This window comes from Patescibacteria group bacterium, from assembly GCA_004297735.1.
GTDB lineage: Bacteria > Patescibacteriota > Saccharimonadia > UBA4664 > SCTI01 > SCTI01.
In genome coordinates, this window is the sequence record SCTI01000001.1 from 223,010 (window position 1) to 273,427 (window position 50,418).

Consider the following 50,418-nt stretch of genomic DNA (forward strand, 5'->3'; position numbering starts at 1 on the left):
AATTAGTTATTTAACCTCGGATAAACCGGCCACCGTTTCTACTAACACCACTCCGCAGGTCGGACCCGACCCGGTGATCAGCATACCCAAGATAAACGTCACCGCACCGATAGTGTTTGCAAAGAGCAATGTGGAGTCGGAAATTCAAAAGGACTTGCAGTCTGGTGTGGTGCACTATGCCAATACCGCCAACCCCGGAGAGCCGGGCAATAGTGTAATATTTGGTCACTCCTCGAACGACTGGTGGGAGCCAGGTAACTATAAGTTTGTTTTTGTACTGCTAGAGCGCATGGCGGTTGGCGATAGCTTTACGGTTAACTACAACTCCCAGCAGTACGTTTACCAGGTAACCGAAACCAAGGTAGTGGAGCCTAACGACTTGAGCGTGCTCAATAGCGACGGGTCACACCAATTAACCTTAATCACCTGTACACCACCAGGTACGAGCTGGCGACGCTTTATTGTAAAAGCTAAGCAAATCAGCCCCGAACCAACCACGACTGCGCCAGCGGCCAAATCAACCAGCGATTTTGACGGCAAGCAGCTTACCGGGACCTCAACCAACCTAACCGATCAGTTAGCAAACTGGTGGCGAAAGGTTACTGGCGGATCTGAATAGATCGAATCTGCATTGAGCCGCTAGAGGTCTGAGCAACCACAAATAGCGATTTGTCGTCAGGCGAATTAAAGGGCGGTAAACCATTTACTCGGGTAATGCCGGTGGCATAGTTACCGTCGTATTCGGATAACACCGCCTTGCCATCCTGAACGTACTGCAAATGATAGTTATCAAACCAGCTAATGCCGCCGATTGGGCTGGAGCCGGTGGATAGATTGTACAGCTTGGATAGCTCTTGATCGTAGTTTGCTACGCCAGCGGCGGAGGTTATGAGCAAGAAGCGGCCATCTCCATTAAAGCTAAGGTTGCCCGATGGCGTTTGAACCGCAATCGGTGTTAGTGAATCGGCATCAACATTAGGGTAAAGCAGAGTTTTTTGTTGATCCGGAACTGCCACAGCTACCTGCGGCACATTAATATAGGATGAGTAAGCCACATCGTAACTGGCGCTTGGCGGCAAACTTTCAACCAGTTGTCGCTTTTGGCCACCGCGGTTTACCTGCCATAAGGACGGCTTGGGGGTAGCGTTGCTAACGTAAAATATACGGTCCCCGGCATCAGCATATGCCAAAACGCCTCTAGCCAGTGGCTCTGATACCGAGCGATCATTGATATCGATCCGTCGCAAACCTTCGGGTGAGGACCATAGCAACTGACTGCTATCGGCCTTACTAAAGCGCGAAGCCAAAACGTTGGTTTTAAACATGTCATTTAAATCAATTGGACTGCCCGAACCATTGGCGGCCAATACTAGACCGGTCTCGCCAGCGGCACTCGTCTTTTTAACGAGTACTTTAGAGGCATCATCGGCCCACGACAGAACCTCTAGCTTCTCTAGCGGCTGGCCGGCTGGGTCAAGAGGAATGGTGTAAATCCGCTCGGTTTTTTGGTTACGCGCATTAAGCATCCAAAGCCCGGCCTCCTGGCCACCAGGGACAATATAGGCTATGCGACTGCGATCGCCGCTAGACACAAACTGCTGGATCGCTGGGTAGGTTGAAATATCGCTAACCTCAAAGCGCTGGGGCATAAGCAATACATACTGTGTTGCCGTTACTCTCGAAGGAATTATCTCAACCTCTTTGGTCCAAGTTCGGTAGCCATCTTTGGCTAAAGAGTAGGTGTAGGTGCCACCCTCAAGGCTTTTACGATAAGGCGTGGTGTCGTTAAGATCGCGTCCGTTTAAGCTAACGGCGGAATTTGACGGCTTAGATTCAAGCAGCAATAAACCACGATGAACCAACCGCCCAGCCTTCAAGTCATAGCTGTAGCCGTTCCCGTAAGCTACCAAAACTACGGTGCCGCCAATAACAATGACAGCGCCTAGTATGTAGCCGCCAATAATAATGATTCGACGTAACATAATCGACTTACACTATACGCCAGACAGCCTAAAAATTAAAGCTCAGGTGGCATGGTTGAGTAGGTGCCGGTATAATACATGGCAGTATGTTCGGAAAGCGTCTGGCAATTGATTTAGGTACCACTCGCGTATTGGTTTATGAACCAAAGCGCGGCTTGGTGATTAACGAGCCAAGTGTGGTGGCGGTCAGTACTGCCGACAAAAGTATTGTGGCGATTGGCGAGGACGCCAAAGAGATGCTTGGTCGCACCCCCGACACAATTGTCGCCTCACACCCACTTAAAGATGGTGTGATTGCCGATTACCACATCACTCAAGCCATGATTAAGCACTACATCAACAAGGTGCTAGGCGGATTTCGTTTAACCCGCCCCGATATCATGATTACGGTACCGGCGGGGGCGACCTCAACTGAACGGCGGGCGGTGGTTGATGCAACCTTAGCCGGTGGCGCTCGTGCCGCTTATATTATTCGTGAGCCAATTGCGGCCGCGCTTGGTGCCGGTATTCCAATTGCGGCGGCGGCCGGCAACATGGTAGTAGACATTGGTGGAGGCACCACCGAAATTGCGATCCTGAGCCTGGGTGGCGTAGTGGCCCAAAACTCGGTTCGAGTTGGAGGTAACAAACTTGATGCCGCTATTGCTGAGGGGATTCGCCGCAACCACAGCCTCGCTATTGGCGCTCAAACCGCCGAACAAATTAAACACACCATTGGTAGCGCTTTGACACCAAAAACCAAAAAAACCATGGAGGTGCGTGGGCGTGATGTAGTGGCCGGCCTGCCAAAAACCGTTACCATAACCGCCAGCGAGATTACCACCTACATGGCTGACGAGTTAGAAAAAATTGTCTTGGCAATTAAAAGCGTGCTCGAACAGACTCCACCGGAGCTTTCGAGCGACATTATCGATCGAGGCATGATTTTAACCGGAGGCGGTGCCCTACTAACCGACCTAGACAAGTTACTAACCAGCATCACCGGGGTACCCTGCGTGGTGGCCGAAGATGCTCAGCTGTGTGTAGCCAGAGGGGCTGGAATCGCCCTTGATAACCTTGGTGAGTACAAGCGAAGTCTGGCTGGGCTGTCTTAAGATGAGCTCCTTTAAGGTAAGTTCAGACTCCTTACGCAGCACCATTCAGTGGGGCGCTGTACTAATAGTTGCAATAATGCCGTTTCATGCCTTTTTAAGCGTATGGCTGGGCTCGTTGTTTGGCCATCAAGCCGCCTGGCAATCGTGGAAGGAGCTCTTAACCTTAATATTGGTGAGTTTGACGGTATGGTACGTTTATAAAAATCCGGGCGTGTTACAACGCTGGCGGCAGCCGCTATGGTATGCCGTAGCTGGTTTTGTAGCGATTGCCACGCTGGTGACCTTAGCGGCTTGGCCGGGCGCGACCGCGGCTGTGTTTGGCGCTAAAACCGATTTAGAGCCTTTAGTAGTGGCTGCAATTGCCGCCGTTGTAGCCGATCCCAAGCTGGTGCAGCGCCTGGTAAAAGTTCTGCTCGCTACCAGCGCAATTGTAGTAACTTTAGCGCTATTACAGGTTTATATTCTGCCCAAAGAGTTTTTGAGCGGTTTTGGCTATAGCAGCTCAACCATTACACCTTACATGCTGGTCGATCCGGCTCTGCCTGCTATCCGCGCTTTTGCCACGCTCGGCGGCGCCTTGCAGCTCGGCAGTTTTTTGTTGCTACCTCTGGCACTGGTGGCAGCACTAATGATTAGACAATTTCGCTGGTGGCAGCCAATTATGTTGCTGGCCACCGGCATGGCGCTGTGGCACACCCACTCTCGCGCCGCCTGGATTGGCGCAATTGTAGCGATTGGCGTAATAGTAATCTTGCGACTACCAAGTAGGTGGAGGCTGCCATCGGCTTTAATCGGTATTGTGACGGCAGCAATTGGTTTGAACATCTTAATTAGCCTGTCATCCAGCTCATCAACCCTGCAGTACTACCTGTTCCACGGAAGCATAAAAGCCACCGGCTACCAAACCTCAACCGAGCTACATGGGCTAGCGATTCAAACCGGCCAACAGGAGCTGCTGCGCCAGCCTTTGGGCCAGGGCCTTGGGACCGCTGGCCCAGCCTCTTACCACACCGATAGGCCACTAATACCGGAAAGTCAGTATCTTCAAATTGGTATTGAAACCGGCTTTGTCGGGTTGGCGCTGTTTCTTATTATTCAAATCATTTTAGCGCTTCAACTGCTCAAGCGGCATGAACATTCTCCGCTGGCCACCGCCTTAGTGTCTAGTCTGGCTGGCATAGCGGTCTTAAACCTGGCTCTACATGGCTGGGCCGATAGCTCGACCGCCCTGGTGTACTGGGCGATGGCGGGTGCCTACATTGGAGCTGAATCATGAAGGTAGCCTTGGTCCATGACTGGCTCAACACCAAATATGGTGGTGCCGAACGGGTGCTTGAGCAGTTGGCTAAAATTTATCCGGAAGCTCCAATTCACACCTTAATCTACAACCAAGAGGCCGGAGGCAGTATCGACCCCTCACGGATTCGTACTAGCTGGCTACAGCGCTTGCCTCGCTGGCTGCAGCGACGATCCCGATACCTATTACCGTTAATTCCAACCGCTATTGAGCAGTTTGATTTAAGCCAATACGATGTGGTGATATCATCTTCGGCAGCATTTTCTAAGGGCGTCATCACCAAACCCGAAACGCTCCACGTCTGCTACTGCCATACCCCAACTCGTTTTGTGTGGGACTACTGGCCACGCTACCTAAATGAGCAAAAGGTCGGGCCTTTGCGCCGAGCCGTAATTCACCGCTTAACCTCCAAGTTGCGTCTATGGGACTACTATAGTGCCGAACGCGTCGATAGCTGGGTAGCCAACTCACAAACCACCGCTGCTCGCATCAATAAGTACTACCGCCAAAAGGTGGATGCCGTCATCTATCCGGGGGTTGAGGTTGAGCAGTTCAAGCCGGTCAAACCCGACCAAAAACAAGACTACTTTGTGACCCTGGGTATGTTAACACCGTACAAAAAGATCGACCTTGCCATAGCGGCTTGCAACCAATTAAAACGACGATTGATTGTAATTGGTGACGGTCCCGATCGGGCGAGGTTAGAAAAACTGGCTGGGCCTACAATCGAGTTTGCTGGATACGTTGATAGCGCCACCAGATCTAAGTTGGTTGCTGAAGCTCAAGCCTTAATTTTTGCCAACGAAGAGGACTTTGGCATTGCGCCGGTTGAGGCGATGGCCGGAGGAACCGCGGTCATTGCCTACAACAAGGGCGGCCTAACTGAAACGGTGGTTGATGGTGTTACTGGATGTTTCTTTAACCAGCCTACAGCTGATTCTTTGGTAGAGTCACTTAAAACATTCAAGGCTTCGGATTTTAAAACCAAAGCCCTGACCGATCAGGCTCAGAAATTTAGCCAGCAACGCTTTGCCGATAAAATACAGAGCTATGTCAGCCAAAGGTACCAAGACTATGTCGGCTAAGCAGTACGACATTTTGGGCGTTACAACCGATAGTCTCACCATGCGACAAGCGGTTGAGTTAATATCCGCTCGCGCCAAACAGAATGGTGCTTGTTATGTAACCAAACCATATGTTGAGTTTTACGACGCCGCTTCCGGTGACCCAAAAATACGCGCTGTACTCAACCAGAGCTACCTTTGCCTACCGGATGGCGTGTCGACCCAATGGGCCGCCCAGTATCTATACGGGGGTAAGCGCTGGTGGGGCAGGGCGCTGTGGCTGGCCGCGAGCATCATGTTGCGCCCTGCTGCTATCCGCAAATTGATCCCAGAAAGGTTTAGCGGCGCAACCTTTACCTGGAAGCTGCTGCAAAACTGCGATCAGCAAAAGTTAAGCGTGTACCTGATAGGCAGTCCCAAGAACGGCTCAATTGCCACTACCACGGCAGCTATTTTGCAGCAGCTACCAGGCTTAAAAATTGTTGGTACTCGCCCAGGGGAGTTAGGCGGCTTACGCGGTCATGCGCTCTTGCAGGCGCTTGAAAGCGATCAGGCGGTTCTTAATGAGCTAACCACCGAGCTTAAGCAAAAGCAGCCTGACGTTATTCTGGTTGGACTAGGGTTTCCCCTACAAGAGCTGGTCATATCTAGGCTAGCTAATGAGCTACAGCGCGGTGTCTTGATCGGCGAGGGTGGCACCTTTGATTACGACAGTTTTGGTGGCATCCGCAAGCGAGCCCCTAAATGGTGGCGAAAGATTGGCCTAGAGTGGCTTTGGAGACTGCTGCTGGAACCCAGTCGGCTGGAGCGGCAGCGAGCGATTCCACGGTTTATGTGGCGAGTCTACCAACAGGGACGTCGCCTTAACCAAGCCAAGCGTAACGCTTAAGCCTAGTCAGGCAACCATTAATGTTGTACCATAAGCATAATAAAGGTGACCTTGCACTCGATGGAATGTTCAAACTGTCATAAGAATGGGTTTGTGATTATTGGCAACAAGCGATACTGCAGCAACTGCGGTACGAGACTTGACGCTCAGTCGGCTGCCCCTCGGGCTATGTCCGACATCAAACCGTCCGGCCCCCGACCAGCCCCGGTAGCCGCCACTCAGCTTCACGGCCAGCAAGTTGGGGCGGCCAAGCCTGGGGTGCTTGACCTACGCTCAGGCTCACCAGCGGCTCCAAGCAACAGTGAGGCAAAAGCGGCCACACCGATCGTCGCCTCAAAAACCCCCGTGGCGCCCAAGCCAGTTCAACCACCCAAGCCGCCGCAGGGCCCAGCGGTACCGCCACCACCAGCAGTGGTAGCCCCTACCGGTGTAAACGCCGTTACCGCCGCAACCGCTTTGGCTCCGACAGCCATTACCGCCCCAGCTCCAGAAGCACCGGCCCAACCAGCCTTAGCAGCAGTGCCAATGACACCTCAACCAAGTGCGGCCAGCCAAACCCACCCATTGGTTAAGCGCTTCCCATCGCACCCAGCGGTACAAGCCAAATCAGCCAGTGCCAGCGAGCCTCTAGTACCAAACTCGGTGGTAGCCCCGGCAGCGGCTAATCCAGCCGCCGAAGCAGCCCCTGTGCCAACCTCGCCGGCCCTTGAGCAAGCACTACACAATGCCGCCGACACAACCCTTGCTAGTCCAAGCCCCTCTAACAAGCCGCTACCCGGGCTTGCCAGCGCTGCCGCCGCGGTTGCTGCTATCGCCATTATCGGCGGTTTAATCTGGATGCAAAACTCGCCTAAGCTAGCTTTTCGCTCAGCGGCGACTCAAGCCGGCGTACAAGCCAGTCTGCCAACCTATGTGCCATCAAGCTACCGCCAGGTTGGACCGGCTGCCGTAGCGCCCGGCCAGCTCACGCTCACATTCCAGTCCACCAACAAGGATAGTGAGATGCAAATCATCCAGCGGCGCACCGCCTGGGATTCTAACTCGCTACGCGAAAACTTTGTTGGGCGCCAAAGCGACCAGTATTTAGCGGTTCAAGGCCAAGGTCTAACCATCTACTTGTTTGGCGATCGAGCCAGCTGGGTTAACCATGGCGTATGGTATACCGTAGAGGGCACCTCGCGATTGAGCCAAGAACAAGTCCTTAAAATTGCCTACGGACTATGACCGACTCGGCTTGGGAACGCCTTACCGAAGCCATCGATATCAAACTGGGGTTTGACCGCCACGGCCGCGAAGCTCGACCGCTAGAGGACCGGCCAGATCTAACCGCACAGGTCGAGTTCTTTGAGTTTGTTAAAGATGGCCAAACTCTCCGCCTTGAACGTCACACCGGCCCAGCCATTATCGATCGTAAGTCGCACTACAGCCATCGCGGCGGCACCGCCAACCGCATTGAGACCATTTACAATGAGCGCGAAATCGCCCACACCGTGCATCTTTTACGCAAAGAGGGTAATGACTGGGTCGCCGTAGATCTGAATGAGCTTGGACTGTAGTTGCCGACACCGGCAAATATCAGGTAAGCTAAGGGTATGAAGCAACCCATCCGCGTCCGTTTTGCCCCTAGCCCAACCGGATACCTACACATTGGCAACCTGCGCAGCGCTCTATTTAGTTATTTGTATGCCCGCCATACTAATGGCAAATTTATTTTGCGGATTGAAGATACCGACCGCGAGCGTTTGGTCCCCGAGGCGCTTGACTACATATATGAAACGTTTGAGTGGATGGGCCTTGAAACCGATGAAAGTCCCAAAAATCCCAACTCAAAATATGCGCCCTATATTCAGTCGGAGCGCCTGCAGCAGTTCCAGGATTTTGCCAATCAGCTGGTTGAGGAGGGTAAGGCTTACCGTGACTACACCTCGGCCGAACAACTAGAAAAGCTACGCCAAGAGGCTCAGGCCGCCAAGCAGCCGTTCCGCTTTACTAAGGCGATGGCCAAGCTCAACCCCGATAATCCCGATGACCCGTACGTGATTCGCTTTTTGGTCCAAGATGGCCCCAAAGTGACTTGGTCCGATGCGGTCTGGGGCGATCAGAGTTGGGACCGTTCGGTTCTGGATGATTTTGTGGCCATTAAGTCCGATGGCTTCCCAACCTACAACTTTGCCGTGGTGGTTGATGATAACGCCATGGATATTACCCACGTTTTTAGAGGTTCGGAGTTTATTTCGACCACACCTAAAAACCTACTGATATATGATGCCTTTGGGTGGAAGCCGCCGGTCTACGCTCATCTGCCCCAAGTTTTAGGCCAGGACAAGGCAAAACTAAGTAAGCGTCATGGCGCTAAGTCGGCCCTGGAATATCGTGATGCCGGCTATCTGCCCGAAGCCATATTTAACTACTTAGCCAGCCTCGGCTTTAACGACGGCACAACCAAGGAGTTTTACACCAAAGCAGAACTAATCAAGGTGTTTGCCACCAATCGAATCCAGTCCAGCCCGGCCGTTTTTGACCCAGAACGACTCGACTGGATGAATGGTCACTATGCCCGCCAGCTGTCGCTAGAAGAGCTTTACCGGCGCAGCGAGAACTTTTGGCCCGAATCAGCCCAAGCAGCAGATGCAGCCTATAAAAAACAGGTGCTGGGGCTGGTCCAAGAGCGACTTAAGTTTTTGGCTGAATTGCCCGGACTCACCGAATTCTTTTTTACGGAACCGGCCGTCGATAAGCGTTTAATTACCAAACAATTAGCGGACGATCAGGTTAAGGACTTGTTGCCAAAGATTATTAACTTACTTGAAGCCAGCGATTTTAGCGAAGCAGATCTCGAAAAGAAGTTGCGCGGTTTGGTTGGAGGAGAGGGTCTTAAAACCGGTCATTTGTTTGGCTTGATTCGAGCCGCGGTAACCGGCCAATCGGCTTCACCCGGGCTGTTTGAAACTTTGCATGTTATCGGAAAAGAGCGCTCTCTTAAGCGATTAAACTATTTTCTTTCGCATTGTTAATAATTATTTAATCTTGGTTTGCTAGGCTAAAATCAACCATAAAACATAAAGAGGGGAGAGGCGTGGCACAGACCGAAATTAGCACACAACATAAAATTTTAGAGGTAGTTGAAGCCATACAGCTCAGGCTCGGCTCGGTGGAAGGTAGACTTGATTCTATCGAAGGGCGCATGGGCTCAATCGAAGGTCGCATGGAGACCTTCGCCACCAAAGATGATCTGAGGGATGAAATTAAGCAGGTTGAGGCTTACGTCGACCATGTGGCTGACAAAATTTTTCAACGACTGGATATTACCGAGCTCAACATCCGTACAGATATGAGCGCCATGATAACGAAAGCTGTCGGCGAGGTACGCATCAATACCAATTATGAACTTGGGCGCCTCGAGTCGTTGATCATGAGTGTGCGAGACGAGCTCAAGGCCGACATTGCTGCGACCCGGCCGCTTACCCAAGCGTAAGCTTTTTGCTACAATGAGGGTATGAGTAAAGCTCCTCAACCAGCTAAAAAAACTCCTCCTGAATCCGATATCGACTCAGTTATTGATGAGTCATCGATTCAAGTTGACGATGGCACCCCGGTGGTTGATGACCTAAAGATGCCGGAAGAGGCCCACCCAAGCCGCTGGACCCGTTTTAAGCGCTTTATATCGACCCACCGAACCCGAACAATCTTAATTGTGGGCCTACTTTTAATACTGCCAACCGCGGCTTGGGCTTACTACGTAGTAACTCACCCCACGCCAATAAAAGAGGCCCAGCTACTGCCACGGCCAGAGAAACCAAAAACTAAGGCCTCGCCGCTTACCGGTGTACAGATTGCCCCCGAGCTGGCCGACCGACCGATTCTGGGTGTAGTGATAGAGAATCACCCAGATGCCAGACCGCAGTCAGGCTTGAGCCAGGCTGGCGTGGTTTACGAAGCCTTAGCCGAAGGTGGCATCACTCGATTCTTAGCTTTCTTTTTAGACGAGCGCCCTGCCAATATTGGCCCAGTGCGGTCGCTTCGAACCTACTTTGTTGACTGGGGGCTGGAGTTTAACTCACCGGTAGCCCATGTTGGCGGCAATGCCGCAGCGCTTGACCTAGTTGGCCCAACCGGCCTTAAAGACATAAACCAGTTTTACAACGGTAACAGCTTCTTCCGTACTAGCGACCGTATCGCGCCACACAACGCTTACACCAACAGCAACTTGATGGATGCACTGCTAAAAAAGAATGGCTGGGACAAGCCGGCCGAGTTTAAGGTATCGCCACGCCAAAACGATGCTCCTGCCAAGAGCCCTTTACACCCAATCATCGGCATCAATTACTCCTATGCCGACTTCCAGGTTGAATATCGCTACGATGCCGCCTGTAACTGCTACAATCGCTTTTTAGCGGGTAAGCCTCACGTTGACCGTAATACCGGCCAGCAGATAAAGGTTAAAAATGTGGTGGTTGAATATATGCCTACCAGCTACGGCAAGTCAAGGATTGGCGAGCAGATGACGATCATGGCCACCCCAGGTAGTGGACGGGCAGTTGTGTTCCGTGATGGAGAGGCGATAGAAGGTAACTGGAGCAAGTCTCAGCACCAGGATCGAACCAAACTTACCGATGCGGCTGGCAAGGAGATCCCTCTCAACCGCGGGAATACCTGGTATCCAATCGTACCGACCGACAAGACGGTAAGTTACTAAGATAATGCCGAGGTCACCGGTACCTGGTGACCTCACGTTGCTAAAAACCTAAAGCGTTAGCTAAAACTAGCGACAGGTGTTTGGCCACGGGCTACAACCACGACGGGCGTACAGCATCTGTGCGCGCATGTCCTGTTCGGCCGGCGAGGCGTTTGAAGGCAGGCCGCTGCCGCCAACGCTCTGCCAGGTGCCCTGGCTAAACTGATAGGCGCCATAGTAACCGTTGCCGGTGTTGGTGGCGTAGTTACCACCTGACTCTCTTGCCCGTATCCGAGCAAACAGATCACCGCTGGCGGCTGAACTGACGGCTGGAGCGGCTGGAGCAACCTTGCGGGTCTGAACCGGCTTAGCCGCCGCTACCGGCTGCTGTGCTACCTGAGGAGCCGGAGCCGCTACTGGGGCGCCATAGCCCGCGGGCAGCGCTCGCTCAGGAACCGGAGTGGTTGGCACGGTTATTTCTTGCCCAACATTGAGTTGGTCGGGGTTTTGGAGCTGCAAGTTTGCATCCCAGAGTACCTTCCACGAAGGCAATGTGTTTGCGGTCGCGATGGACGAAAGTGATTCGCCCGCCACGACTACGTGTTTCTTAGGTTGGTCTTCGGCTTTACCCTCGGCGGCATGTGCACTCCCGCTGGCAATAACCGTTCCCGCCGCTATTGCTAGCAGCATGATCGCTATTTTACGCATGTTTCTCCTTTGCTTTGCTTAACAACGCATCGCTATGCCGGCCGTTTGGTACCAGTAAACCCACCTCACAGTGACGCGAGACTGTAAATTACCAAAGCTGTAAAAATCGGTCAATAGTTCAAAGTTACAAAAATATGACACAATTGACAGCCTTAGCTACCCACCAACAGGAGCCGAATCAAACTTGCTATAATGGATTCTATATGTGGAAAACTTTTCGGCGTAAGCGCATTAACTTGGTGCTTGAGAGTGGCGGGGTGAAGGTCATTGGGGAGCTTGGTGCTATTCAGGTTTTACAAGACAGCGGTTACCGTTTTAAAAGGATTTCCGGTACCTCGGGTGGCGCCATTATCGGCGCCCTACTAGCAGCCGGCATGACACCGGAGCGAGCGATACAAAGACTTAAAGAGCTCGACATTACCGAGTTTGCGCAAACCATTGCGGCTGAAAATGCTCGTTCTTGGATTAATGCTGGCTTAGTCGTGATTCGTCAGCGCTGGGTTGACGACGGCAGTCGGCTGGAGGCATGGCTACAAGAGGAACTTGGCCAGCTTGGCGTACACAGCTTTGCCGATCTTAAGATTCCACGATGGAGAAGCCGACACATTGCGCCGCACAAGCGCTACCAGCTAGTGGTTAACACCACCGATCTAAAAAGCGGCGAGACCATTCGCTTACCGTGGGATTACCACAAGCTGGGCCTCAACCCCGACACCCAATCGGTTGCCCGGGCCGTCCGAGCCTCGGCTTCTATTCCGTTTTTATATCAGCCGGTTCAACTTGGCGATCGACAACTTATTGACGGGGCGATTACCTCCCCATACCCGATTGAGCTGTTTGATGACGACACCAGCCGCAACACTTTGGGTGTGGTGGTGACCGGCATCAAAAAGGCCGACAAGGTCAGGGGCAGCAGTGAACACCCCATCAACTTGGCTCGAGCTTTACTGCGAATTCAGCGAGAGCGGATTGAGCGGGTAAGTGAAAATGATCAGGCGAACCTGAGTCGAACCATTCAGATTGATACGCGCTCAATATCCGACCTACACTTTGCAATTAACCGCGATGAGCAGGTTGAGCTGATATATCAAGGGCGCAAAGCCGCCGAACAGTACGTGAGGTCGCATTAGCCATGGCTCAACTTGATCCCGCCATCATTCCTAGCGGACATGAAGCCTACACTCGAATGCTTAGCGACATCACCGCGGCTAAGCGCGAGGTTGTCTACGCCAACTTTTGCTTCTTGCCCGGCAAATCATTTAACCGGCTAGCTGATGCTTTAACCACGGCGGCTAAGCGAGGAGTCGAGGTGTACATTGTTGCTGACTGGTATGGCTCATCGGCACTAGGAGAGAAGCGGGTGGCCAAGTTGAGAGCCGCCGGAGTTCAGTGGACCTGGTTTAGGCCAAAGCGCTGGCGCACCATTGCTAGCTACAACCGACGAATGCATAAAAAGCTGCTTATTGTTGACCGGCGGGTGGCCTACACCGGCGGGGTGGGGTGGGCCGATTTTTGGGAAAGACCAACCGTCGAATACCCAGCCGCCTGGCGCGACACCCACTTTCGCATCACCGATAGCGGCACAATTACCGCCATGTACAACAGCGCCATAGACAGCTGGAACAAGTTTAGCGGCCACAAACTGACTCCACTTAAAACCGCCCTAACCGGCGCCAAGATACTAAACAGCGTGCCCCCACGGCTTCACCGTTTGTCGCCGGCAGGTCGCCAGTTTGCAGACTCGCTCGACCTGGCTCGCACCGCAGTTAAAATTACTACCGCTTACTTTGGGCCAAGCCGCTCACTGCGCCAAGCCCTCATTCGCACCGCCAAGCGTGGCGTTAAGGTTGAGCTACTTTTAAACGGTCCTCATGCCTCGCACGAGATAGCCGCTCAGGCTGGGCGGGCCTACTACGACCAGCTTCTAAAAGCCGGCGTTCAAATTTACGAATATCAGCCCACCAAACTGCACGCCAAGCTTATGACGATTGACGGTCGCCAAGCAATCATTGGTTCGGCTAACTGGAACTTTCGATCGCTGCACCACGATCAAGAGTGCAATTTAACGGTAGCCAGCGCCGACTTTTGCCGCCAACTTGATCGCCAGTTCGAAGCCGACAAGCGCCAATCAGCCCGAATCACCGAGGTTGATCCAAGCCAAATATGGAAACAGCGATTAAGCTCACTGGGGCGCTACTTCTTCTAGACAAAGCATTAGCATTTTAAAACAAACTATGTTACAGTAATTCACGTATTAACTCTGCATGGCAGATGCATATAAAAATCCCCAAACATCACCGAACCAAAAAAGCCAAAATCGCCTTTTTAAAGCGCTCGGCGGCGGCTAAAAGCCACCATCACCGCAAGCGCCACAAAAAGCTCGCTTTGCAGCACGCCTTTGTGCTGGGTCTGCTTGGCCTGGTGACCCTAGCCACCACCGGCGTGGTAGCGGCCATGGCCGACAACTTGATCCCGCCCCCCAGCAAGCCAATCGACATGACTCCATATATCGAGGCCGCCAAAGCCGAACGCGAGGCTCAAAAGGCTCGCAATGCCGCAGTTATTGAGTCGGCACCCGACCAATCCGGTATCGCGTCTTGGTACGCGCTTGGCTTGCGCGCTCCCGATGCCCTAACCTGCGCTAGCACCAAGTTCCCACGTGGGACTTACCTTAAGGTCAAAAATCTCCGCAATGGAGCCCAGGTAACCTGCTTGGTCAACGACTACGGCCCACAGCCCGGTACCAAGCGAGTGATCGACCTGTCGCGAGGCAGCTTTACCAAGATTGGCAGCCTTGGTAGCGGTACGCTCCCGGTAGAGATTCGAGTTGTCCCAGGGCCGTAAACCCTCCTTTAAATGGTGCCCTAGTCGCAAACTGGCAGTCGCCGGTTTAGCCGCTATAATTATTTTCTTTATATTTAACGTTTATTTAATGTTCACCAATCCTTACGGATGGGGGAGCATAGTACAGCAGCCCTACACCACCAAGGTTGAAAATGGGCAGATAACCTTTCATCAAAACTTTACTATAAAAGTTTACGGCGGTCCCGTTGCCGATCTGCTTGGTTACTACAAATCTGGCTTACTTATCGTTCAAAACAGCCTGTTTGGCAGCCAGCCGGTTCCGGGTAGCTCGGCGGAGGAGATTACCAGCAGCATCCACTGGCTCCGCTTTGACCCAAGCAAGCCCTATCTGATCTCCGGTGACCAGTTCAGCGTCCTGTATGTCCGTAACCTCGGCGTGTTTTACAATCAACTACTTAACCCCAACATTGCGCTTAGTCAAGACGACTGGCAAAACAAGCAGCGCGTCTACCTCCAGTCGGTCCTGTATGGTATTGATGGCTTGAGCGCGGCGCGCACGCCCAAAACCACCGTGGTACCGATTGGGCCCAGATCGGCGGCCCTAACCCAAGTGCACCCTGGCAGTTACGGCTCCGATAGCGTCTACGGCCTGCTTTACGGCCTAGACCAGCTCCAAAATGAAAAAACTAGCGCAGACGGGAAATATCACCAACAGACTCGAGGCGCCGCCGAGCAAATCATACGAGAACGCCAGCCGCAGCTTCAACAAATAGTTAACGACTACTTAAATACGGTGCAAGATCCGCAAACCGGACTGGTAAAAAACAATCTGAAGCTGGCTAGCGCTCGCGACGGAGTAACCCGTAGCAGCAGCTTTTATGACAATGTGGTGATGTGGAAGACACTTGAACTAGCCAATAAACTTGATATTCGTACCACTAATACTCAAGAGCTCACCAGCCTGCATCAACGCATTCTGAACACGTATTGGAGCCAGCAAACCGGCTGTTTTATTGATTCAATCGACAACCGCTTGAGCTACAGCTCCGACTGGCTGATAGCGCTTCCAATCGAGTTTCTGCTGCCAACCCAGGATAAAGACAGGCTCCAAAGCTGCGTCAGCTACATTCGCAAACATAAACTGGCTGAACCCTTCCCAATAAAATACAACAACGAGAGCAAACCCGAAGGGCCTTGGGCGGTGCGTACCTTTGTGCCGAACTACGGCGGAAATGCTATCTGGAGCTATTGGGGCGCCGAGTACATCACCCTGCTGGCTAACCTCAATAAAACCACTAACGATCCAAGCTATCGCCAGGAAGCTGAACGCCACATTAACACCTATCACCAAAAAATGGTTGAATACCACGGCTTCCCAGAAACTTTTGATGCAAACGGTAACTTTTTACAAAACGCGGTTTATAAAAGCATCCGTTCCACCGGCTGGGTGGTGCAGCTAGAGTACGCTGAGTGGCTGTTGAGCCAACCCTAAACGTGCAGACGCCCCGCTAGCTACATGCCGGCGGGGCGCTTTTATTCGATCGTATTCAGCTACTGATGACGTCTCCGTCCCCATCGAGGCCCATCTCGACGAGGATTTTGTCCAGGTCGCCCTCGATCAGCACCGACTCGCGATAGTACGCAAGGAGCTCGGCGCCGCACCGCTCGACCTCTTCCTTGAGAATGACGCCAATCGCCTGCGGGAGGTAGTCGTTCTTGGGATCCTTGAACAGCCGGAGCAGCTGATCTCGCTCGAGGGCGCCGATTTCGTGCTGCGGCTCGTCCTCCGTTCCGTGATCGAGCCAGGCCAGCCAGCGGGCCGGGTACTTTGAGGAATCGAGAACCAACAGGATCGAGCCTCTGGCGCTTTCCCCTGGCTGAAGCAACGGTACCCAGGATTGGGCACCACAGAGCGGAACCACCATCAAGTCTTGAAACCTCGGCTCCTTGATGAACGGCTCGCTGCACGAACCATCGGATTCATCGGTGTATGCCTTCAGCGGTTGCCCGCCGTGCTCCTTCAAAAATGGGAGCGCTCTCTCTACGACTCGCTCGAGAGCGATCAGATGGAGCTCGGCCTGCTGGTGGGTGTAAGGATCGGTCATGGTAAGCCTCACTCAGTTGTACTGTCAAAAAGACTGTGTGATTTATACCATATATAAAAGCATATTCAAATAATGGCTGCTTCCCGGTTTTGGTCAGATCCGGAAACTGATACTACCCTCGGAAGAGGCGCTGTAGCCACTCCTCCATGGGGCTGAGCGGAACTTTGGGCCGAGTAATCGGCTTGACGTAGGTGTACTTCCGCCAAACCAGCGCCGCCTGACGATCAAACGGAAAGCCGCCAAGGGCTAGGTGCTCACGCAGAGCGCCCATACGGCCCTCTACCACGCCGGGTTCAATTGCCTTGCCCACGCGATTACTCTTGCCGTTAACCAAGCAATACATGCTGCCCTCTAGGCCCTGCAGCCACTTGCGCGGCAGGTAGATGGCAAAGGCACGATTGATGTCATCGCTAGCTTCACCGGCGCTTGGACCGGCACCCAACCTTAGACCGGTGATCATGACCGGGCGACGAGCCACGTCGTAGTAGCCAGTCTTCTTGTAGTTGAGTCGGAAGCCACTGCGCTTAATGACAGCTCGAATTGCCTCGCGCTTACGACGACCAATCGGCTCCCAGCTCGAAAACACCAGATCGTCGATATAGCGCGTATAGGTCAGGCTCCAGCGCTCGGCTAGCTCAATCAACGCCTCGTCAAGCTTACGAGCCGCAACCTGGTTGAACAGATCGGTGGCTGCCGGCGTACCGGTCATTAGCCCTCGGCCACGAGGAGTGGCCAGGTAGCGACGAACGAAATCCTCCATGCCTACCTGATCTACCCAAAGCTCTGACTTTACTTCAGCCAGAACCGGATACAGCCACTCGGGGCGAACCGACGGGTAGGCGTTGTACAGATCCAACTTGTAAACGTAGTGGTTACCCCAATGCTGCATAGCGCAACGAACGGCTGAGCCACCACGTACACCACCAAAGTTATGTGATGGGATGCCAAGCTGTAAGCGTGTTTCGCGGATAACCTGGGCATGCACCTCGCGCATGGCTGCATTGGGCACAAACACCTCGCGCCGTTTACCGCCATTGCGACCGTTGATGAATCGGCGCTCCGTTGCAGGAGGCGCCGTAATGCTACGGGTCTCCTTAGACATTGCGCCTCCAATTGTAAAAGTATTATCGTGACGACCCGGCGGGGTCTGGAGAAAGACGACAACATGGGTTTACCGGGCCGTGCGCCCTCGCTGCGGCGCGCCCGAGTGGCGGTCACCGGCCTGCGGAGCAGACCAGCTGCTCTTCTGCCACGAGCGCTCACGCGCCGCGGATGAAGAACCGGCCACCTCATCGTGCCGCAGCCTGCGCTGGAGCTCCCGCGTACGAGAGCCTATAGACCACCTACACGCTACGGAATGGCTACCGCGTTGGCGGAGTGGCTACCGCTCGTTTGCGTCAGTTGGCCCAACCTCGTCGTTTGAACGACCAGGCACTGGTGTTAGGACGGTTGTCGACCTTACATCTCCAGACCCCACCTATAGGGTGTCACTACTTACCGAACACCTATCGGTAGCGTCATGATAGCAGGCCTGTGCATATGGAGGCAATATTAGTTACCTTAAAACTTCAACGCCCCGCTAGCTACATGCCGGCGGGGCGCTTTTATTCAACTGAGCCCCACATGTGGAGCTTGACCGAATTCTGAGGACGCTTCAAGATCTGCTCACGCCAAACGAAGTCAGGGTGGAGCTGGCCTTTCTGCCTAAGAACCAGACAGACCGTATCTACCAGCTCGTTCCAGCGGATGTTGTAGTTCTCGAGGTAGGGGAGAAGCCGCGCGATCGTCACCCGCGGCGGCGCCTCTAGCGTGCGCTTGTAAAAGCGGCAAATTTCGTACTCGTCGCTGCCGGCTTTAAGCGCGTGCTCCAGTGTGATCTGAAGTCGCTGGTTACGGCGGCACACATCAAGGAGCTGCTCCAGACTGAGCGGGAAGTATGCCATTTCGGCCAAGGCATACTCGCACCAATCGCGCACAAACTGGCGACGGGCCACCCCAAAAGCAGTGACCTGCGTTTTGGCCTCATCTAGGTGCTCGCTAATCTGCGCTAGATTGAGCTGCACCAGGCCGGGCTTAGAGCCCAGCTTGCGGTAGAAGAGATGGCTGTCGGGCCGGCTACTAAAGTAGCGGGCGGCGGCGTTAAACGCACCTTTAGCCAGCTTAGTCCGGCCGTTTGCGACGTTAAACCTTACCGCGTCATCCATGGTGGCCCAAAGCTCCACGCTACTACTAGTGCCGCCAAGCGTCGAGAAGCTGGTAAAGCCAGAAGGAGTGCTGTGCATAGATTATTCCTCAATCTCGCTGTCAAAGAAGAAGGACGGCCGAAGCCGTCCCGTGTACACCTCCATACGGAGATGGCGCCGGCCTAAGGGTGCTCTCGGACACCCAGAGGCCTACTCAGTGTTTCTTTATCCCCCTGAGTTACCGGGGTTTATTTTCGGCTTACCGAGAGTTACCGTCCAGCAACACTACAATTAGATGCAGGAGGTGGATACCCCTAACAAACTGACGCTTCCACACTACCCCTAGGAGGTAGCGCGTCAGGCTGACTGGTACTACCATCCACCTGTGAGGTCAGCTCTCCAACTTGCCGCTGATTTACGTCGCAGCGACTATCAGGTGCAGAGGTGGCTCGAGGCGTGGTCTCGTTAACCTTTCGAGCTTGGCTTATGCCTTGCCCTTGGCACGAGCAACATCGCTGTTGCCACTGTTTGAGATACTATCATTTTATGTGTTTTTGTCAACATGCCAAAGAGTCTCGAGTGAGTCGATTTATTACCGATTATTCAAAGCACAAAATTGCCGAGCTATTTTCGCAGGCGGTGGATTTGCATAAAACTTAAACCAGTTTTAGTTGTGCAGTTTCGTCCTTTTGGACTCGTCAGAACACATACACATGTATTGACTGCTCCGGTTTTGGTCAGATCCGGTAACTGATAGTGGTTTAGGCCCTAAGTGCCCCCGTGGCGCGATAGGCCTCGAGCCACCTCTCGTTATAGAACCAGTCAGGCACATATGCACTCTCGATTTCGCCCTCGCTAGAGAGCACCTGGTGGGCCCAGACGCACCGACCCTCGCTGCCGCGAACGCGACTTCCAAAGCCGCTGTTTACCCGTAGACCTGCCTTTTCGGCAACCACTTCGGGATACCGATAGGGACCGTCAAAGCCGCCGCTGACACTCAGGTAGAGGTCGTCCAGTTCGCACACAGCCAGGACCAATCGCTGGATCTCAGCAATCCCCTCAAGACTCAAGCAACGAGTCCGCGAGGCATGAACCGTGATCGAGGAGCCAGCGGCGTAAAACGGATGGTTGACGTTTGTCCAGCCCCTCAGAGACTGGTCGTCTTCATCGTCCCGCAACGACCCTTCTGGCGGCAGAACCGCCTGAACAGCCATACCGCGAATCAGAGCGGAGGTGTGCCCATTGATCAGCCCAACTGAGATCTTATCTCGGCTCATGACCGGGTGATACCCGGGCACGATACTGAGATCAAGGCCACCACCTGGCTTAAACAGGCCGTGCCACAGCCTGAATGACCGCTCTGAGTCACCGATCTCAAAGGTGACCAGCTGCAACCAGTCGTAACTCCATCGCCCACTAAGCGAGTGGGTGATGCCGATCTCTTGGATCTTGGGATGGTCAAGTGCTACAAGTAGTGCCGCTTCAAGGCTATTGACCGCAGCGAACACCACTTCGATTTGAAGCTGTTCCAGGGCCTCAGCCAGCATTCCAACCGACATGCAGTTGAAGACCGGATTCGGAACGTATGTATTGAGTGTTCGCAGCGACAGCCAGTGCGAAGAGCGACCAATCCGAGACCGGTGTAGCGGGCCACATGTGTGGTAACGGCTCACCCAGTAGCGCTGGGTATGACTAGCGATCCGGCGCAACGCCCACAGGTGCTGCTGTCCGGTTGTGCCCGGAAGCATTATCACTGCGCTTACCTGGTAGAGGTGGTCGAGGAGCACCCGTGCAACAGGTGCGCCATCGCGATAAAGCTTGACCTCAAGCGAGCGACAAAAGTAGCGCCACTCCAGATCATCCTCGGCGTACTCGAAAGCAAGCTGAGGGTTCTTCACTCCCATATAGGGCAGCGATGGGTTACGACCGCGGCTGCGTTGCCACATGCCGTGCAGCAGGACGTACTCGGCGGAACCTGGTTCGTGTCCTTTCAAGATACTCTTTTTCACTTCTAATCCTTATGACGAGATGGACAAAGAATGACTTATTATACAATTTATTATAATTAAATTCAAATAATTCAGCTTCACCGGTTTTGGTCAGATCCGGTAACTGATAGTGCGGGCTCAGCCCTGTGGACAAGAGAGAAACACGTACTCTCCGTCGCGCCGCTGAAAGCGACTGATCGTGCTCCAGTCCTCAAACGAAGGGGCGAAGCCGAGATGGCGGCGCGCCATGATCTTGTTGAGAACCTGGCGCGTAGCGCTGAACGCGTTGACATAGCCGTAGTAGGTCGCGGTCACGTCGGGGGTCCAGGTGCCGGTCTGGCTCATGGAGTAGTTGCAGGCCGCGGCGACCTGGTAGAACTGCTTGACGTACCAGCTGTACATCCCCTTGGGCGCGATGATGGTCGACGGACCGGGGGAGGCGTACGTCGCGCCACCTGAGCTACCGTCCGAACCTCCCGCCAAAGCGGAGGGGGCGGCGATCAGCGAACCGATCACGGCGATCAGGATGAGGATGTGACGGGAACGGGGCATTGCCCCTCCTTTGGTACAGGAAGGATTCTTTTACCTTCGTGCGAAATATATTACCATAAGTTCTTTATTTTGTCAACATATCTGCCAGATATAAAGAGTGATAATTCCTGGTAGTCCCACGGGGACTCGAACCCCGGTTACTGGAATGAGAATCCAGCGTCCTAACCACTAGACGATGGGACCATAAGCAGGCTGGGCCTGCGTACTTGAACCTGGATACTATAGCAAAAAAAAGGACTTTTGTCTATAAGGACCCGACCTCTTGGCAATCTGGGCTAAACCAGTCATAATAGAGTAAAACGTAAGAGGTTTGGTTGGATTTATTAACGCGGCGTTATAGCATTCTGGCTTCGCTCCTGGCCTATCTGGGCGGAGTGGTGGCTAGTGTCACGCTGCTTATATTCGTGCTGGCGCCCGATAAGACGCCCCAAAACATAACCCTGGCGGTGATGCTAGGAGGTAGCGGGGCGATCCTGCTGGCTTACTACTTGAGCCTACACCAACTACTCAAAAAGAATCACCTACAGCTATCAACCGGCATCATGGCGGTGCTGGCGGCGATTAGCGAGTTTATTTTAATTAATGCAACCGGCGGCCCGGATTCTCCTTATTACTCGCTGTGGATTTTAGCGATCGTGATTGCTGGGCTGTTTGGTCAGGTTGCCACCATCACCGTGGTGTTCATGACGCTACTGTACTTTGTGTACGTTTTTTGGACGCACGATTTTAACCAGACCTACATCGCTACGCACTTAGGGATCGTGCTGATGACCATCGGCACCGGCGCGATCGCTGAGTGGATTCATTTGTTTTTGGGGCGGGGAATGGTACGAGCCAGCCAGGTTGAAAAACTAGCCGGCCAGCTGGGCGAAGAGGAGCTCAAGTCGGAAGCGATTATGCGTAGCGTGGGTGATGGTATTTTGGTGATTGATACCAAGCGCCGGATTCAGCTGTTCAACCCAGCCGCCACCCGCTTAACCGGCTGGGATGCCGGTAGCGCTCATGGCATTGATTACCGACTGGTGCTCAACCTGCGGGATGCCGAAGGTAAAAAACTCAGCGACGACACCGACCCATTTACGCAGGTATGGCGGGAGGGCAAGAGTAAGGTGCGCGATGACTTAACGCTTGAGACCAAGAATGGGCGCAAACTGTCGGCATCGCTGTCGCTGTCACCACTCACCGACAACAAAAAACAGATCCGTGGTGGTATTTTGCTGTTTCGCGACATTAGTGCCGAAAAAGAGGTTGAGCGCCAACGCAATGAGTTTATTAGCACCGCTTCGCACGAAATGCGCACTCCAGTAGCGGCGATTGAAGGCTACTTGGCGCTGGCGATGAATGCCAACGTGGCCACGATTGACGATCGAGCAAAGCAGTATCTAGATAAGGCCCACCATGCCACTCAGCATTTGGGTGCTTTGTTTAAGGACTTACTGTCGATTACCACCATCGATGACGAGCAACACACCCCGAGCGAGGTGTTTGATCTTGGCGCGACCATTAAAGAGGTGGTTGACGATATGAAGATCCAGGCCGAAAAGAAAGGCCTTGAAGTTCAGCTGGAGACCAGCGACGTACGCGTTCGCGGCGAACACGCGGTGGTGCCGGTGTATGCGGTTAAGGCGGCCCCAAGTCGTATTCTCGAAGTTGTATCCAACCTGGTAGAAAACGCGATCAAGTACACTCAGACCGGCACCATCCGGGTGACCATTGGCGGCACCAGCGAAGCCGTCACCGTTAGCGTTATTGATACCGGTATGGGTATTGCGGCTGAGGACATTCCGCACCTGTTCCAAAAGTTTTACCGAGTCGACAACAGTGCCACCCGCACCATTGGCGGTACCGGGCTGGGGCTCTACCTGTGCCGCAGTATTATTGAACATTCCGGCGGTCGAATTTGGGTAGAGAGCAAGCCGGGCGAGGGGAGCGCCTTTAAGTTCACCCTGCCACGATTGGCTAGTGATAAGATTACTAAGGCGGCCGCTAGTGTAGCGGTTTCACCTGGTACGACCACGGCGACGGCCATGCCAGCAGCTCCACCCTATTCTGTAGCGACCAAACCAAGCTCTAAGAGCGGTAAGGTGATGACCGACATCCACAAACCGGCGGTGGCAACATGATTACAGTTGATCAGGTTAGAGATTATTGTTATGCTTTGATTAAAAGGACTATTCAATAGTGGCCAAGGTACTCTTAGTAGAAGATGATTTGAGCTTGCGTGAAATTTACGGTGCCCGCTTGCAGGCGGAAGGCCATCAGGTTGTAACCGCCTCTGACGGCGAGGAGGCGCTAGCGGTAGCTATGCGCGATCACCCTGAGCTGATTGTACTGGATGTAATGATGCCAAAAATCAGTGGTTTTGACGTGCTAGACATCCTACGATCAACACCAGAAACCAAGAATATTAAGGTTATTATGATGACCGCGCTCAGCCAGGAGGCCGACCGGGCGCGTGGCGAAAGCCTTGGAGTCAACAAGTATCTAGTAAAGTCTCAGGTGACACTAGAGGACGTAATGTCGGCGGTCCGTCAGGTGTTGGTTGGCGACGGAGGAGCGGCCGCTGAGCCAGGTGCTGCCCCCGCCAATGGGACTCCGCCACCCGCCGCACCCCCTGCCGCGTGAGCTAATGCGGATCAACCGCTTTGTGGCGACCGCCACCGGCATATCAAGGCGCCAGGCCGATACCGCCATTCAAGATGGGCGAGTGCTTATAGAGGGTAGGGTAGCCCAACTGGGAGATACGGTTGAGCCCGGCCAAGACGTTAAGCTAGACGGCCAAGACCTGAAGCTACCGGCCTTAACCACCATTATGCTCAATAAGCCCCCAGGGTATATATGCAGCCGCGTCCAGCAAGGGGGTACACCCACCGTTTATGAGCTTTTACCGCCATCCCTGCACGTTCTTAAGCCGGTCGGTCGGCTCGATAAAGATTCATCTGGCCTGCTGCTGCTGACCAACGATGGCCAGCTGGCTCATCGATTGGCTCACCCACGACACCATAAATGGAAGATATATGAGGTAACCACCCAACAGCCTCTGCAGCCGCCGCAGCTAGAAGCATTGCGAAAGGGAGTACAATTAGAGGACGGGTTAAGTCAGATGGATATTGATCAACATAACAACCTTTACATAGTTAGGCTACAGGAGGGCCGGAACCGCCAGATCCGCCGCAGCTTTGCCGCGGTTAATGCCGCAGTAGCTACACTACATCGCACCGATTTTGGGCAGCTCAAACTTGGCTCTCTACCCAGCGGGCAGTGGCGCGAGGTTGAGGTTGATCCAGAAGGAGCTCCAGCGTGATTTTTGGGTTAAATGTATCTTTGGTCTGGCTGGTAGCCGGCTTGGCTTTGCTGCCCGGTAACAGTCTAGCTACAATATCAAAGTTTGCCGCCAGCGTAACCAAACCAACCGCTCAAACTCAAGTTCAAACTCTATCCGATCAAGCCATGCCGGTGGCCCGCAACGGCTTAAAGCCACCGGCCTTAACCGCCACGGCAGTATACGCCGTTGATGTCGAAACCGGCACCGTACTATTAAGCAAGAACGCCGACCAACCGCGACCAATTGCCTCAATCACCAAGCTGGCAACCGTAATCACTTATCTGAGTCGCCACAACCTAAATGACACCATTACGGTGCCGCCGTTGCCGGCCTACCAAGCCGGGGCCGAGCTGATTGGGCTTAAACCGGGCGAACGTTATAAAACCCAAGACATTGTTGCCGCTGCCCTGATCCCATCAGCCAATGATGCCGCCGACACCCTTGCCCTTAGCGACGCCGGTAGCCTGGAAGAGTTTAGTAAAAGCATGCAGGAGCAGCTGGCCAACTGGGGGATTGAAGGCGCTCAGTTTAGCAACCCCACCGGTTTGACCACCGGCACCAGCCTTAACCAAGTATCGGCGGCTGGGGTGGCTAATATGGGCCAGCTGTTGGTGCGCAATCCACAACTCCGGCAGCTGGTTCAAACTCAAACCCAAACGATTTCCAGCCTGGAGGGCCGGCCGCTTAGCCTTGCCACCACCAATCAACTTTTGAAAAATTCCCAATTTAATGGTATAAAGACTGGATACACACCCGAAGCCGGTCAGTGTTTTGTAAGCCTTGCAACGGTCAACGGACATCAAATCGTCACCGTGGTGCTGGGCTCACAAGATCGCTTTGGCGAAACCGAGCAATTAGTAAATTGGATTAAACGGAGCTATGAATGGCTGTAACCCCCCTTGTGGCAATTGTTGGTCGACCAAACGTCGGCAAGTCCAGCCTGTTTAATCGCCTGATTGGGCGCCGGCAGGCAATTACGCATGATGTGGCCGGTACCACTCGCGATGCCAACTATGGCGTGGTCACCTGGAACGGCAAGCACCTCATGCTGGCCGACACGGCCGGGCTTCACCCCACCAAAGACGAGCTAGAGCTACGGGCGCAGGACCAGATTACAGAAGTAGCCGAGGTAGCTCAGTTAATCTTGGTGGTAATCGACGCCACCACTATGATCACCAACGAAGACCGCCAGGCTGCTCGCCAAGCGCTTAAGACCGGTAAGCCGGTGGTGCTGGCCCTAAATAAGCTGGATGGTGGCAACCAAAAACCGGTCGACGAGTTTGTACGACTTGGCATTAAGCATCAGGTTGAGGTCTCGGCTATACATGGTCGTGGTACCGGCGACCTGCTAGATGTACTGGTTGAGGCGATTGGCGGCACCAATGAGCCGGCCGACGACAATCAGATCCGATTAGCCCTGCTGGGTCGACCAAACGTCGGCAAGTCCAGCCTGCTCAACAGCATGGTTGGTAAGCAGCAAGCGATCGTGTCGGCCACCGCCGGTACCACTCGTGATGTCGGTCGAGCCAGTGTACGCTACCACAATCAAGATATTCAAATACTCGATACCGCTGGATTGCGCCGACGCGGCAAGATCGAAGGTGGGGTAGAAAAGTACAGCGCCCTGCGCACTCTGGCCGCAATCACTCAAGCCGATGTCTGCGTTTTGGTTATGGATGCTACCGAGCTAAGCGTAGCCGGCGACCAAAACATTGCCGGCCAGGTACTAGAGGCCGGAAAGGGGCTAATAATTGTGGTAAATAAGTGGGACGCGGTCGACAAAGAAACCGGCACCCAAGAGGCGCTTACCCGTAAGCTTATGCACGACTTTAGCTTTGCGCACTGGGCGCCGCTGGTTTATACCTCGGCCACCGAAGGACTAAACGTGGCTAAGCTGTTTGAGCTAACCCGTCAAATCGTTGAGCGAAGAACCACCACCATCCCCACCACTAAGCTTAACAAGGTGCTTGGTCAGCTAACCAGCAAGCAGCCGCCAGCAGGGCTTAAAAACCGTCAGCCAAAAATTAAATACGCCGCCCAAACCGACACCAATCCGCCAACCTTCACTATATTTAGCAGCTACGCCGATTTAATCCACTTTTCGTATAAGCGCTATCTAGAAAATGGCTTACGCGAGGCCTATGACTTTACCGGGACTCCAATTAAACTAGAGTTTAGGAGTAAGTAAATGAAGTTGATCGTCGGTCTTGGTAATGTTGGTCGCCAGTACCATGCCACCCGCCATAATCTAGGCTTTGATGTGGTTGAGATGCTGGGGATTACCTTTGGCCATCAGCCAAGTGAGTTTAAAAAGCACAGCAAGGCCACCGCGGAAGTGCTAGACCTTAAACAGTCTCATGATTGTATTTTGGTTAAACCTACAACCATGATGAACCTGAGCGGACAAGCGGTAGGTGATTTAGTGCGTTTTTATAAGATTAACCCGGCCGATGTTTGGCTGATTTATGATGATGTTGATTTGCAGTTTGGGCAAATGCGCATTCGAGTTGGTGGTGGTAGCGCCGGTCACAACGGCGTAAAGTCGGTGATTGAGCATATTGGCGATGGTTTTTGGCGCGTTCGACTTGGTGTTGCTAACCAGTTTTTACCTACAACGCCAACCGACGCCTTTGTGCTTAGCCCCTTTATGGCAGACGAAGCAGCCAAGATACCAACCATTCTTAGACAGACCTCCGATTATCTTGAAGATGCCTTGCTCGATGGGCAGATCGTGGATCACACTCAAAATTTGATTGCCTGAACTTAGTTTTAATAATTCCTTAATCTCGGTCTGAGATACTAAAAACCTACCCTTAAACGCGACAAAACCCCATGTCAGGGTAGCGGGAGCTTCCACGAACACAGGGTTATGTCGCCCTCGAATGCCGCGCTAGATATATGCGATTTGGCGATCTGGCATCAATGGCGAGACCGGGTATTCGAGGGACTGAACTACCTGCTGAACAACTAAAGGAGGGTGCTTTTGGTTGCCATGCAGGCAGGTCAGTAGGGTTTACTGGTGGAAAGAACAACCCGTTTTAGGGTATGATTACGAAAATATCACACCTTGTTATAAATGTCAATACTTTTTATGCAAACTTTATGAAATATACCATACTCAATTGTGCAGATTCACAGTATCCAGCATTGCTGAAGGAGACTTCAGATATGCCAAATAAGCTGTATGTTCGGGGCGATCTAAATAGTGGTCGACCCCTGGTTGCGGTTGTGGGCTCTCGTAAACCAACGCCTTATGGACTCCAAATGACCGCACGGATTGTGCAAGAATTGGTCGCTGCAGGAATTGGGATTGTGTCTGGGTTAGCATATGGCGTCGACAAACAGGCGCATCGATCGGCCTTAGACGCTGGTGGCTACACGGTGGCGGTTTTAGGTAACGCAATTGACTCAATTCACCCTAAACCTCATAAAGGTATTGCCGACGAAATATTAGAACAAGGTGGGGCGGTTATTAGCGAGTACGCCCCAGGCACTTCGACTCAGCCGTTTATGTTTATAGAAAGAAACCGGATTATTGCCGGCCTGTGCATTGGGACGGTAGTTATTGAGGCCGGTCCACGCAGCGGCAGTTTGACAACGGCTAAACGAACCCTTGATGCCAATCGGAGCGTCATGGCGTTACCGGGACCGACCACCAGTGAGCTATCAAGTGGCACAAACGCATTGATACGCTCGGGAGCGGTTTTGGTGCGACATGGATTCGACGTGATGGATGAGCTAGGTATTGGCTACTCAAAAGTGAGTACCTCGCCAAAGCCAGCTGTCGGCGCGCTGGGCGGAGATACGCCGGAAGAAAAGCTTATTATCAAGCTCATCGCTCAAGGAATTTTTGACAGTCAGCAGTTGATTGAGCGAAGTAAACTGCCAGCAGCCGAGTTTGCTCGAATTATCACCTTAATGGAGATCAGCGGTAAGATCCGTGATAGCGGAAACGGAACCTGGACGCTTAGGTAATTTTGCGCTGATTAGCATCAATCGGTCTCGCCCTTCGCTCTTCGGACGCCAAAAAACGAACCGTTGTATAGATCAATAGGTTCATGACCAGCAGCGGTAGGGCTTCGAGCGATTCGCGGTAAAAGGCAAAAAACTGAGTTATAAAGATGTCGATCAGGACGGCGCGCTGGAGCAAGTCGTAGGCGCGAGCCCGGTTGTCGCTAAAAATCAAAACGGCACGGGCGGTAATTGCAGCAACCGTTAAGGCACTAATTAGTTCTAGCACGATAACCAGGGGAGGGGCCTCCAAGACTCCGCCCTGCAACCAAGGCAATAGCGCCAACGCAACCGTTACCACCTCCCAGGTGGTTTTGGCGACAACTCCAGCCACAAACAGCCTCAACCCCCAAGCCGCTACAATAAACTTTTGATACCACTTTGTTAGATGGGTGTGCGCTGTGGTCCACCAACTCGGTCGTGGTACCGGTTGAGCGGCGGTAGCCTCCAGGGCCTGAATTAACGGGTTAACCAGCGGGTGGCTAGGATCGGACTTGCGTAGGTAGCTAAGCGCGTGGCGTTTTTCGGCCTCATCCAGGTCGTGGATAACAGCCTCCTCGAGCAAAAACAGGGCGTTGAGCAGGCTCTCTGGCTGATTCAGCCCCCGACGTCGCGACAGCTGCCGAATGGCCATTAGCAGGCCCACAAACAGTAAATAAATTAAAGCGATGGTGGGCTGAAAGAAGTAGTTGTTGTCTTGGGTGATAAACTTGCCCAACTCATCAATAAAAAGCCCAAAGCCAATTCCACCCAATATGGCGCCAAAACGTTGCGCTCGATAGCCAAGTACCGAAAACATTAAAATCATGGCGGCCAGCATTAAAAAACCACCCGGTAGCATGTGGGCAACATGCAGCGTGCGCCCACCAACCTCGGGATAGTTGGTTAAATGAAGATATAGCCTGGTAACTAAAACGGTGGCCACCGACACCACAAAAAACAGCTCGAGGGTGTCCGCTGCCCGAACGTTTCGATAAAGATGGTTGCGTCGCAATAACGGTCTCATTAACCTGATTGTACCAAATATTGGCGTTGTCGATTAATCAAAAAACTAGTAATATAACCTTTATGAGTTTTTGGCAACAGTTACCCCGACCATTTTTTATACTAGCCCCCATGGACGATGTTACCGACACCGTGTTTCGCGAGGTGGTAGCCCGTACCGGCGCGCCCGACCTTGCCATGACCGAATTTGCCAGCACCGATGGCTTTGTTCACCCCAAGGGTCGAGACAGCGTTGAGCGACGGCTACAGGTAAACCCTAGCGAAAAACAAGCTGGCGTGCCTTTGGTGGCACAAATCTGGGGCGGTACGCCCGACCACTACTACCAGACCGCCAAGGAGCTGGCGAGTCGCGGCGATTTTGTGGGCATCGATATTAATATGGGCTGCCCCGAAAAGGGGATTGTACGGCGGGGCTGTTGCGGTGGGCTGATTGAGCGCCCCGAAGTAGCGGCCGAGATTATTGCTGCTACCAAAGCTGGAGCTGGCAATTTGCCGGTTAGCGTTAAAACCCGAATTGGCTTGCGCACCATCATTACCGAGGAGTGGATTAGCCATTTGCTGCGGCAAAACCTAGCCGCCCTCACCGTTCACGGACGCACCGTTAAAGAAATGAGCAAGGTTCCAGCCCACTGGGACGAGATCGGCAAGGTGGTGGAGCCGCGCGATCAAATCGCTCCTGATACCCTGATTATTGGCAACGGCGATGTGCGCGATCGTGAGCACGGACTGGAATTAATTGATAAGTACAAGCTCGACGGCATCATGCTTGGCCGTGGCATTTTTCATGACATCCAAGCCTTTGGCCAGCAGCCGGTCGAACTAACGCCCAAGCAGCGGATCGACCTACTTAATCGCCATTTTGATCTGTACGATAAAACCTGGGGCCACACCAAGCGGTTTGACCCAATGAAGAAGTTCGCCAAGGTTTACATCAGCGAGTTCCCGGGTGCGGCCGAGCTGCGAGCCAGAGTCATGGAAACCAAATCAATTAGTGAAGCCAAGCAGGTTTTGGCTGATTCGGACATTTAGGTAAATCCTTTGAATTGACGAAACTCGAGTAGTCATATAACATTTCATCATCCTTTCAAGCTACCCCGTGAGGGGAGGTGGACGTACCAATGCGACTGATTGGCCATACGGCTCCTTGGACCGAGATCCGTGGATACGACGGACCGCTTGTCGAATTCCAAAGCGGACCAAACCGACGCGCGAAGAGTCGGCAAGAAGACCCTGGTCTCAAGACCTGGCTAGAGGTCATTCAAGTAGAGGTCATAATCCTCCCTAGACAGCCTTACTACTTCGGCTTTCGACTGTCCTATGGTCCTGATCAAAAGACCATCTATCGATTCGAGAGGCAGCTGAAAGAGCAGTTCATTGCCCCGAGGCTTGGCCCTGAAAGATTGATTGGCGTGATAATGCCGGTCAGCCCGATAGTGTTGCCTTCAAAACTTGAGGCTCATCCGCGCATGGTGCTTCACATTGACGACCACCGCTACCCGAACCTTCTCGTGCCCTAAGAAAGCCCCGCCTTCGAGCGGGGCTGAAGTTATTTTAAGAAAGTGGGCGCGACAAAAGAATTTGTTAATCTTTGGTCTTTATACTCAAGAACGCTTAGCAGCAAACCCAACTAAAGGCGGTGAAGTATGGCTAAGCGTACCTTTTGGCTATCGGCTGCGATATTGATGTGTCTAGGGGGCATCATTAATACCGCAGCAGCAACAGCGACCGAAAAGGTCTACCAGCAGCAATCCGACGGTAACAGCGAGATCTACAGTTGGGAAGGGCAGAACCTAACCAACTCATCCGGCTACGATGGGCAACCGGCCGTCTCTCCAGATGGAACCAAGGTTGCTTTTGTAAGTAACCGGGCGGGCGGGAACCGACTTTTCGTCATGAGCCTGAATGGCGCAGGCGTGCACCAGCTAACTACTCGCGACAGCGGCTATCCGGCTTGGTCTCCGGACGGCAGAAGGCTAGCTTATGCGTCATCTGGCTATCTACACGTGATTGACGCAGATGGCGGCAATGACCATCAGGTTGGCAATAGCTGGAGCGTCAGCCACCCAACCTGGTCAGCCTATGGGCAGATGATTGCTTACGCCTTTTATGCAGGCTCAAACAGCGACATCTACAGCGTGTCGGCAACGGCAGCCAACACCACTCCGGGGCAGCGTTTGACTACCGATGCCAGCTATGACCAGTCACCGTCATGGACTCCGACAGGTAAAATCGTGTTTCAGAGCAATCGCTTTGGGGCAACCGACAACCTGTTTGCTATAAATGAAGACGGCAGCGCCGTTAGTCAGATAACCCAAAACACAGCTGGGACGGCAGCAATACTGCCGACGATTGGGCGTAACGGTCTGATCTACTTCCTAAGTAACCAACGAGTGGGTGAAGAGGCGGTTGGCTACCGAATGAATGTTATTAGCTTGATGGGCAACGATACACTCCGGCTATCCAATACGCCGGTTGAGTTTATTGGCGTCCAAAGTGCTAACAGCCCTTTCGGTAACGACGTTAGCTATGCGGCTCTAGGAGACTCAGTTGCCAGCGGTGAGGGCGCCAATGAGGGCTGGCTATGGCGAGATGGTCTCTGGAGCGGTGGCGGAGAGTCTAGCTGGGAGAGTGATCCACTTAGCTCCGACCAACAGCACTGCCATCAGTCTCAATGGTCGTATAAGTACACTGTTAGGGCGACACGGGGTGTTGGCGGTGCTAACTTTGGTGACTACAGCTGCAGTGGCGCCTCAGTCAACAATGGCCTACTTCAGCCGCAAACCTTCCGCGACGGCTCCCGCGCCAACTCAAGCCAGGTTGAGGCGATGTTTGGCGACGGTGCTCCAACCGTGATAACTCTAACCATCGGAGCTAACGATGTTGGCTTTAGCGACTTTTTAGCCAAATGCTACAAGCCGCTGGCTAGTCGATGCGATAGCTTCAAGAACAGCCTGGAGCAGTTACTGCGATTGCGATTGCAGCGCCAAGCGCTTGAAAGCGCGGTTAGCAGTCTAATCAGTCGCGGAAGAGTAGCTGGCGTTGTACCTCACATCTACCTTACCGGCTATTTCGATCCCTTTTTGGACAGCCAGCCGGTTTGTTCAGATACGCGGCTGTTTGCTACGGCTAGCCTCACTAGATCAGAAGTGTCATGGCTGAGGCAAGGGCTTCGGCTACTGAATCGCAACATTAAAGCCGTAGCCAACAAGCACCCAGAGGCAATCTACATCGACACTATGACTACAATGTCTGGTCATGGTTTCTGTTCTACCGACCCGTGGGTCTACGGACCCTCAATCCTACTGTTGAGTCCTGGGTCGGGGGCTCCCTACCATCCCACGCCTGCCGGCCAAGCAGCTCTGGCTAGGCGAGTGCTCGAGGGAATGGCGTAGGTTATGACTGGTCCGGCATCGGGGGTGTCGGGCCAGTCAACTAATATGATTTAACCAGAGTTGCAATTAACCAGGTAAAAATAAAGATGCCAAGCGGCATGCCAATATAGATGCCGAGGGCGACTAAATATCCTGGAATGGGTTTTTTATTTTTACGTTTCACTGAATCACCTTTTAATCAGAAACATCGTAGCAACAATCGCCAAAAAAGTTCTGAGTTGGATTCATTAAGATTTAATTCGCTTTTTGTTCGGTAGGTGCTATAATGAATTAAAGGGATACTCCTAGGTGAAATACATTAATCAGCCACTAGCCTTTATTGATATTGAAGGTTTTGTGACCGATGATAAACGCAAAAGAGTGATTGAGCTTGGCGTGGTGCGAGTTGAAAATAACCGCGTTGTTAAAGAGTATAAACAGCTGGTCGATCCAGGCGTTGCCGTGCCGCCAATTATTACCAATATTACCGGCATCACCGATCGAGATTTAGAGTCGGCTCCAACCTTTAGACAGGTAGGGGATGAGCTACGCGAGCTGCTGGCAGGGGCGCTATTTGTAGCCCACAACGCCAGCTTTGACTACAGCTTTATTAATGGAGAGTACTCGCAGATAGGGGAGGAGTTCGATGCGCCGCGGGTTTGTACCGCTCGCTTAAGCAAGGCTTTGTACCCACAATATTCAAGGCACAATCTGGATGTAGTGGTTGAGCGCCATGACATCCAAGTGCAAAACCGTCACCGCGCCTACGATGACGCGCTGGCGCTATGGGAGTTTTATAAGATCTGCCTGCGCGACTTTGACCTGATTACGCTCGAGGGCGCCGTTGCCAAGCAGCTCCGTACTCAAAATATTATGGCTTAAAACAACTATCCCGCCGGAATCCATTCCAGCGGGATTTACTTCAGGAAGCAAGCTCGAAATCTTCTTCCTCATCGACGTCGGGCGAATCTTCCGTGAAGGCAAGCTCATCGGCGTCAGGCACCGCCCTCGGTCCTCTTTTTGGGGCCACCTTACCGCTCGGGGCGGTAAGCTTTTTGTCCATGGCGTCCTCATGGCCCGGAATGGCGATACCGACCGTAAAACCACCACGGGCCCGGCGAGCGATCTTGCCATCCGAGGCCATGTGACGCAGTAGCGCCACAATCTGGTCGCGGTTGGAATTATCGATGATCTTGCCAACCTTGGCCTCGATACCCCCTCCGCTCACCAGAATGAATCCCTTTGAGCGAAGGTGCTTAATCAGGAGATCTGCCTGACTAGCCTCTCGTTGAACCTCGGAGGCGGGCCTTGAGCGCCGGGAGTCACTGTGGCGACGAGCCGGATTTGGCGCCGGACCACTAGGGTTGCGGGCTGTTGGCGACCCAGAGCCAGCCGTACCGGAGATCGACCTTGTCTCCCAACCGCCTCTTTTATTGAAGTCTCTACTCCGGTCGCCCCTGGGGTTTGCAATCAGATCGCTACCGGCCAGCTCCTGCCAATTGGACGGGGCGCCAACCAGCTCCACCTCTGGTACCTTGGGGTGACTAGAATCACCAAGGTCACAAAGCAGCCGGTTTGCCCACAGCAAGCCCTGCCAAGTCAGCTGAAGCTTGTTTGGTGGCACGCGAACAACAAGTCCGGCGGCTTCAGCCGCTTTTACTAGGGCGGTGGCGGCCGGCCTCTTTTTGCTCAGCTTCTCGGCCAAACCTGAGTAGACGCTGGCGGTCGGCGAAGTATAGACAAAATCTGACTCTTCCGCCAAGACCAGTACCAGTCTGTCCTGCTGCGGTGACTTCCGCGGGGGCATCTCATCTCTCCTCAAAGAACGTCCGTTGTTACGGTTGGTTTGGTTATACTCGGTTTTTGGCGCGATCGCAACTCCATAATTTTCGCTATATATAAATGAATCGCCAGATCGATGTGAATTGAGGTCTTTACACGCTCGGCACATAAAGATAAAGTAGGCCGAGTATGAGCAAGCAACTCGTTATAGTTGAGTCACCGGCAAAAGCCAGCACCATCCAAAAATACCTAGGAAAAGAGTATGAGGTGGCGGCTAGTCTTGGTCATGTCCGCGATCTGCCCAAAAAGGGTATGTCGATCGATATTGAGCATAATTTTAAACCAACCTACGAGGTCAGTGCCGATAAGAAAAAGATAATTACAGCCCTTAAAAAACAGGTTAAAAGCGCCTCATCGGTAATTCTAGCCAGCGACCCCGACCGCGAAGGAGAGGCGATTTCGTGGCACCTCTGCCATGTGCTTGGGCTCGACCCTAAAAAAACCAAGCGAGTGGTGTTTCATGAAATTACTAAGCCGGGTATCGAAGCAGCCATGGCAAAGCCTCGCAGCGTCGATGAGCACCTGGTTGATGCGCAGCAGGCGCGGCGAGTACTAGACCGCTTGGTTGGCTATGAGCTGTCACCGGTTTTATGGAAAAAGGTTAAGCCTGGCTTGAGCGCTGGGCGCGTGCAGTCGGTGGCCGCCCGCCTAATCGTTGAGCGTGAACGCGAGATCGAACAACACCAGGCCAGCAACAGCTTTAAGGTTCAAGGCTTTTTTGATGTGGAGGGTGCCGAACTTAAGGCCGAGCTAAGCCGTAAGTTGGCCGATGCGGCGGAGGCTCATAAGGTGCTAGAAGCGCTGGTTGGCGCCAAGTTTGCGGTTAGCTCGCTCGAAACCAAGCCCGGTAAGCGCACCCCGGCAGCGCCGTTTATTACCTCAACCCTGCAGCAGGAAGCCAGCCGCAAGCTTGGTTTTACACCGCGCCAAACCATGTCGGTGGCGCAAAGACTGTATGAGGCCGGGTTCATTACTTATATGAGAACCGATTCGGTCAATCTGTCGCAAACCGCGCTCGAAGGTGCGGCCGCGACAATTAAGTCTGAGTATGGCGAAAAGTATGCTCAGCGCCGAACCTATAAGACCAAGTCGGCCGGGGCGCAAGAGGCACACGAAGCGATCCGCCCGACCGATTTTGGCCGGTCTCAAGTTGATGGCGAGCGCAATCAGCAGCGGCTGTACGAACTAATTTGGCAGCGCGCAATTGCCAGCCAGATGGCCGATGCGGCGATCGAAAAGACGGTGGCGAGCATTACCCCAGATAAGACCGATGAGCTGTTTACCGCCCAGGCCGAGGCAGTTAGATTTGATGGCTTTTTAAAAGTTTACAGCGAAGGTCGCGATGACGAAGAAGAAGAGTCGTCGTTGCTGCCACCGCTTAATAAAGGCCAGATTTTACCGCTGGTTCAAATAGTTGCCCGCCAGCAGTTTAGTCGACCCAAGGCTCGCTATACCGAGGCCAGTCTGGTGCGAAAGTTAGAAGAGATGGAGATTGGACGACCTTCAACTTACGCCCCGACCATCTCGACAATTCAAGATCGTGGCTACGTCATGAAGGCTGACATTGAACCAAAGGAGCGCCAAATTGCCCAGGTGATTCTTAAAGATGATGCGGTAACCGAGCAAGAGGTAACCGAAAACTACGGTGGCGACCGCAACAAGCTTATACCAACCCCGGTAGGAGACCTGGTAACCGACTTTTTAATTAAGTTCTTCCCCAAGATTGTTGATTACGACTTTACCGCCAAGGTTGAGGGGGAGTTCGACCAGATTGAAGCTGGCAGCAAGCAGTGGCAAAAGATGATTGCCGACTTTTACCGACCGTTCCACGATACGGTTGAGGCGGCCGAACAGGTATCGCGCCAAGAGGCCAGTCAGGCTCGTCTAATTGGCACTCACCCCAAGACCAATCGACCAATCTACGCCCGACTGGGTAAGTACGGCCCCATGCTACAAATGGGCGAGGCCGAAGACGAGACCAAGCCGGTGTTCGCTCCTATTCCGGAGGGCACCAAGCTGGGCGACATTACCATGGAGCAGGCACTTAAGCTCTATAGTCTGCCGCGGCTGGTCGGCCAAACCGAGGAAGGGGAGGACATTATGGCCAACTTTGGCCCATTTGGTCCTTACGTTAAAGCTGGCACCACCAGCGCCTCAATCCGACCCGACAGCCCGTTTGAGGTTGAGCTTGACCGCGCCCGTGAGCTAATTAAAGAAAAGCGGGTCGCGGCCGCCAACCGCATTATTGCCGAGTTTGACGATGGTAAAATCCAGGTCCTTAACGGGCGCTTTGGCCCCTATATTAGCGACGGCAAAAAGAACGCCAAGATACCCAAAGACACCGATCCTAAATCAATAACGCGAGATCAAGCAGCCGAGCTGTTGGCCTCGGCACCGGTACGTAAGGCAAGACGCCGAGTTCGCAAGAGTTAGTTGAGTCTAAATTTGCTCTTGTAAAAGCGCACAATTTCTCATATTATTTTAATAGAAGGTTATCTGGGAACTCCGCTGCATTAGCAGCGGGTTTTTCGGCTTGATGAAAAGCATAACCGCTATTATTAACCAGGCAGCGAGGGCCGGTATGGCAAAATCAGGAAAGCTAGATCATGGAGCACGGCGCAGCGATGCGCGGGCTGTGCTACATGATAGCTGGCACCTGTTTGCCTTACCGTTTATACATGGGATTACCGGCCGCGCGGCGCGACGTACCGTCGCAATACTGCTACTGCTCGGAGTAATCAGCTCTGGCATTGGCTTGGGCGTAGCGGCTAAGTCAACTTTAGACCAGTACCAAGCGACCCTAAGCAACCCAACGGTAATTCTTAACACTAAAAACACCGGAACCACCATCACCGATCGAAACGGCGAGGTTTTATTTAGAGGCTATGGAGCGATTGAGCGTCACAACATCGGACTGCAGCAGATGCCAAAGCCGCTAATCGATGCCACACTGGCGACCGAAGATCCCGAGTTTTATTCACACCATGGCTTTTCAATAAAGGGCATGGCGCGGGCGGCTTACCATGACATTCGCCACACCGCCAAGGGCCAGGGCGGTTCAACCATCACCCAGCAACTGGTCAAAAACACCCTGCTGACCAACGAAAAATCGTTTGATCGCAAGTTTAAAGAGGTGGTACTGTCTATTGCCATGGAGCGACACTACAGCAAGGATGAGATTTTGCAGATGTACCTCAACACCATTTATTACGGACAGGGTTCGTATGGGGTTGAGGCGGCGTCTAGCAACTACTTTCGCAAACCGGTTAACCAGCTCAGCCTGTCCGAAAGCGCGATGCTAGCCGGATTACCACAAAGCCCCAGCCTGTACGACCCGACCATCAATAAAGAGGGGGCGATGGAGCGGCGCAACTATGTACTGAGTCGCATGTCGGAGCTTGGTTACGTCAATAGCGATCAGCTAGCGGTTGCTAAAAAAGAGAATATCACCACCTACCCGCGAGAGATTACGGTCAAGGCACCGCACTTTGTTTTTTGGGTGCTTGACCAACTGCGCGAAAAATACGGACAGGAGACGCTGGAGCGCGGCGGCATCACCGTTAAAACCAGTCTCGACTATCAAAAGCAGGTTCAGGCTGAGCGAATCGTCAGCGAACAGGTTGCCAAGCTACACAGCCATAATGCCAGTAACGGCGGGCTGGTATCGCTCGACCCAACCACCGGCGAGGTGATCAGCATGGTTGGTAGCATCGACTACTACAATCAGGACTACGGCAGCGTTAACACCACTCTGGCGCAGCTGCAGCCAGGATCTAGCTTTAAGCCGATTGCATATGCGGCAGCCTTTGCTAAGGGCTGGAATGGCGCCACCAGGGTTAATGATGTGCCGATGCGGGTAGCCCAAGATAATGGCCAGGTGTATGAGCCCAAAAACTACGATGGCAAGTTCCGCGGGCCGGTGCTGTTACGGCGGGCGCTGGCTAATTCGCTCAACATTCCGGCGATCGAGGTGCTCAAGCACGCCCAAATCGATAGCACCATTACCTTGGCGCACTCTCTCGGTGTTGAAGCGCCTAGTTTAACCGACCAAAATCGTTACGGGCTGAGCCTGGTACTGGGTGGGGCAGAGGTACGACCACTCGACATGGCGGCGGTGTACGCTAGCTTTGCCAACCAAGGCCTGCACGTTGAGCCGCAAGCGGTGATGTCGGTAAACGACCGCTTTGGCAGCAACATCACCAAGGCCGACACCACTCCAAAGACTCAAGCGGTGGATCCGCGAATTGCCTATATGGTAACCAACATTCTGAGCGACAACGAGGCTCGTAAGGAGGAGTTTGGACCAAACTCACCGCTCAAGCTAAGTCGGCCAGCCGCCGCTAAAACCGGTACCACCAACGATTTTCGCGACAACTGGACGGTTGGCTACACCCCAAACTTGGTCACCGCAGTGTGGGTCGGCAACAACGATCACTCGGCCATGAACAATGTTAGCGGTATCGATGGTGCTGCCCCAATCTGGCATGAGTATATGGAAATGGCGTCGTTAAACACCCCGGTTAAAGACTTTGCCGTACCAACCGGCGTGGTTTTTGCTAAGGTTTGTGCCGCCGATGGGGGATTAGCCAGCCCCAACGACCCAAATGCGATTACCGAAGTGTTTTTAGCTGAGGCCCAACAAACCAAGCCTTGTGGTTCGGCCGGGGCCGTCGAGGGTAACCCGACACCGGTACTGCAGGCGACTGCTAGCGCCCCGGCCAGCAAGCCAAGCGCCCCAGCGCCAACACCCGCTCCTGCCACTCCTCAACTGGCCACCACTCCTCGCCAACCGGAAGAGCCGGGTCGCGGTGGAGGCGGCGGCACCACAACTCCCGGGACCGGCGGCGGAACCGACCCTGGAGCAGGGGGTGGCTCGGGATCAACTCCTCCGGGTGGTGGCGGCTAGTTTAAGTTAAATTTTTGTTATTGGTTTGGCATTGACACCGCAAATCACATATTTTATAATTTGTTAAGATAGTGAGGATAAAAACGTCTTCACCTGACCCTAATACCAGGTTAATTAACCCTTTATTAATGCCAAAAACACTTTTACCAACCGATTTTGATTACCGCGCCCTAGCCGAGGCGATTTTAGCCGAGCTCAAAAGCGACCGCGACCGCCAGATTGTGGCGCAACGCTACAGCTTGGGTCTTGATAAACGCCAAACGCTTGAGGCAATTGGTAGTGACTTTGGTATTACTAGGGAACGAGTGCGCCAGATCGAAAAAAGCGCCACCGCTAAGCTGCGCCAAAGTAGCTCCGCCGAGTTAAAGCAGATTGACGATGTTTTGCGCAATCACGTACACGGCCAGGGCCACATTGCCTTGCTAGATGAGGTGGCCGCCGCGGTTGGCGCCAACACTCCAGCCGAACGCGCCTATATTAGCTTTTTGGCGTCGTTGGCCCCATCGATTGAGCTGGTTGACGAAAACGACCACTACTTTGCCACGCTGGCGCTACTGCCCGACTACCACAAACGCCGACTAACCACTCTAACCGACCAAATGGTTAAGCACCTCCACCAGCAAGGTAAACCTTTGCCAATCGACGCCATTCAAGCCAAGGTGTCACCAGAGACCCCACCCCAGACTCTGCATAATCTGGCACGGGCAACTAAAAAAATGTCACACCTTGATGGCTACTGGGGATTGAGCCACTGGCCTCAGGTTAACCCCCGCTCAATTCGCGATAAGACCTACCTGGTACTTGGCAAGCACGGCCAGCCGCTGCACTTTACCGATATTGCCAGCCAGATCGCTGAACTAGGGGAGCGCAAGCGAGATGTCACCGTCCAGGCGGTGCACAACGAGCTAATTAAAGATCCTCGTTTTGTTCTAGTTGGGCGGGGAATTTACGCCTTAGCGGAATGGGGTTATACGCCCGGCACCGTCGCCGATATTATTAGCGACATCCTCAAGCAGGAATCGCCACTACACAAGGATGAGATTGTTAAGCGAGTTCTGGCCAAGCGCAAGGTCAAAAGCACCACTATCGTGCTGAACCTGCAAGAGAAAGATCAATTTGTACGGGTGTCGAAAGCCACCTACGCGTTGAGGTAGGGGGCGGCCTTGGAGGGTATACTCGCCTCAATCATTCAGCTGTTTGGTATTGTCATGTTCAAGCTGTATGGCTGGGTGGTGGTGGTTGCTATTTTGGGGTACCTTATCTGGCAAAATCGCCGCCGAGAGCAGTGGGTGGCTCAAACCGAGCACATCCTGCTCCAAATTGAGGTACCAAGAGACAACGACAAGAAAGAGCTGTCGGCCGAGCAGCTCTTTGCCAGCCTGCATGGGATTTTACGTCCCAAGTCGGAACTGTTAAAAGAAGGAGCCCTGCAGGAGCATATTGGGCTCGAAATTGCCGCTAAAGACAACCGGATTTGTTTTTACATCTGGGCTCCACGACACTTAAAAGATTTTATTGAGGGGCAGGTTTATGCTCAGTACCCCAGCGTCAGCATTGTCGAGGGGGTAGAGGACTACGCTCGTACCGAGGTTGGTAACCGCACCGCTTACACCATCGAACTCAAGCTTAACGGCAACGAAGCAATGCCGATTCGGACCTTTGAATCGTTTGAAGTCGATCCACTAGCCGGCATTACCGCAGTGCTGTCCAAGCTTGACCATGCCGGCGAAGAGATGTGGATTCAAGTATTGGCTCGGCCAATTGAGGACGACTGGAAGGATAAGAGTAAGGCGTATGCCGATGAGGTTAAGAGCGGCAAGCCCAAGCCCTTTAGCAGCGAGCTGAGCAAGCAGCTAATTGAAGTGCCGGCCTACGTTATCACTCACTTTTTTAGCGCCTTGTTTGCACCGCCCGAAGCCCCTAAGAAAGATGACAAAAAGGGCAAGGATGATGAGGTGCCAACCGGTAAGAAGGCAATCATTAAGGCGGTAGAGGAAAAGGCTACCAAGCTTGGCTACCAGGTTAAGATCCGTACCACTTACCTGGGGAGCGACTCCACTTTGGCTCGCAGCCGTATGCAGGCGCTGATGGGTGGCTTTAAACAGTTCAACACGCTCAACCTAAACGGCTTTAAGTCCGGATCGACGCAAGAAGGGGAGGATGGTCTGGCTGAGTATCGCGCTCGCTTGTTTGCCGACGATGGCTACACTCTTAATATTGAAGAACTTGCCAGTTTGTACCACCTTCCACACGAAAGCGTGGAAACACCCAACATGGCCTGGACCACCGTTAAAACCAGTGAGCCGCCGGCTAACCTGCCAACCGCTGACGCCACCCAGTCGGCCGATATCAGCCTGTTTGCTCAAACCAATTTCCGCGGCGCCAAGCGCAAGTTTGGTATTAAGCGCAAAGATAGGGGAAGGCACCTGTACATTATTGGTCAAACCGGTACCGGTAAGTCCAAGCTGCTCAACCTGCTAACACTATCCGATATTTACCATGATCAGGGTTTTGCCATTGTTGACCCGCACGGCGACTTCGCTACCGATATGCTGCAGTTTATTCCGGAGCACCGGCTGCAGGATGTGATCTACTTCAACCCGACCGACCGCGACTACCCAATTGCCTTCAACCCACTCGAAGTTAGCGATCCGATGATGAAGAACAATATTTCGTCCGAAATGATTGGCGTACTCAAGCGAATGTTTGATAGCTGGGGGCCCAGGTTAGAGTACATCTTGCGCTACACCATACTGGCGCTGCTGGACTATCCAGATTCAACCCTGCTTGGCATTACCCGCATGCTGACCGAAAAAGAGTTCCGTAAAAAGGTGATTCGCGAGATCCAAGACCCGGTGGTTAAAAACTTCTGGGTGAACGAGTTCGCCAGCTGGAACGACAAGTTTGCCAACGAGGCGGTCGCACCGGTACTCAACAAGGTGGGTGCTTTTACCGCCAACCCGTTGATCCGTAATATTATTGGTCAGCCAAAGTCGGGCATGGACCTGCGCAAGATCATGGACGAAGGCAAGATTTTAATTGTAAACCTAAGCCGTGGTCAGATTGGTGAGGATAACGCCGCCATTTTGGGTGCCATGATGGTTACTAAGATTCAGCTAGCCGCCATGGGTCGCGCTAACGTGTCGTTGGCTGAGCGCCGTCCATTTTACCTGTACGTCGATGAGTTCCAGAACTTTGCCACCGACAGCTTTGCGGTTATTTTAAGTGAGGCCCGTAAGTACGGGTTGAATCTAACCGTTGCCAACCAGTACGTTTCGCAGATGCCACCAACGGTGCGCGATGCGGTGTTTGGTAACGTTGGCTCGATGGTAAGCTTTAGAGTCGGACCAGAAGACAGCAACATTTTAGCCAAAAACTTTGAGCCAATGTTTGAGGCTGCCGATCTGGTCAAGCTGCACAACCAACACATTGTAATTAGCATGAGTATCGATGGCGAAAAGGCGGTTCCATTTTCGGCTACCACCTTGCGTTTCCCGGATCCAGAGCAAGACATTACTCAACGTATCGTTGATTTAACCAGATCGCGCTACGCCTCGCATCGAACCGAGGTAGAGAAGCAGATTGAAGAATGGAGCGGTGTTTCGATCGACAAGCCAGGTGATGCTCAAAGCACTCCCGAACCTGAACAAAAACCGAACAAAGAAAACGGCTTTTTGGGTGGGTTAAAAAACCCGAATCCGCCAGCTCGTAGCAACCCAAATCGTCCCGGACAATCCAGAACCGGGGATGGGCGAAGACGGGATGACGGCGGAAATCGGCGGCCAGGAGGCGGCAATCGAGGCGGCAGCGGCGGCTCGGGTTCAGCCGGTTCAAAGCAGCGGGGACAGGGTCATCACAGCTCAGGTAGCCGGCGGGAGCCGGCTGGAGTTGCCAACGTACGCCATGCAAACTTGCACGAGCAAGCCGGCGGCGATCACAGCGATTCAGAACAACACACGCGGGCTAGTTAAGTCTAAGCCCGAGCGGGTGGCAGTGTTTAGTAGAAGTTAAACGTAGTGCTGAGTCAGACAATAAGGCTGAGTGGGGCGTGCGGTTGGAGGTATTATGAAATTATGAGACTGTGTCGCACAATGTATATTTTGCGTAGTAGCCATATTAGATTCATTCCGGTATGAGTGGACCTTTATATTATGCCTTGGTAGAGCCAAATACTCTGTAAATGCCGAGATTGGCAATAACGGTTATGGCAAATTGAGTTTAATATTGCACAACGTGGCGTGGCCAACTTCCTCCGGAGGTAGGGAGTGTTTGTATTAAAAGTGCTGGCAAATAAAGTAAAATTAGTATTAAACCAAGCCTTACACCTGTTATAGGCCTTAACATTATTTACAACACCCGCTATAAACCCGCTTATGCTGTGTCTACCATAGTTCTAATACTGTTTGACATTATCTTTTTTGATTTTATCGCCCTACTCTTCTCTACTCCCTATTTTATGGCGTTTGTACGCTTAAAAAATTTCTTTATCTGCCGGCGCTTTAAGCTAATATGCTCAACCATACAAAAACCGAACAGAGGAGAGGGCGAGAAGAGAAGAGCCAGACTACTCTACTTGTAGTAAGCCTTGTTCTTAATACGCAGGTCGATATACTCTTTGGGGACCTTCTTGGAGCGCTCCAGCTCCTTAAGTACCACCTGCAAATCGGTAATCTCCCCGGCAACTGGACGAGTGGTATCAAACTTGATGGTGTAGCCCTTGTCGGTTTTAACCATTAGCTCACTAGTAGTTTCGGGAACGGTCATGGCGACCACCCCTACCCCACTAGCGGGTAGTTGAGCCGCCAACTGGGCGGCAAAACCTACAAAGCTGGCTGGAACCACCCGCTTCCCCTCCTCTACCGGCAAGCTAGACCCATCGGTGATCGTCGGTAGCGACTCATATGCACCCTGGCTGGGGCCAATTACGGTGCCATCGCTATCAAGCAAATAAAGACTGTTACCAGAGCGCCAGTTTAGGGTCGGCTGCCTCTCGGTTATCGAAACATTAAGGGTGTGATTATTGACTCGGTGAACCGTGGCGCTTTTTATAGCCGGCTCTTTGTCCTGAAGATAGCTGGCTAGGCCACCGGTTTGCACCAAAAGTATGTTACGGCCGAACCACTGTTGCTTTATCCCCTCTTCGGTTAGCTGCTGAACGTGCAGCGTATTCAAGTTCTTGGTACCCTCAACCTTAATCGATTCGACCTTGGTTAGATTTGCCACCACGACCAGTAGCCCTATAGCTACCAAGCCAACCAATAGCCACACCAGCCAGCCAATCCTAATAACCGGTAGGCGCAGAGTCGGTAAAGACAAGCTTGGCAGACCGATACCAGGTTGGCTATTTGAGCGGCGATTAGGTCGAACCGGAACTCGCCCGTAGCTAGAAGAACGGGTGTAACGCGGCCGCGTGCCGGCCCGGCGAACGTGTCGACTGGGGCGCATTAACCGGCTACCTCGCTTAGGGCGCGCGCAATACGTTCGGCGGCGTCAGGAGTATTAAAGGTGGCCAGCTTATCCGCTAAATCCTGCAAGTGTTTAGGCTTATCAAAAAGAGCCGCCACCGTCTTGAGCAGCTTATCGCCGGACAAGCCCTCCTCGCTGAGCAGTTCAACCGCGCCTGCCCGGTCTAACCGTTTGGCATTTACCACTTGGTGGGCGGCCATTTGACTGTTAGGAATGAGTAGTACCGGCTTACGCAAGGCCGCCAACTCAGCAATGGTGTTGGCGCCGGCGCGACTAATTACCAGATCGCTAGCGGCGTACAGGTTGGCTAGGGTTGGTGCATCGACAAAGCCAAAAGCATGGTAGCGCCCGGTCGGGATCTTAAGCTCTCGCGCGCGAGACTCGGCCTCTGCCTGGTGGTGTTGACCGGTGACGTGAATAACGCGGTAGCGCTGAGTCAGCTCGCTGAGGCCTTCTAGGATAGCTCGGTTAATCAGCAGCGCACCCTGGCTGCCCCCTACGACTAGCAACACTGGATCGGCTTTGGCCTTGGCCTTACCAAAAGCCAACTCCAAGCCCTTTTGAGAGTCTCCGCTCAGTATCTCTTGGCGGACTGGGTTACCGGTAAAAAGCAGCCGGTCCCCCAGCTGGTCGCCGTATAACTCAACCGGGAAGCCCACCGCCATCACCTTAGCCCACTTGCTCACCATTTTACTGCCGATACCAGGACTGACATCGGATTCATGGGCAACCACCGGAATTCTAAGAATTTTAGCCGCCACCGCTACCGGCAGCGCCACAAAACCACCTTTTGCAAACACCACATCTGGACGGAATCGACGTAGAATGCGCAGACTCTGCGCGACACCAGCGGTCGTTAAGCCAACATCACGAACATTTAGCGCGGTGGCTGGGAGGTCGGCCAGGTTCTGAGCCAGGCTCCTGCCTGGGTTGCGGCGATACTTACCGGCTGAAATACCCGCAAACCGCAAGCCAGCCTGGCGCGCCATGCGCCCCTCAATACCGTGGCGCTGGCCGACATACAGGATATCGACTTGGCTATCGTGCTGGACGAGGGCGTCGACGACCGCTAAGACCGGCGATATATGACCGGCTGTCCCCCCGCCGGCTACTACGATCCGCATTGGCTGCTCCTTCATAAACCGTATACTTAGAAATATTAAACAGAATTCCAACCGCTACCATCATCATCACCAAGCTTGACCCGCCGTAGCTGATAAACGGCAATGGAATACCGGTTAACGGCACCAGCGACAGCATGGCGGCGATGTTAATAAGGGTTTGAAAGAAAATTAACAAGGTGATGCCGGTCGCAACCAGGCGGCTAAAAGTATCAGGGGCGTAGCGAGCAATCTGAAGCCCGCGGTATATTAACAGGCCGAACACCGCCCCAATAACCAAGCCGCCAATTAAGCCAAACTGCTCACCAATAATCGCAAAAATTGAGTCGTTTGAGGCCTCGGGTAGATAACCGTATACCTGCACGCTTTTGCCAAGGCCCAGACCAAAGATGCCACCGCTTCCAATCGCAATTAAGGCCTGGCTAATGTGGTAGCCCGCCCCATCGGCGTCTTTGGCCGGATTTAAAAAGGTCAAAAAGCGCTCCATGCGATGCGGGAACGACACGATGGCCAGCCAGCCGATAGTGATGCCGGTTGCGAGCAAAAAAGCCAGGTGACGTAAAGTAATCCCCGCCACGTAAAACATACCGAGCGAGGCGAAGGCCAGCACCATCATCGTACCCATGTCACGCTGCAGCACCATAATCGCCAAGCTGGCCAAGCCAATCATGACCATAAACGGGAAAACGCCATCCCAAAAGCTCTTGAGCTCCTCCTGGCGGCGCTCAAACCAAGCCGCCAGGTATATAACCATCGAGATTTTGAGCAGTTCCGCCGGCTGAAACGAAAATGGTCCAAGATCAAGCCATCTGGTGGCGCCGTTTTTAGCGGTATTAAAACTAGGTATCAACAGCATTAAGGTTGCAATAATGGCCACAATCAGCAACGGAATAGCTACCTGACGCCAACGCTGGTAGTAAAAGTGCATGGCCACAAACAGCGCCACCAGGCCCACCCCAATATTAATCAGCTGGTTACGAAAGTAGTAGCCACTATCAACTCTCCCTAGCAGCTTCTGACTTAATGCCGGGTTAATGTTGTACATCAAAATTAACCCAAAAGCCGCCAACACCAGGGCCGAAATTGCTAAGACGTAGTCACCGCGATGGCCACGCACTTGGTTCATAGCGTCTTGTTCCCGAGTAAGCCAAGGATTAGCCCGACCGCTGCTAAAATCTGGCCAATCACCCAAAAACGCATGGTTACCTTGGTCTCAGGCCAGCCGATCGCCTCAAAGTGATGGTGGATTGGAGCCGATAAAAAGATTTTCTTTTTGCGAATTTTTTTAGACAAAATTTGAATAGCGCTAGAGCCGCCCTCAATCACAAACACGCCACCAATAATCGGTAGAATAAAAATCGCGTTGGTGAGAGCTGCCACAACTCCGAGCGTCGTACCCAGTGCAAACGAACCCGAGTCTCCCATAAAAAAGCGGGCCGGGAAAATATTAAACCAAGTGTAGGTCAACATTACCCCTACAACCGTGGCGCAAAACCCAGCGATTCCGTAACTGCCCTGGAAGTAAGCGATGATGGCGTAGGCACCAAAAGCGGTCGACAGCAACCCTCCCGACAAGCCATCGAGACCATCGGTAATGTTGACCGCGTTGGCGGTGGCCACAATCACAAAGGCCAGTAAAGGCACGTACAACCAGGCGATATCAAAGTCACCTACTCCTGGAACGTGAATCAAGTTATAGCCCAAAACATAGTAAAAGTAGAGCGCCGCCATGATCGCAACCGCTAAGATTAAGCTAAACTTAATCTTGCTGCGCAAACCGGCCACCCCGGTGCCACTACCGCGAATATTGATCCAGTCATCAAGGAGGCCAACCGCACCAGCTGCTACTAAGACAGCAAGAGGCAGATAGGTTTGGTTACGGTCCAGGTTGAACACCACCGTTACCAGGGCGATTGCAGCTATAATTACCAGCCCACCCATGGTTGGAATGTGACGTTTATGCTTGGCGGCGTGCAGTTTGTAAAATATTGGGGCTTTTTCGCCAGTAGTGGTGGTGTCGCGGACCTGCTTCCACCACTTGTACTTATAAGCCACCCGGGTATAGATGGGAGTTAACAGCATTGAGACCACAAAACCGGCTAACGCCACGGTGGCGATACGGGTGATCGAAATTACTTCGGCATGGTTCAGAAAATCGAGTGACATGTGCTTCCTACTTTATCATATTTACAGATTACAATCACGGTTATGCCCTAACTTGATGGCGGCACTTTATAGTACTGCAGCAGCCAGCGCGTTAGGTTACTAAACACCGGTACGGTTGTCTTTTCGGCAAACCCCGGCACCCGGGGGTGGTTGATCCTGACCATGACCACAAACTGAGGGTCTTCGGCGGGGGCAAAGCCAGTAAAGGTACCAATGTTAACATCTGGGAGGTACCCCGCCCCCTTTGGGTTTGGAACCTGGGCCGTACCGGTCTTACCGGCGATTCGATAGCCTGGAGTTTTAGCTAAATAACCCGAACCGTGCTCAACCACCACTTCGAGCATCTTGGTGAGGTTTTCGGCCGCCGGATCAGAGATAACATCTTTCTTAACTACCTTGGGTTTGGTTTTTTCGGTTGAGCCGTCGGGGCGTTGTCGCTCTGCCACCAAGTAAGGTTGGTAGTAAGTACCTCGATTAGCAATTGCGCTCATGGCGGCGGCCATTTGAACCATGGTGATTGATTCACCCTGACCAAAGCTCATGTTGGCGTAGTTAACATCGTTGCTGCTAGGCGGGTTGATGACGCCCTTGGCCTCACCGGCCTGCTCTACCCCGGTGCGTTTACCAAACTGAAACCGGTCGGTAATGTAGCTATGAAACAACTGCTTAGCTGCCGGGGTCATGGCTGCCGCGTTACCACCCAGACTTTGCAGCACAAAGATTACCCCGGTATTAAGCGAATCGCGTAGCACCACCGTCATATTGGTGTTTGGGCCACCCTTATGACCGTCTGCATTACATATTTCGTACTTATCCATCTTGACGCAGCCAGGGTCGCTGTAGGTAGTCTCCGGGGTCACCTTGCCGCTGTCCAGGCCCGCCGCCATGGTAAAGGTCTTAAAGCCGGAACCTGGCTCAAAAGCGTTGGTGACGACCTGGTTCTGAAAACGCTGGTAATCGCTGGTTTTGGTGTACTCGTTAGGGTCATAGGTCGGAAAGTTAGCCATCGCTTTAATTGCACCGGTTTTAGGGTCCATCACGATTACACTTCCAGAATCGGCTCGCACCGCCTCAACCCCGTCTTGAATATAGCGTTCGGCTTGAGCCTGAATACTGCGGTCCACGGTTAAGGTAATGTTGGTGCCATTTTCAGGAGCCCGACTCAAGTTGTCGCTGGTCGCGATTGGGACGCCGGCGGTGTCGGTTTTAGCGTTTAGCAGCCCGGGTTTACCGCGCAGCTCAGCGTCTAAATAACCCTCGATGCCGTACTGACCCTTGCCCTCGCCATTAACAAAACCAAGCAGTTGGCTAGCTAAGGTGCCTTCGGGATAGGTGCGGTAGCTTTGGCTGACTAAGCCAATGCCTAGCAACTTTTGTTGCTTAATCTTAGCGGCAAGCTCTTCGGTAACTCGAGTTTTAAGGACTGCATACTCCTTGCCCTGCTGCAGAGCTTTAAGGTAATCCTGGGGATTGTCGCCGGTTACCGCGGCCAGTTTGTTGGCGGTACCCGACTTGTCTTTAATTAAGCTGGGGTCGGCATACAGCAGTTTAAGATCTTGGTTAAGAGCGAGTGGAACCTTGGTTTCGCCATCGCGCAGATAGATCTGCCCACGCGGCGCTGGGACCTCATATTTGCGCTGATGCTCGCTGGTTGCTAGTGCGGTGTAATGATCATGGCGAAAGATTTGTAAGTACGCTAAGCGCACACCAACCAGCACCGCCAGTGCTAATAGGACATACTGTAAAATCTGAAAACGCTGGCTGGTAGTAAGCTCTATCAAAACGATCAACCTTAACTGAGATTATTTGGCGTAGCTAACCTGTGACGATGCCACCATTTTTTGAACGGTACCCGACTTTTGA

Annotated in this window: 43 protein-coding genes and 1 tRNA gene (1 of these 44 running past the window's edge); 29 read left to right on the top strand and 15 right to left on the bottom strand. The window is 53.1% G+C overall.

All coding sequences use genetic code 11. The features are described from left to right. Window positions 1–619, top strand: the 3' portion of a protein-coding gene (locus tag EPO04_01395) for a class D sortase (protein ID TAK89742.1). Its footprint begins 419 nt before the window's first position; 619 of the gene's 1,038 nt are visible here — the last part of the coding sequence; its start codon lies beyond the left edge, outside the window; the stop codon is at window positions 617–619. Here the strand turns inward: EPO04_01395 and EPO04_01400 are convergent. Continuing rightward, window positions 600–1,982 (bottom strand): PEGA domain-containing protein, encoded by a 1,383-nt coding sequence (locus tag EPO04_01400; GenBank protein ID TAK89743.1) that lies wholly within the window; start codon window positions 1,980–1,982, stop codon window positions 600–602. The genes EPO04_01395 and EPO04_01400 overlap by 20 nt on opposite strands. A gap of 86 nt (window positions 1,983–2,068) precedes the next feature. On the opposite strand from EPO04_01400, the gene EPO04_01405 reads away from it, so the two are divergent. The 9 genes from EPO04_01405 to EPO04_01445 all read left to right on the top strand — a co-directional run bounded on the left by EPO04_01405 (window position 2,069) and on the right by EPO04_01445 (window position 11,022). Beyond that, complete coding sequence (locus EPO04_01405; protein TAK89744.1) at window positions 2,069–3,076, top strand: rod shape-determining protein; 1,008 nt, start codon at window positions 2,069–2,071, stop codon at window positions 3,074–3,076. Between the two features lies 1 nt (window position 3,077). Beyond that, complete coding sequence (locus tag EPO04_01410; GenBank protein TAK89745.1) at window positions 3,078–4,352, top strand: O-antigen ligase domain-containing protein; 1,275 nt, start codon at window positions 3,078–3,080, stop codon at window positions 4,350–4,352. After that, window positions 4,349–5,458, top strand: coding sequence for a glycosyltransferase family 4 protein (locus EPO04_01415; protein ID TAK89746.1), 1,110 nt, complete (start codon window positions 4,349–4,351; stop codon window positions 5,456–5,458). The genes EPO04_01410 and EPO04_01415 overlap by 4 nt, the downstream gene beginning before the upstream one ends. Then, entirely contained in the window at window positions 5,424–6,326 is a 903-nt protein-coding gene (locus EPO04_01420) for a WecB/TagA/CpsF family glycosyltransferase (protein ID TAK89747.1), read from the top strand. The genes EPO04_01415 and EPO04_01420 overlap by 35 nt, the downstream gene beginning before the upstream one ends. Window positions 6,327–6,386: 60 nt before the next feature. Further along, on the top strand, window positions 6,387–7,550 hold the full coding sequence (locus EPO04_01425; protein TAK89748.1) for a hypothetical protein: 1,164 nt from the start codon (window positions 6,387–6,389) through the stop codon (window positions 7,548–7,550). Next, window positions 7,547–7,882, top strand: a complete 336-nt coding sequence (locus EPO04_01430) for a hypothetical protein (protein TAK89749.1) — start codon at window positions 7,547–7,549, stop codon at window positions 7,880–7,882. Before EPO04_01425 ends, EPO04_01430 begins: the two co-directional genes overlap by 4 nt. 36 nt (window positions 7,883–7,918) lie before the next feature. After that, the gene (locus EPO04_01435) at window positions 7,919–9,340 is read left to right on the top strand and encodes a glutamate--tRNA ligase (protein ID TAK89750.1); all 1,422 of its coding nucleotides are present in this window, start codon (window positions 7,919–7,921) and stop codon (window positions 9,338–9,340) included. Between the two features lie 62 nt (window positions 9,341–9,402). Beyond that, entirely contained in the window at window positions 9,403–9,801 is a 399-nt protein-coding gene (locus tag EPO04_01440; GenBank protein ID TAK89751.1) for a hypothetical protein, read from the top strand. A gap of 21 nt (window positions 9,802–9,822) precedes the next feature. Then, entirely contained in the window at window positions 9,823–11,022 is a 1,200-nt protein-coding gene (locus EPO04_01445) for a DUF3048 domain-containing protein (protein ID TAK89752.1), read from the top strand. A 66-nt stretch (window positions 11,023–11,088) separates the two neighbouring features. On the opposite strand, the gene EPO04_01450 is transcribed toward EPO04_01445, so the two are convergent. Further along, window positions 11,089–11,478, bottom strand: coding sequence for a hypothetical protein (locus tag EPO04_01450; protein TAK89791.1), 390 nt, complete (start codon window positions 11,476–11,478; stop codon window positions 11,089–11,091). 365 nt (window positions 11,479–11,843) lie between these two features. On the opposite strand from EPO04_01450, the gene EPO04_01455 reads away from it, so the two are divergent. The 4 genes from EPO04_01455 (at window position 11,844) to EPO04_01470 (ending at window position 16,006) form a co-directional block, all read left to right on the top strand. After that, a complete protein-coding gene (locus tag EPO04_01455) occupies window positions 11,844–12,839 on the top strand; it encodes a hypothetical protein (GenBank protein TAK89753.1) in 996 nt (331 codons plus the stop codon). Between the two features lie 2 nt (window positions 12,840–12,841). Beyond that, a complete protein-coding gene (locus EPO04_01460) occupies window positions 12,842–13,915 on the top strand; it encodes a phosphatidylserine/phosphatidylglycerophosphate/cardiolipin synthase family protein (protein ID TAK89754.1) in 1,074 nt (357 codons plus the stop codon). Window positions 13,916–13,980: 65 nt separating this feature from the next. After that, on the top strand, window positions 13,981–14,553 hold the full coding sequence (locus tag EPO04_01465) for a hypothetical protein (protein TAK89755.1): 573 nt from the start codon (window positions 13,981–13,983) through the stop codon (window positions 14,551–14,553). Between the two features lie 88 nt (window positions 14,554–14,641). Then, window positions 14,642–16,006: a hypothetical protein gene (locus EPO04_01470; GenBank protein ID TAK89756.1), complete on the top strand. Its 1,365-nt coding sequence runs from the start codon at window positions 14,642–14,644 to the stop codon at window positions 16,004–16,006. Between the two features lie 55 nt (window positions 16,007–16,061). Here EPO04_01470 and EPO04_01475 read toward each other — a convergent pair whose 3' ends face one another. The 6 genes from EPO04_01475 to EPO04_01500 form a co-directional block, all read right to left on the bottom strand. Beyond that, window positions 16,062–16,619 (bottom strand): hypothetical protein, encoded by a 558-nt coding sequence (locus EPO04_01475; GenBank protein ID TAK89757.1) that lies wholly within the window; start codon window positions 16,617–16,619, stop codon window positions 16,062–16,064. A 112-nt stretch (window positions 16,620–16,731) separates the two neighbouring features. Further along, window positions 16,732–17,721 carry a hypothetical protein gene (locus EPO04_01480; protein ID TAK89758.1) on the bottom strand — a complete coding sequence of 330 codons (990 nt, stop codon included), beginning with the start codon at window positions 17,719–17,721 and terminating at the stop codon, window positions 16,732–16,734. A gap of 502 nt (window positions 17,722–18,223) precedes the next feature. Continuing rightward, entirely contained in the window at window positions 18,224–18,901 is a 678-nt protein-coding gene (locus tag EPO04_01485; protein ID TAK89759.1) for a hypothetical protein, read from the bottom strand. Window positions 18,902–19,563: 662 nt separating this feature from the next. After that, on the bottom strand, window positions 19,564–20,796 hold the full coding sequence (locus EPO04_01490; protein ID TAK89760.1) for a hypothetical protein: 1,233 nt from the start codon (window positions 20,794–20,796) through the stop codon (window positions 19,564–19,566). A 132-nt stretch (window positions 20,797–20,928) separates the two neighbouring features. After that, window positions 20,929–21,342 (bottom strand): hypothetical protein, encoded by a 414-nt coding sequence (locus EPO04_01495; GenBank protein TAK89761.1) that lies wholly within the window; start codon window positions 21,340–21,342, stop codon window positions 20,929–20,931. A 108-nt stretch (window positions 21,343–21,450) separates the two neighbouring features. Next, window positions 21,451–21,525: transfer RNA gene (locus EPO04_01500), tRNA-Glu, on the bottom strand. A gap of 131 nt (window positions 21,526–21,656) precedes the next feature. Between EPO04_01500 and EPO04_01505 the strand changes: the two genes are divergently transcribed. The 7 genes from EPO04_01505 (at window position 21,657) to dprA (ending at window position 28,642) form a co-directional block, all read left to right on the top strand. Next, window positions 21,657–23,465 (top strand): PAS domain-containing protein, encoded by a 1,809-nt coding sequence (locus tag EPO04_01505; protein TAK89762.1) that lies wholly within the window; start codon window positions 21,657–21,659, stop codon window positions 23,463–23,465. 55 nt (window positions 23,466–23,520) lie between these two features. After that, a complete protein-coding gene (locus EPO04_01510; GenBank protein TAK89763.1) occupies window positions 23,521–23,967 on the top strand; it encodes a response regulator in 447 nt (148 codons plus the stop codon). Then, window positions 23,930–24,646: an rRNA pseudouridine synthase gene (locus tag EPO04_01515; protein TAK89764.1), complete on the top strand. Its 717-nt coding sequence runs from the start codon at window positions 23,930–23,932 to the stop codon at window positions 24,644–24,646. The genes EPO04_01510 and EPO04_01515 overlap by 38 nt, the downstream gene beginning before the upstream one ends. Continuing rightward, window positions 24,643–25,560, top strand: coding sequence for a D-alanyl-D-alanine carboxypeptidase (locus EPO04_01520; protein TAK89765.1), 918 nt, complete (start codon window positions 24,643–24,645; stop codon window positions 25,558–25,560). The genes EPO04_01515 and EPO04_01520 overlap by 4 nt, the downstream gene beginning before the upstream one ends. Continuing rightward, complete coding sequence (locus tag EPO04_01525; GenBank protein ID TAK89766.1) at window positions 25,551–26,855, top strand: ribosome biogenesis GTPase Der; 1,305 nt, start codon at window positions 25,551–25,553, stop codon at window positions 26,853–26,855. The genes EPO04_01520 and EPO04_01525 overlap by 10 nt, the downstream gene beginning before the upstream one ends. Further along, window positions 26,856–27,428: an aminoacyl-tRNA hydrolase gene (locus EPO04_01530; protein ID TAK89767.1), complete on the top strand. Its 573-nt coding sequence runs from the start codon at window positions 26,856–26,858 to the stop codon at window positions 27,426–27,428. It abuts the gene before it with no gap. A 284-nt stretch (window positions 27,429–27,712) separates the two neighbouring features. Continuing rightward, entirely contained in the window at window positions 27,713–28,642 is a 930-nt protein-coding gene (dprA, locus tag EPO04_01535) for a DNA-protecting protein DprA (GenBank protein TAK89768.1), read from the top strand. Here the strand turns inward: dprA and EPO04_01540 are convergent. Beyond that, window positions 28,635–29,684: a hypothetical protein gene (locus EPO04_01540; GenBank protein ID TAK89769.1), complete on the bottom strand. Its 1,050-nt coding sequence runs from the start codon at window positions 29,682–29,684 to the stop codon at window positions 28,635–28,637. The two genes, dprA and EPO04_01540, sit on opposite strands and share 8 nt — an antisense overlap. Window positions 29,685–29,746: 62 nt before the next feature. On the opposite strand from EPO04_01540, the gene EPO04_01545 reads away from it, so the two are divergent. The 4 genes from EPO04_01545 (at window position 29,747) to EPO04_01560 (ending at window position 33,936) form a co-directional block, all read left to right on the top strand. Continuing rightward, window positions 29,747–30,712: a tRNA-dihydrouridine synthase gene (locus tag EPO04_01545; protein ID TAK89770.1), complete on the top strand. Its 966-nt coding sequence runs from the start codon at window positions 29,747–29,749 to the stop codon at window positions 30,710–30,712. Between the two features lie 89 nt (window positions 30,713–30,801). Then, window positions 30,802–31,200 (top strand): hypothetical protein, encoded by a 399-nt coding sequence (locus EPO04_01550; GenBank protein ID TAK89771.1) that lies wholly within the window; start codon window positions 30,802–30,804, stop codon window positions 31,198–31,200. Between the two features lie 126 nt (window positions 31,201–31,326). Beyond that, entirely contained in the window at window positions 31,327–33,075 is a 1,749-nt protein-coding gene (locus tag EPO04_01555) for a hypothetical protein (protein ID TAK89772.1), read from the top strand. A 288-nt stretch (window positions 33,076–33,363) separates the two neighbouring features. Continuing rightward, complete coding sequence (locus EPO04_01560; GenBank protein TAK89773.1) at window positions 33,364–33,936, top strand: 3'-5' exonuclease; 573 nt, start codon at window positions 33,364–33,366, stop codon at window positions 33,934–33,936. 40 nt (window positions 33,937–33,976) lie between these two features. On the opposite strand, the gene EPO04_01565 is transcribed toward EPO04_01560, so the two are convergent. Further along, window positions 33,977–34,861 (bottom strand): hypothetical protein, encoded by an 885-nt coding sequence (locus EPO04_01565; GenBank protein TAK89774.1) that lies wholly within the window; start codon window positions 34,859–34,861, stop codon window positions 33,977–33,979. Between the two features lie 164 nt (window positions 34,862–35,025). Between EPO04_01565 and topA the strand changes: the two genes are divergently transcribed. The 4 genes from topA (at window position 35,026) to EPO04_01585 (ending at window position 43,773) form a co-directional block, all read left to right on the top strand. Next, window positions 35,026–37,329: a type I DNA topoisomerase gene (gene topA / locus EPO04_01570; GenBank protein ID TAK89775.1), complete on the top strand. Its 2,304-nt coding sequence runs from the start codon at window positions 35,026–35,028 to the stop codon at window positions 37,327–37,329. A 103-nt stretch (window positions 37,330–37,432) separates the two neighbouring features. Further along, on the top strand, window positions 37,433–39,802 hold the full coding sequence (locus tag EPO04_01575) for a PBP1A family penicillin-binding protein (protein TAK89776.1): 2,370 nt from the start codon (window positions 37,433–37,435) through the stop codon (window positions 39,800–39,802). A gap of 128 nt (window positions 39,803–39,930) precedes the next feature. Then, entirely contained in the window at window positions 39,931–40,956 is a 1,026-nt protein-coding gene (locus EPO04_01580) for a hypothetical protein (GenBank protein ID TAK89777.1), read from the top strand. Window positions 40,957–42,075: 1,119 nt separating this feature from the next. Then, complete coding sequence (locus EPO04_01585; GenBank protein ID TAK89792.1) at window positions 42,076–43,773, top strand: DUF87 domain-containing protein; 1,698 nt, start codon at window positions 42,076–42,078, stop codon at window positions 43,771–43,773. A 598-nt stretch (window positions 43,774–44,371) separates the two neighbouring features. Here the strand turns inward: EPO04_01585 and EPO04_01590 are convergent. The 5 genes from EPO04_01590 to EPO04_01610 are packed head-to-tail and all read right to left on the bottom strand — an operon-like array spanning window position 44,372 to window position 50,345. Next, window positions 44,372–45,247 carry an FtsQ-type POTRA domain-containing protein gene (locus tag EPO04_01590; GenBank protein TAK89778.1) on the bottom strand — a complete coding sequence of 292 codons (876 nt, stop codon included), beginning with the start codon at window positions 45,245–45,247 and terminating at the stop codon, window positions 44,372–44,374. Then, complete coding sequence (locus EPO04_01595) at window positions 45,247–46,407, bottom strand: UDP-N-acetylglucosamine--N-acetylmuramyl-(pentapeptide) pyrophosphoryl-undecaprenol N-acetylglucosamine transferase (GenBank protein TAK89779.1); 1,161 nt, start codon at window positions 46,405–46,407, stop codon at window positions 45,247–45,249. The genes EPO04_01590 and EPO04_01595 overlap by 1 nt, the downstream gene beginning before the upstream one ends. Continuing rightward, the gene (gene ftsW / locus EPO04_01600; GenBank protein ID TAK89780.1) at window positions 46,307–47,515 is read right to left on the bottom strand and encodes a putative lipid II flippase FtsW; all 1,209 of its coding nucleotides are present in this window, start codon (window positions 47,513–47,515) and stop codon (window positions 46,307–46,309) included. Before ftsW ends, EPO04_01595 begins: the two co-directional genes overlap by 101 nt. Beyond that, on the bottom strand, window positions 47,512–48,555 hold the full coding sequence (gene mraY / locus EPO04_01605) for a phospho-N-acetylmuramoyl-pentapeptide-transferase (protein ID TAK89781.1): 1,044 nt from the start codon (window positions 48,553–48,555) through the stop codon (window positions 47,512–47,514). Before mraY ends, ftsW begins: the two co-directional genes overlap by 4 nt. Before the next feature lie 47 nt (window positions 48,556–48,602). Continuing rightward, window positions 48,603–50,345, bottom strand: a complete 1,743-nt coding sequence (locus EPO04_01610; protein TAK89782.1) for a penicillin-binding protein 2 — start codon at window positions 50,343–50,345, stop codon at window positions 48,603–48,605. Window positions 50,346–50,418 lie beyond the last annotated feature (73 nt).

Coding starts and splice junctions, on each gene's coding strand:
- EPO04_01585 (TAK89792.1), top strand. CDS start 42,076: ATGGCCTGGACCACCGTTAAAACCAGTGAGCCGCCGGCTAACCTGCCA.
- EPO04_01495 (TAK89761.1), bottom strand. CDS start 21,342: ATGCCCCGTTCCCGTCACATCCTCATCCTGATCGCCGTGATCGGTTCG.
- EPO04_01575 (TAK89776.1), top strand. CDS start 37,433: ATGAAAAGCATAACCGCTATTATTAACCAGGCAGCGAGGGCCGGTATG.
- EPO04_01425 (TAK89748.1), top strand. CDS start 6,387: ATGGAATGTTCAAACTGTCATAAGAATGGGTTTGTGATTATTGGCAAC.
- EPO04_01430 (TAK89749.1), top strand. CDS start 7,547: ATGACCGACTCGGCTTGGGAACGCCTTACCGAAGCCATCGATATCAAA.
- EPO04_01540 (TAK89769.1), bottom strand. CDS start 29,684: ATGAGACCGTTATTGCGACGCAACCATCTTTATCGAAACGTTCGGGCA.
- EPO04_01550 (TAK89771.1), top strand. CDS start 30,802: ATGCGACTGATTGGCCATACGGCTCCTTGGACCGAGATCCGTGGATAC.
- EPO04_01460 (TAK89754.1), top strand. CDS start 12,842: ATGGCTCAACTTGATCCCGCCATCATTCCTAGCGGACATGAAGCCTAC.
- EPO04_01455 (TAK89753.1), top strand. CDS start 11,844: ATGACACAATTGACAGCCTTAGCTACCCACCAACAGGAGCCGAATCAA.
- EPO04_01595 (TAK89779.1), bottom strand. CDS start 46,407: ATGAAGGAGCAGCCAATGCGGATCGTAGTAGCCGGCGGGGGGACAGCC.
- EPO04_01525 (TAK89766.1), top strand. CDS start 25,551: ATGGCTGTAACCCCCCTTGTGGCAATTGTTGGTCGACCAAACGTCGGC.
- EPO04_01465 (TAK89755.1), top strand. CDS start 13,981: ATGCATATAAAAATCCCCAAACATCACCGAACCAAAAAAGCCAAAATC.
- topA (TAK89775.1), top strand. CDS start 35,026: ATGAGCAAGCAACTCGTTATAGTTGAGTCACCGGCAAAAGCCAGCACC.
- EPO04_01470 (TAK89756.1), top strand. CDS start 14,642: ATGTTCACCAATCCTTACGGATGGGGGAGCATAGTACAGCAGCCCTAC.
- EPO04_01545 (TAK89770.1), top strand. CDS start 29,747: ATGAGTTTTTGGCAACAGTTACCCCGACCATTTTTTATACTAGCCCCC.
- EPO04_01445 (TAK89752.1), top strand. CDS start 9,823: ATGAGTAAAGCTCCTCAACCAGCTAAAAAAACTCCTCCTGAATCCGAT.
- ftsW (TAK89780.1), bottom strand. CDS start 47,515: ATGAACCAAGTGCGTGGCCATCGCGGTGACTACGTCTTAGCAATTTCG.
- EPO04_01475 (TAK89757.1), bottom strand. CDS start 16,619: ATGACCGATCCTTACACCCACCAGCAGGCCGAGCTCCATCTGATCGCT.
- EPO04_01565 (TAK89774.1), bottom strand. CDS start 34,861: ATGCCCCCGCGGAAGTCACCGCAGCAGGACAGACTGGTACTGGTCTTG.
- EPO04_01485 (TAK89759.1), bottom strand. CDS start 18,901: ATGCACAGCACTCCTTCTGGCTTTACCAGCTTCTCGACGCTTGGCGGC.
- EPO04_01410 (TAK89745.1), top strand. CDS start 3,078: ATGAGCTCCTTTAAGGTAAGTTCAGACTCCTTACGCAGCACCATTCAG.
- EPO04_01580 (TAK89777.1), top strand. CDS start 39,931: ATGCCAAAAACACTTTTACCAACCGATTTTGATTACCGCGCCCTAGCC.
- EPO04_01480 (TAK89758.1), bottom strand. CDS start 17,721: ATGTCTAAGGAGACCCGTAGCATTACGGCGCCTCCTGCAACGGAGCGC.
- EPO04_01415 (TAK89746.1), top strand. CDS start 4,349: ATGAAGGTAGCCTTGGTCCATGACTGGCTCAACACCAAATATGGTGGT.
- EPO04_01420 (TAK89747.1), top strand. CDS start 5,424: ATGTCAGCCAAAGGTACCAAGACTATGTCGGCTAAGCAGTACGACATT.
- EPO04_01435 (TAK89750.1), top strand. CDS start 7,919: ATGAAGCAACCCATCCGCGTCCGTTTTGCCCCTAGCCCAACCGGATAC.
- EPO04_01400 (TAK89743.1), bottom strand. CDS start 1,982: ATGTTACGTCGAATCATTATTATTGGCGGCTACATACTAGGCGCTGTC.
- EPO04_01555 (TAK89772.1), top strand. CDS start 31,327: ATGGCTAAGCGTACCTTTTGGCTATCGGCTGCGATATTGATGTGTCTA.
- mraY (TAK89781.1), bottom strand. CDS start 48,555: ATGTCACTCGATTTTCTGAACCATGCCGAAGTAATTTCGATCACCCGT.
- EPO04_01590 (TAK89778.1), bottom strand. CDS start 45,247: ATGCGCCCCAGTCGACACGTTCGCCGGGCCGGCACGCGGCCGCGTTAC.
- EPO04_01405 (TAK89744.1), top strand. CDS start 2,069: ATGTTCGGAAAGCGTCTGGCAATTGATTTAGGTACCACTCGCGTATTG.
- dprA (TAK89768.1), top strand. CDS start 27,713: ATGATTACGAAAATATCACACCTTGTTATAAATGTCAATACTTTTTAT.
- EPO04_01515 (TAK89764.1), top strand. CDS start 23,930: ATGGGACTCCGCCACCCGCCGCACCCCCTGCCGCGTGAGCTAATGCGG.
- EPO04_01530 (TAK89767.1), top strand. CDS start 26,856: ATGAAGTTGATCGTCGGTCTTGGTAATGTTGGTCGCCAGTACCATGCC.